This window comes from Pseudomonas sp. PLMAX, from assembly GCF_046042685.1.
In the GTDB taxonomy this organism is placed as follows: domain Bacteria; phylum Pseudomonadota; class Gammaproteobacteria; order Pseudomonadales; family Pseudomonadaceae; genus Aquipseudomonas; species Aquipseudomonas putida_AE.
Window position 1 is genome coordinate 1799139 of the sequence record NZ_CP064949.1, and the last position, 56959, is coordinate 1856097.

The following is a 56959-nucleotide window of genomic DNA, read 5'->3' on the forward strand; positions in this document are numbered from 1 at the left end:
TACATCGCCGCCTTGTAGATCGAGTTCTTCGGCTGCGCAAACAACCGTTCCATCATCGGCTCGAAGAAACTCAACGGCAGCGTGTCATACGCCGGGTCAAACGCCGCCGCATCGTATTTGGCGCAGAATTCGATGGTGGCCTGATACTGCGGGTGATCGCAGAATTGCTCGCGCAGATGCCGGTCCATGCCCAGGTGATGGAAGAAGTAGTAGCCCTGGAAAATCCCGTGTTTTTCCACCATCCACAGATTCTCGGCGCTGACAAACGGCTTGAGGATGGCCGCGGCGATGTCCGGGTGGTTGTAGGAACCCAGGGTGTCGCCGATGTCGTGGAGCAGGGCGCAGACCACGTACTCTTCATCGCGGCCATCGCGCCAGGCACGGGTGGCGGTTTGCAGCGAGTGGGTCAGGCGGTCCACGGGGAACCCGCCGAAATCACCTTCGAGCAGCTTCAGGTGCGCCGCGATCCGAATCGGCAATTGGCGAGCGTAGGCGCTGAAGTCTGCGGCGATGATCGCCCAGTCTTCCTGCGTACCATCCTTCATGTGGGTAAAACGGGCATTGGCATTCATCGACAATCCTCTGCTGATCTAGAACGGCACGCGTCCCAGGATCATGTCGCGATACATGACGAAATCGCCGAGAAGGCTGTAGAAAGGGTGCTGAAAGGTTGCAGGACGATTCTTCTCGAAGAAGAAATGGCCAACCCAGGCGAAGCTGTAACCCGCCAGCGGCAATACCCACAACAAGGTCCAGGCGCCACGACCGACGGTCAGCGCCAGAATGAAAATAACCAGCGTAGTGCCGATGAAGTGCAATCGTCGGCAGGTACTGTTGCTGTGTTCGCTGAGGTAATACGGATAAAACTCAGCGAAGCTATTGAAACGCTTGATGTTTTCCACGACCGCGATCTCTGTGGTTATTGTTCTGGCTGCAACTTGTTCTGCGGGTAGCTTATTTGAGTCTAGAGTGATCATTGGCGCGAGCCAGTGACAATAGGCGCCACTTTAGTATCCTTCGGAAAATTTGCCGCGACAGACGGCTCACCAAGACAGTAGACGCCATGAGCGAACGAACGACTTCTGCAAGCTGGGCGATGGGGATTGTCAAAGCACTGGAAATGGACGGCCTGGATTGCCGGGTTCTGTTCAATCAACTGGGGCTCGACTACGCGGCACTGGATGATCCGGATGCGCGCTTCCCGCAAGATTCCATGACACGACTGTGGCAACGGGCGGTTGAACTGTCCGGCAACCCGGCGATTGGCCTGAACATGGGCAAGGTGGTGCGACCGGCCCAGTTCCATGTGACTGGTTACGCCCTGATGTCCAGCCAGACCCTGGCCGAAGGCTTCAGGCGACTGGTGCGTTACCAGCGGATCATCGCCGAAAGCGCCGACCTGAGTTTTCGCCTGCTGGATGAGGGCTATGCGCTGATCCTGACGGTGCACGGCGACCATTTGCCGCCGACCCGGCAAAGCGCCGAAGCCTCGTTGGCCTGCGCCCTGGCACTGTGCGGCTGGTTGACCGGACGCACGCTGCACCCGCGCAAGGTGCTGGTGCAGGGTGATCAACCGGCCGATCTCGAACCCTATAAACAAGCCTTCCATGCGCCGCTGGTGTTCAACGCGCCCTACGATGCGTTGATATTTGAACGCGCGGACATGGAAGCACCGCTGCCGACGGCCAACGAGGCCATGGCGCTGTTGCATGACCGGTTTGCCGGCGAATACCTGGCGCGGTTTTCCGAGAGTCGGGTCACGCACAAGGCGCGCCAGGTGCTGTGCCGTCTGCTGCCCCAGGGCGAACCCAAGCGCGATGCCGTGGCGCAGACGCTGCATTTGTCGCAACGCACCTTGCAACGGCGTCTACAGGAGGAGGGCACGAGTTTTCAGACGTTGCTCGACGACACCCGTCGTGAACTGGCCGAGCAGTACCTGGCGCAACCGAGCATGACCCTGCTGGAAATCGCCTACCTGCTGGGGTTCGCTGATCCGAGCAATTTCTTCCGCGCTTTCCGCCGCTGGTTCGACACCACGCCCGGCGAGTACCGGGCGCGCCTGATGGAAACGCCGGCGCCGGTCAGTGACGCCAGAACGCCGGTATACACAGCACAAACACGGTAATGATCTCCAGTCGGCCCAGCAGCATACCGAACGAGAGAATCCACTTGGCCGCGTCCGGCAGGGACGCGAAGTTGCCTGCCGGGCCGATGGTCTCGCCCAGCCCCGGGCCGACGCCGGACACGGTGCTGGCGGCGCCGGTCAGGGCGGTCATCCAGTCCACCCCGAGCAGTGACAGCAACAACGCGATCACGCAGATGGTGATGGCGAAGAAGAACGAAAAGGTCAGGATCGAACGCACGATCTCTTCATCGAGGCGGTGGCCGTTGTACTTCTGCTTGATCACCGCACGGGGGTGGATCAGCTGGTTAAGGTTGGCCTTGAGCAGGATGTAGGCGACCTGGAAGCGGAAAATCTTGATCCCGCCGGCAGTCGAACCAGAGCAACCGCCGACGAAACCCAGATAGAAGAACAGCATCAGCGAGAAATTGCCCCACAGGCTGTAGTCCCCCAGGGCGAATCCGGTGGTGGTGACCACCGACGTCACGTTCAGCGCCACATGCCGCAGCGCCTCCAGCCAATGCAGCTGGGTGGTCCACCAGTACCAGGTGCCAAGTACCAGCCAGGTCACCAGCAACATGCCGAGCAAGCCCTGGACCTGCTGGTCCTTGATCAGCGCCCGGCGGTTACCGCGCAGGGTCGCCACGTACAGGGTGAACGGCAGGCTGCCGAGAATCATGATGACGATGGCCACCCAATGCACCGCCGGTTGCGTCCACTTGGCCAGGGACTGGTCCGAGGTCGAGAACCCCCCGGTGGAAATCGCCGACATCGCATGGTTGATCGCATCGAACGGGCTCATCCCGGCCCACCAGAAGGCCAGGCTGCCGAAAATGGTGATGCCGACGTAGGCCGCCACGATCAGGCGCGCCACCATGTGCGAACGGGGCATGACTTTTTCAGAACGGTCCGAAGACTCGGTCTGGAACAGCCGCATGCCACCGATGCGCAGCAGCGGCAGGATCGCCACCGCCATGCCGATAAACCCGATGCCGCCGATCCAGTGCAGCAGCGAGCGCCACATCAGGATGCCGGGGGACATGTCGTCCAGGTGGTTGAGCACCGTCGAACCGGTGGCGGTGATCCCGGACATGCTTTCAAAGAACGAGTCGGTGTAGCTGATGTGCTGGGTCAGCAGGAACGGCAGCGCGGCGAAGATACACACCACCAGCCAGCTGCTGACGGTCAGCAGGTACATGTCCCGTGGTCGCAGATGGACATGCTCGGGGCGCCCGGGAATGACCAGGGCGAGGCCGGCGACAAAGGTGATCATGCTGGCCCAGAGGAACGACGGCAGGTCGCCGGTGCGATCGAAGATCACCAGCGTGGCCATGGGCACGACCATGGCGATGGCCAGGGTTATCAGGAAAATGCCGATGATGAAACCAATGAGACGTAAGGTCGGCAACGCCATGAAATCCGCTCGGCTGAAGTAAGGAGGGCGCCATTCTACCTGCGGGGCGGGGCATGTAAACCGCACTGCCTCAGTAGTTACAGCTAGAATAGCCGCACATTTTTTTCTGGAGGTGGCCGATGCAGGCTCTCGACGTTTTGCTCAACCGTGTTTCCGTGCCGCGCCTGATCGAGCCGGCACCTACCCAGGCGCAACGCGAAGTGCTGTTTGCCGCAGCCATGCGCGCCCCGGATCACGGCCACTTGCAGCCTTGGCGCTTCCTGACGGTCGAAGGCGCGGCGCGTGAGCAAATGGGCGAGTTGCTGGCCGAGGCGGCAAAGCTGCAGGACGCTGAAGTCACTGAAGCGGCCATCGACAAGGCGCGTAATGGACCGCTGCGGGCGCCATTGGTGGTGGTCGTGATCGCTCGGTTGCAGGATCACGTCAAGTATCCGAAGTCCGAGCAGTTGCTGGCCGCTGGTTGTGCGGCGCACGGGATTTTGCTGGCGGCCTATGCGCAGGGGATAGGTGCGGTCTGGCGTACCGGTGATCTGGCCTATTCGTCCCATGTGGCCAAGGGGTTGGGACTGGCGGAAGGGGAGGAGGTGATTGCCTTCCTGTACCTCGGCACGCCGCAAAAAGAACCGCGGGTGGCGGAGAAGGTTGATCTGGCCGAATTTGTCAGTGCCTGGCCCGGTAAAGCCTGAAGATCAAAAGATCGCAGCCTGCGGCAGCTCCTACAGTGTTACATCCGTAGGAGCTGTCGAGTGAAACGAGGCTGCGATCTTTTCAGGTCACCGCCCCCGGCACCAAAGGAAATTCCAGACTGGCAATAAATCCACCCTCAGGGTGATTGGCCAGCATCAGGCTTCCGCCATGGCGTTCCGCCGCACGGCGCGCAATCGCCAGTCCCAGGCCGTGCCCGGCCGCCGTTTGACCGGGCGCGCGATAGAACGGCTCACCCAGTTGGCGCAAATGTTCAGCCTCTGCCCCCGGCCCATGGTCACGCACGGTCACCACAATCCGGTCCCCTTGGCGCAACGCCTGCATTTCAATCGGCAGGCCGCCCGCCGGGTTGAAGCGCTGGGCGTTGCGCAGCAGGTTGTCCACGGCGCGCTCGATCATGGTCGGCCAACCCTTGAGGGTCAGCTGCGACTCGGCTTCCAGGTGCACGAGCTGATCGGGTGAACCCAGCTGTGCATCTTTTTGCAAGGTCGTGAGCAGGGCGTTGAGATCCACTTCTTCGGCACTGGCGTTATCGGCATCGACCCGTGCCAGCACGAGGATTTCGCTGATCAAGGCTTCGAGGCGGTCGCATTCGCGGGTGAGCCGCGGCCAGAGTTTTTCCCGCTCTTCAGGGCTGGCCCGTTCGGCCAATGCCAGGGCAATGCGCAGACGGGCAAGCGGGGACCGCAGTTCGTGAGACACATCGCGCAGCAATTGCCGTTGACTGCCGATCAGGCTTTGCAGGCGCGCGCCCATGCGGTTGAAGTCGTTGGCCAGCACGCCGAATTCGTCGCGGCGGTTGGCCAGCTTGACCAGGCTGTTCTGTTGGTAGGTGGTTTGTCCCAGGTCATGCACCGCGCCGCGTAAACGGCTGAGCGGGCGGGTGATGGAGAAGGTCACCAGCAGGCTGAACAGGGTCAGTACCACCAGGGCGATCCCCAGCGCACTCAACGGCCAGAGCAGGCTTTCGCGGTGCCAGGCGTCGAGTTCCGGGTGAGGGATGCGGTAGATGAACAGGTAGGTGTCACCACTTTTGTCGCTGGTGAACTCATCGGTCAGGCGCCGCCATGGCAGGCGGCGGTCGTCGTTGTTCTGCCGCGCCTCAAAGGCCGCCGCACGCCGTGGGAAGGTGCCGCGCACCACCGGGTCGCCACTTTCGTTGAGCACCTGGACGTCGATGTGATATTGGCGCTTGCGCTGTTGCAGAATGTCCTGGGCTGCGTCTTCGCCCTGGGTTTCGTAGGTTTGCGTCCATTGTTCGGCCAGGGTGTTGAGGCCCGGATGGCGACTGAGAATCCACGCGTCCTGATTGAGCATGTGCCCGAGCAGAATGGAGAGCCCTGCAACCAGGGCGATGGCCAGCCAGAAGCTGGCCAGGACCCGCCAGAACAATGAGCGCACAGAAAATCCTCGAACAGACCTGTAGGAGCGAGCTTGCTCGCGATAAACGACTAGACAACACGGGCTACCTGATGCCGCGCGTTATCGTTGACGTCCATCGCGAGCAAGCTCGCTCCTACAGTAGATCAAAAGCAATGAGGCCCAACGGTGGTTAACCGTTGAGCCGGGGGGGTTAGCACATTATTGCGCTTTTTGTGCCTGCTGCGCTTTCCAGGCCTTGAACTCTGCCCATTCCGCGCGACGTTCAGCCTGTTTTTTCTGAATCTCGTCGAATTTCTTCTGTTGATCCGGCTTCAACAAGGCACGCACATCGGCTTCGGCTTTCTTGTGGTTGGCGGCCATTTCATCTTTCATGGCTTTCTGGTCGGCTGGCGAGAGTTTTTCCAGGTACTTGTCGACCACTTGCTTACGCTCGTGCATCTGCTCGCCCATGATCTTGCGGATCTGCTCGCGCTGCTCGCGGCTCAGGTCCAGTTGGCTGTACGGGCCTTTACCGTGCATGCCGTGCATCTGACCGCCGTGGCGCGAACCGTCCATCGGGCCATCCATCGGGCCTGCGCCTTCAGGCATGGCCATGGCAACGGTCGGCAGGGCGGTGGCGAACATCAGAGCGATAAGAGTCTTGCGCATGGTGAATCTCCTTGTCTCATTCCCGGTACGTTCCGGATGAGTTCAGATTACGCAGATCAAGGTCAGCGGCGGTCAGCGGTAGGTAAAGCTTGGGTAAAGATGGTTTTGCGCCGACCTGACAAAAACAACCCTTGTAGGAGCTGGCTTGCCAGCGAAGGCGTCCGAAAGAACGACGCATTATTTAAGGAAGCCTTCGCCGGCAAGCCGGCTCCTGCAAGGGAGCGTAGGTTTAGAGGCTGTAGTAATAGCCGCGGCTGCGCAGGGCCACGATGCGCGGGCGGCCATCGGGATGCGGGCCGATTTTTTTGCGCAGGTTGCTCACGTGCATGTCGAGGCTGCGGTCGTACAGGGTCAGCTTGCGGCCGAGGGCGATTTGCGCGAGTTCCTGTTTGTCCAGCGGCTCGCCGGGCTGCTTGAGCAGGGCTTCGAGCAGGCGGCTTTCGGAAACTGTAAGCGTGAACTCCTGTTCATCGATGCTGACCACGCCGCGCACCGGGCTGAAACACAGGTCGCCCAGCTCCATCTGGCTGGATGCCGGCGCCGGATGGCTGCGGCGCAACACGGCGCGCAGACGGGCTGTCAGTTCCCGTGGGTCGCAAGGTTTGGCCAGGTAGTCGTCGGCACCGAGCTCCAGGCCGAGGATACGGTCCAGGGGTTCGCCGCGGGCGGACAGCATCAGCACCGGCAAGTCCGGGTGATCGCTGCGCAGTTGCTTGAGCAGTTCCAGGCCACTGCCGTCCGGCAACATCACGTCCAGCACCACGGCCGCCGGGGAGGTTTCGGCCAGTGCGCGACGGGCGCTCTGGCCATCGTGACAGGCGCGCACCTGAAACCCTTCCTGGCTCAGCCAGCTGCTCAGGAGCTCGCACAGCTCCTGGTCATCATCAATTAGTAACAGCTCGCTCATGAATCACTCAATTTAGCCATTGTCGACGTTTTCGACTCGCACCACTGGCGAAGATACCGCAGAGCAGGGCCAATAGCGCCACCCCGGCGCCAACGACGAACCACTGTTGCTGATCGGTCAGCAAGCGCGGGATCGTACTGCCGGCCTGGACTTCCCGAAGTTGCAGCTTGAGTCGCTGATTCTCCTGGCGCAACCGGACCAGCTGGACGCTTTCGCGTTCGCCATCGGCATTGTTCAATTGTTTGCCCAGTTCTTCTCGTTGCCGCTCGCTTTCCTTCAAGCGTTGCTGCAGTTCGTTGATCTGGCTGCCGGCGCTCAAGGACAGCGGCGTGGAGTTCGCGCCCTCGGCGGCTTCTTCACCGTGGGCGGGCGCCACGATCGACAACGTGACCAACATCAGACACAACGGACCTTTGCGCATCGCGACTCCTGATTCCAATACGGATATTGGGGAGTTTGTCGGCAGGCAAACGAGAATAATGAGCGATTGAGAACGCGATGAACCGATAAGGTTCACCGCGCCAAGAGACGTTACGGCAGGACTTGCTTGAAAGGCTTGACCAGGACGTTGGCGTAGACGCCGGCGGCGATGTACGGATCGGCGTCGGCCCAGGCCTGTGCGGCGCTCAGGGAGTCGAATTCGGCGACGATCAGGCTGCCGGTGAAACCCGCTGCCCCCGGATCATTGCTGTCGACCGCCGGATGTGGGCCGGCCAATACGATGCGACCTTCGCCTTTGAGCACCTGCAGGCGCTCAAGGTGTGCAGGCCGGGCGGCCAGGCGGGCTTCCAGGGAGTTGGCGACGTCTGTGGCAATGATTGCGTAAAGCATGTCAGTCCTCGGTTTTCGGCGTTGTGGTATCGGCGTCGTGCAGGTGGCGGGAAAGGTAGATGCCCTGGCCGACCAGGAACAGCAAAGTCATGCCCAGGCTGCCGAAGACCTTGAAGTCGACCCAGTAGCTCTGGAACGTGAACGCGACGAACAGGTTGGCGGCACCGCAAAACAGGAAAAACGCGATCCAGGCGATGTTCAGGCGCGTCCAGACCGGCTCCGGCAGGCTCAGCGCGTGGCCCATGATGCGCTTGATCAGCAGTTGGTCACCGATGAAGTGGCTGCCGATGAACGCCAGGGCGAACAACCAGTTGACCACCGGAGCTTTCCATTTCAGGAAGGTCTCACTGTGGAAGGCCAGGGTCAGGCTGCCGAAGACCAGGCAGGCGATGAGGGTCAGCCACTGGCTCTTCTCCAGCTTGCGCTGCTTGATGAACAGCGTGCCGTAGACCACCAGGGAACTGATGATCAGCATCGCGGTGGCGCTGTAGATGCCGCCTACAGTGACCTCGTGGCCGGCAATGTCGACGACCCGTGGATCGATCTTGAAGACGATGAAAAACAGCAGGAGCGGGATGAAATCGATGAATTGTTTCACAGTGGCAGCCAGAAGCAGGATGTGGCGGCATAATAACAAACATATGGGCGCGCGATAGCGCCAGCTGATTTGAGGTTACAAAGCCCTGTGAATGTTGATTTGCACTGCCATAGCACGGCCTCCGATGGCGCCCTGGCGCCTGCGATCCTGGTTGCGCGAGCGTTCGAGAAAGGCGTGCGAGTCCTGGCCTTGACCGATCACGACACCCTCGAAGGCCTCGACGAGGCCCGCTGTGCAGCGAATGCGCTGGGGATGCAACTGGTCAATGGCGTCGAATTGTCCTGCACCTGGGGCGGCGCGACCATTCACGTGCTGGGCTACGGTTTCGATGTCAATGCCGCGCCGTTGGTCGAGGCGATTGCCAAGTTGCGCGACGGCCGCTGGCTACGTTCCGAGGAAATCAGCCGCAAACTGGCGTTGAAAGGCATGCCGGGGGCGCTCGAAGGCGCCCGGGAAGTCCAGCAGGCCCTGGGCGACAGCGGTAACGCGCCGGCCCGCCCGCACTTCGCCGACTGGATGGTGCGCGAAGGTTTCGTCAAGGATCGCGCCGAAGCGTTCCGCAAATGGCTGGGTGCCGGCAAGCTGGGCGACGTCAAGCAACACTGGCCAACCCTGGAAGAAACCGTCGAAACCCTGCGCGCGGCCAAGGCGTGGGTCAGTCTGGCCCACCCCTGGCACTACGAATTCACTCGCAGCAAGCGTCGCCGCCTGATTGCCGACTATATTCAAGCAGGGGGCCACGCGATCGAAGTGGTCAATGGCCATCAGCCTGCCGAGCAAGTGGGCAGCCTGGCTATTCTGGCCCGCGAGTTCGGTCTGCTGGTCAGCGCCGGCAGTGATTTTCATGGCCCTGGAGGCTGGTCCGAGATCGGTGAATATCGCCCGCTTCCGGAGGATCTGCCACCACTGTGGTGTCGATTCAAACATGACCCAAATATTGCCGTCGTCTGAACAGGTAGAGAATGTGAGTCAATTTTTCCAGATTCATCCGGAAAACCCGCAAGCGCGCCTGATCAAGCAGGCTGTCGAGATCATTCGCAAGGGCGGGGTGGTGATCTATCCCACGGACTCCTCCTACGCCATCGGTTGCCAGATCGGCGACAAGGTCGCCGTGGAGCGCGTACGCCGACTGCGCCAGCTCGACGAAAAGCACAACTTTGCGCTGATCTGCAGCGATCTGTCACAACTGGGGCTGTTCGCCAAGATCGACACGGGCACCTTCCGCATTCTCAAGGCTCACCTTCCAGGGCCCTACACCTTCATCCTCAACGCCACCCGTGAAGTCCCGCGCCTGCTGTTGCATCCGAAAAAGCGCACCATCGGCCTGCGGGTGCCGAGCCATCCGATTGCCCTGGCGTTGCTCGAAGAGCTTGGCGAACCGTTGATGAGCGTGACGCTGATCATGCCGGGCGACGAGGATCCTTTGACCGATCCTTACGAAATGCGCCAGTTGCTCGAGCATCAGGTCGACCTGATCATCGATGGCGGTTTCGGCGGGATCAAGGCTTCCACGGTGATCAACCTCGCCGACGGCGAGCCGGAAGTGATCCGTGTCGGTTGTGGCGACCCTGCGCCGTTCATGGTCGAGGCCTAGATGTCCGCAGTTGAACCCGTCGACAGTCAGGCCGGGGCCCAGCAAGAGCTGCCTTTCGCCATGGTCTATGGCCAGGCGGTCATGGAAATGCCGCTGGACCTGTACATCCCGCCGGATGCGCTGGAGGTCTTTCTCGAAGCCTTCGAAGGCCCCCTCGACCTGCTCCTGTACCTGATCCGCAAACAGAACATCAACATCCTCGACATCCCGGTGGCGGAAATCACCCGTCAGTACATGGGGTATGTCGAGTTGATGCAGTCGGTGCGCCTGGAACTGGCCGCCGAATACCTGGTGATGGCCGCGATGCTGGCCGAAATCAAGTCGCGGATGCTGCTGCCGCGGGCTGAAACCGTCGAGGACGAGGAAGAAGACCCGCGCGCCGAACTGATCCGTCGCTTGCAGGAGTACGAGCGTTTCAAGGCCGCCGCCGAAGGCATCGATGGCCTGAGCCGGGTCGGTCGCGACGTGGTGGTGCCCAAGCTCGATGCCCCGGAAGCCAGGGCGCGCAAACTGTTGCCGGATGTGCGCTTGTCCGAGATTTTGCTGTCCATGGCCGAGGTCCTTCGCCGTGGCGACATGTTCGAAAGCCACCAGGTCAGCCGCGAAGCACTGTCCACCCGCGAACGCATGAGCGATGTGCTGGAACGGCTCAAGGGCGGCGGTTTCGTACCGTTCGTCGAGCTGTTCACCGCCGAGGAAGGGCGCCTGGGGGTTGTCGTGACCTTCATGGCAATTCTCGAGCTGGTCAAGGAATCCTTGGTCGAGCTGGTGCAGAATGAGCCGTTCGCCGCGATCCACGTCCGAGCACGAGCCGAATAACGAGTCCAATCATGAACCTGAGTGAACCCCGCGAGCTGGCGCCACTGCTCGAAGCCTTTCTGTTGGCCTCTGGAAAACCGCAATCGCTGGAGCGCCTGTTCGAGCTCTTCGAAGAGGGCGAGCGCCCGGAACCGGCGGTCTTCAAGAAAGCCCTGACCATCCTGGGCAAGTCCTGTGATGGCCGCGCCTACGAGTTGAAGGAGGTTGCTTCCGGCTATCGCCTGCAAATCCGTGAAAAGTTTTCGCCGTGGGTCGGGCGCTTATGGGAAGAGCGGCCGCAGCGCTACTCGCGGGCCATGCTCGAAACCATTGCCTTGATCGCCTATCGCCAGCCGATCACCCGGGGCGAGATCGAGGATGTGCGGGGCGTGGCGGTCAACAGCCAGATCGTCAAGACGCTGATGGAGCGCGAGTGGATCCGCATCGTCGGCTACCGCGATGTGCCGGGCAAGCCGGCGATGTTCGCCACCACCAAGGCGTTTCTCGATCATTTCAACCTGAAGAACCTGGATGACCTGCCGCCGCTGGCCGAGGTACGCGAACTGGAGCCGGACCCGGTGCTCGATTTCGACGACGCGCCAGTACCTGCAGGGCTGCAAGAACTGGCCGACGCCAGCGCGGAGCCGGAAGAGCCCAAGGAAGAGACCAGTTTCCATACGCTGTTGCTGGAGTTGGACAGCATGGAGGAGGGGATCAAGACCGATTTCGACGATTTGTTGCGTGATGGTGAGTTGCCGGGGATTGATCCGGAGCAGCCTGACATCGAAGCGGAACAGGTTGAACCCGAAGCTGAGCCCGAGCAGGAAGACGACATCCTCGGCGTTGCCGAGGCTCGCGAAAAGCTCCTGGCCGCCGTCGCTGCCCTCGAACAGCCGAAACCCGAGTCGGAGCTATCCGACGAAGAAGCCGAAGCCTTGGCCCTGGCCGAAGCCATCGAAGCCGAACGCCGCGAATTCGACGACTGACACAGTTCCAATGTGGGGGAAAGTGTTCACAGTGGATCACCGGCCGGCGGAAAAGCCAATAACCTTGCATTCATCAGCTAGTCTCTGATGCGCAAACGCCCACATGCGCGTATGATTCGCGACCCTTCGGCGATCCCTTCGCCCAAGTACCCAGTTTTCAGAACACACCGGGAGGTGCCCAGATGAGTATCAAAGACCAGAAAGACGACCAGGAAATCGGCCCAGCAGGCGAAAAACTGCAGAAGGTCCTCGCCCGTATCGGCGTCGGCTCGCGCCGTGACGTGGAAGCCTGGATCAGCCACGGCCGGATCAAGGTCAACGGCAAAGACGCCACCCTTGGCCAGCGCGTCGACATGCACGACGCCATCACCATCGACGGCAAGGTCATCAAGCGTGAAGAGGCCGCCGAGTCGGTCCGCCGCGTGATCATGTACAACAAGCCCGATGGCGAAATCTGCACCCGTGTCGACCCGGAAGGCCGTCCGACCGTGTTCGACAAGATGCCAAAGCCGAAAGAAGGTCGCTGGATCAACATCGGGCGCCTCGACATCAACACCACCGGCCTGCTGATGTTCACCACCGACGGTGAGCTGGCCAACCGCCTGATGCACCCTTCCTACGAAATGGACCGTGAATACGCGGTACGTGTGCGTGGCGAAGTCGATGACGAGATGATCGAGCGCCTGAAAGCCGGCGTGGTCCTCGAAGACGGCCCGGCCAAATTCACCGACATCAAGCAGGCGCCGGGCGGCGAAGGTTTCAACCACTGGTACCACTGCGTGGTGATGGAAGGTCGTAACCGCGAAGTACGTCGCCTGTGGGAATCCCAGGGCCTGGTGGTCAGCCGTCTGAAGCGCGTGCGTTTCGGTCCGGTGTTCCTCAACTCGGACCTGCCGATGGGTCGCTGGCGCGAAATGAGCCAGTACGAAGTCGACATCCTGAGTGCCGAGGTCGGCCTGACGCCGGTCGCGATGCCGCAGATGAACGCCAAGAGCAAAGACAAGCTTGACCGGATGCAGCGTAAATCGTCGCGACCAATGGCCAAGACCGAGCGCGTACGGACCCTGCGTCCAGCCACCGCCGCACCTGCAGCGCCACGTGCCAGCCGCGAGCCGCAGATCGAAGGCGAGCGCCCGGCGCGCAAGCCGGCTGCTCGTCAGGACGGTGAGCGCGGTCCACGCACGCCGCGTCCGGCCAATGGCCGTACCGAGCGTGGCGAAGGTCGTGGTACGCCGGTAGCTGATCGTCCGGCCGACACCAAGCGTCCGACCAAGCCGGCGCCGAAGCGTCCGGGGATCAAGCTGGTCGACGGTGATGCGCCGTCGGGCAAACGCCGTGGCGCACCGGCCGGTTCCGGTCAGCGTCCGGGGTTTGGTCGTCGCAAGCCTGAGTAATCGGAAAGCGCTTCATGAAAAACGCCAGCCTTCGGGTTGGCGTTTTTTTTGTGCCTGGTTTTAGCCCTGTAGCGTTTTTGAGGACGCTTTCGCGAGCAAGCCCGCTCCCACAGGTGACCGAGTCGGCACAGATAAATGCGATCCACTGTGGGAGCGGGCTTGCTCGCGAAAGCGCCAGTCGCTGCACCAGTGATTCCGAAGTGGAAAGTCAAAATGACAGGCTGTAAAGATTTCATGACGAAATCCCCGTATTAACCCCATGAAATCGCCTTTCCCGTAATGCCGTAAAAAAATTCTTACGCTCAATTCGCTCAAGTCCTTCCCCCAGCCCTCTAGCCCGCTTGTTTCCCGCCCCCATGCAAGGTGTTATGCGCGCCATGCCTGTCGTGCAGGTGCATAACAAAAAGGAGGCGCAATGAACGCCGCAATCCGTTTCCAGCTCCCATCGCGGGTCGGTTTTTCCACCGTCCCGGTCCATGACCCGCAAAGGTCTGACCTCCTTTTTGCAGTCGCCCGATCCCATCGAGGCGGACACATGCAATCCCGGCTACCGACACGCTGATCCAGCGGGGTCTGGCAACAGGGGGTTACCGGTGTACAATGCGCCGCGTTTTACCTGTGACCTCCTGCGCAAATGCGCAAACCTCAAGGCTATCCGCCTTGTTCACTCCGCCGCGCCACAAGCGCGCCGGGTTCGATTTCGTCACAGATAAAAACAAACAGGTGACGCATGACCGTTGTAAATACGCTGAACTCCTGGTGCCTGCGCTGGGGTTTGATCGGCGCTGCTTAACGTCTGTCTTGAGCAGCAACGCCTTCTGAACATCATCAAACCTTGCGTGAGACCCTTTTCATGAGTGGACAAAACTCGCATTCAGGCGAGCTGAAACGCGGCCTGAAAAATCGCCACATTCAATTGATTGCCCTCGGTGGCGCGATTGGTACCGGTCTGTTCCTCGGCTCGGCCGGGGTACTGAAATCCGCCGGCCCGTCGATGATCCTCGGCTACGCCATCTGCGGTTTCATCGCCTTCATGATCATGCGCCAGCTAGGTGAAATGATCGTCGAAGATCCGGTGGCCGGCTCCTTCAGCCACTTCGCGCACAAGTACTGGGGCGGCTTTGCCGGTTTCCTGTCGGGCTGGAACTGCTGGATCCTGTACATTCTGGTCGGTATGTCGGAGCTGACGGCGGTCGGCAAATACATCCACTACTGGGCGCCGGACATCCCGACCTGGGCCTCCGCAGCGGCGTTCTTCGTGCTGATCAACGTGATCAACCTGGCCAACGTCAAAGTCTTTGGCGAGGCCGAGTTCTGGTTCGCGATCATCAAGGTCGTGGCGATCGTCGGCATGATTGCCCTGGGCAGCTACCTGCTGGTCAGCGGCAACGGCGGCCCGCAAGCGGCGGTCAGCAACCTGTGGTCCCACGGCGGCTTCTTCCCGAATGGGATCAGCGGCCTGGTGATGGCCATGGCGTTCATCATGTTTTCCTTCGGTGGCCTGGAAATGCTCGGTTTCACCGCAGCTGAAGCCGACAAGCCGAAGACCGTGATCCCGAAAGCGATCAACCAGGTGATCTACCGGATCCTGATTTTCTACATCGGTGCGCTGGTGATCCTGCTGTCGCTGACCCCGTGGGACAGCTTGCTGGCCACCCTGAACGCCTCCGGTGATTCCTACAGCGGCAGCCCGTTCGTGCAAGTGTTCTCGATGCTGGGCAGCAACACCGCTGCGCACATCCTCAACTTCGTGGTCCTGACCGCGGCCTTGTCGGTGTACAACAGCGGCACCTACTGCAACAGCCGCATGCTGCTGGGCATGGCCGAGCAGGGCGATGCGCCGAAAGCATTGGCGAAGATCGACAAGCGCGGCGTGCCAGTGCGTTCGATCCTGGCCTCGGCCGCCGTGACCCTGATCGCGGTGCTGCTGAACTACCTGATCCCGCACAGCGCGCTGGAACTGCTGATGTCGCTGGTGGTGGCCACCCTGGTGATCAACTGGGCGATGATCAGCTACTCGCACTTCAAGTTCCGCCAGCACATGAACAAGACCAAACAGACGCCGCTGTTCAAGGCCTTCTGGTACCCATACGGCAACTACATCTGCCTGGCGTTCGTGTTGTTCATCCTCGGCGTGATGTTGTTGATTCCGGGGATCCAGACATCGGTGTACGCGATTCCGGTGTGGCTCGTGTTCATGTGGGTCTGCTACGGCATCAAGAACAAGCGCAGCGCACAGCGCGCCTTGCAGCCAGCGGTGGAATAACTGCACACAGTAAAAACAAACCCGGCCAAGTGCCGGGTTTTTTATAGCGCAGCAAAAACCTGTGGGAGCGTGGCTTGCCCGCGATGAACGATAAGGCGGTGCCCCTGATAAACCGTGGCGCCTGAATCGCGGGCAAGCCACGCTCCCACAAGGTCCGCATTCCTTCAATCTATTCGCGGTATCCTGAACACTCTCGAATACGGACGCTTTTCCATGCTGGTGATTTCCAACAACGTGCATCTGCCGGATGCCGAGATCGAATTGACGGCGATTCGCGCCCAGGGTGCGGGAGGGCAGAACGTCAACAAGGTCTCCAGCGCGGTGCACCTGCGCTTTGACATTCCGGCTTCGTCCTTGCCCGAGTTCTACAAGGAGCGGCTGTTGGCGCTGCGCGACAGTCGCATCACCAGCGAAGGCGTGTTGATCATCAAGGCCCAGCAATACCGGACCCAGGAGCAGAACCGCGCCGATGCGCTGGAGCGTCTGGTCGAGTTGATCCAGAGTGCCACCAAGGTCGAAAAGAAGCGCCGGCCGACCAAGCCGACCCTCGGGTCCAAGACCCGTCGGCTCGAGTCCAAGAGCAAGCGCGGCAACATCAAGGCCGGGCGCGGCAAGGTCGACTTCTAGCGTGAATCCCGCGCCTGGCGTTGCTTCGGTGCCTGCCGGTACAGGTAAACGCTCAACGCCAGGCCGCTCAAGGCGGCGAGGGCGGCGAACAGGAAGATCGAGGCAAAGCCGAAGCCCGCCGCAACCGCACCAGCCAACGGCCCGGTGATCCCCAGCGACAAGTCGATGAACAGCGAATAGGCGCCAACCGCCGCCCCGCGGCTGGAGGCCGGCACCAGGTTGACCGCTTCGACACCCAGCGCCGGAAACACCAGCGAGAAACCGAAACCGCTCAAGGCCGCGCCCGCCAACGCCCAGTGCGCATCGGGCGCCAGCCATAGCAGCAACAGGCCCAGGGTTTCCACCGACAGGCAGGCAATCGCCACGCGAAAACCGCCGAGGCGATTGATCAGGTTGCCGAACAGCAGGCGCGCACCGATGAAGCTCGCACCGAACAGGCTCAGGCACAGCACGGCGTTGTCCCAGTGTTGGGTGGCGTAGTACAGGGTGATGAAGGTGGCAATGGTGCCAAAGCCGATCGAGCCCAGGGCGAGGCCGCAACCGTGGGGCAGGACCCGACCGAGCACATGCATGAACGGCAGTCGTTCGCCGACCACAATGGGCGCGGCGGTTTTCGGCCAGGCCAGCAGCAGGCCAAGCAGCGCCAGCAGGACAATGCTCACGCCCATGCTCCACAAGCCCAGCTGCTTGACCAGCAACACGCCCAAGGGGGCGCCCACGGCCAATGCGCCGTAACTGGCGATGCCGTTCCAGGAGATGACCTTGGCGGTGTTCGCCGCGCCGACCCGGCCGATGCCCCAACCAATGGAGCCTGAGCCCACCAGGCTTTCGGCGCTGCCGAGCACCAGGCGGCCGATCAGCAGGCTGATCAGGCTGAGCATCGGCAGGCTTTGGGTCCAGGCCGAGATCAGCATGAACACGCCGCTCAGGCCACAGCCGGCCAGGCCATACATGACCGCCAGCTTGCTGCCCTTGTTGTCGATGATTTTCCCGGCGTAGGGGCGGCTGAGCAGGGTGGCCAGATACTGCACGCTGATCACCAGCCCGGCGATCACCGCACCAAAACCCAGGTCGCTATGGACATAGCCCGGCAGTACCGCCAATGGAATGCCGATATTGAGGTAGCCGATGAAGGTAAACAGGACGATGGAAACGACTTGCAGCGTGACCGCCAGGGGGCGCTGGTTTTCAGACATGGGTAAAGGTCCACGGGAAAGCAGGATAGATAGGCTGCTTATGATAGCGGCGCGAGCGGCCGCGGGTCGTGGAAAAAGTAAAACTATTTACCGGGCGGGATCAGTCGGGCTTTGCAGGTGCGACCAGTTGCGTGGTGACCAGGGCGGCCAGTGCGTTTTCTTCGCTGCCGAAGCGGGCGAGCAAAGCGGCCTGTTTCTCGGGGGAGAGGCGATTCCAGATCTCGATCATTTTCTCGGCGGTGCCGATCAGGAGGCTGGCCTGGGTTTCGTCGAATTCGTCGGTCATGGGCGGGGTCACTGTTCAGGCGGTGTGGAAAGCGCATGTTAGCGCTTTCCACACAGTCTGTACGGCGGGTGTTTCAGTCTTCGCTGTCTGCCTGGCGGCGGTCAGTGGCTTCTTTCGGCTCGGGCTGTTGCGCACCGGCTTGTTGCGTGGTCGTCTGCTCAGGTACGTGCAGGCTTGGGAAGGGGAGATTAGGAATCTCGTGCATGGTCGCGCTCCTCGCTAAGTCTGTTGATAGATCTGGTAGATCCGCGCTTTCAAAAAAGCCTGGGCAGGATACAGGAGTAGAAATGACAAACAGACTTTTATATCCATTTGTTTCGACGAATGGGGTTGTATATACAGGGAAATAAGAGGAGCAATGCAAAACTAATGTGGGAGCGGGCTTGCTCGCGAAAGCGGTAGATCAGTCAATATGGATGTCGACTGACATTCCGCATTCGCGAGCAAGCCCGCTCCACAGGATTTGCAGTGTTTGGAAGTTATTTGCAGACTTTGGCGATCGCCTCGGCCAGCAAATCCAGGCGCGTAGCATCAATGCCGGCAACGTTCGCCCGACCCGAACTGACCATGTACACGCTATGGTTATCCCGCAGCACTTTCACTTGCTCAGGTGTCAACCCGGTGTAGGAAAACATTCCGCGCTGCACACCAATGTGCGCAAAGCGCTCACGCAAACCGTAAGCCTCCAGCGCTTCGAGCAAACCGCTGCGCAGTTGCGCAATACGCAAGCGCATGGTTTCCACTTCGTCGGCCCAGAGGTTTTTCAGTTCCGGGTCGCCGAGGATGGTCGCCACCACGGCAGCGCCGTGATCCGGCGGCGTCGACCACAGGTTGCGGGCGATGTGGGCCAGTTGGCTGCGGATGTCGGTCAGCTTGTCGGCGGATTTCGCACAGACAATCAGCGCGCCGGTGCGGTCGCGGTACAGGCCGAAGTTCTTCGAACAGGAGCTGGTGATCAAGACTTCCGGCAACTCGGCGGCGAACAGTCGAGTCGACCAGGCGTCCTGCTCCAGGCCGTCACCGAAGCCCTGGTAGGCGAAATCGATCAGCGGCAGCAACTCGCGCCGGCGCACCACGTCCAGCACCCGGCGCCAGTCGTCATGGGACAGATCGAAGCCGGTCGGGTTGTGGCAGCAGGCGTGCAACAGCACCACGTCGCCCTTGGGGGCTTGCTCGAGCGCGGCGAGCATGGCGTCGACGTCGAGACGGTTGTCACTGCCCACGTACGGGTAATGACTGACCTTGACCTTGGCCGCGGCGAAAATGGTTTCGTGAATCGGCCAGGTCGGATTGCTCAGCCAGACGCCACGGCCCGGCAGGCACTGGGCGATGAAGTCAGCGCTCAAGCGCAACGCACCAGTGCCGCCCGGGGTCTGGGTGGCGCCGGCGCGCTGTTCGCTCAGCAGCGTCGAGTCGGCGCCGAGCACCAACTCACTGATGACTTTGCCGAAAGCCGCGTCGCCGTGACCGCCGATGTAGGTCTTGGTGGTCTGGCGATCCACCAGGCGCGCTTCGGCCAGCTTCACCGCCTGGGGAATGGTGGTCAGGCCCTGGGCGTCTTTGTAGACACCCACGCCGAGGTCGAATTTGCGCGGGTTGGGGTCCTGCGCATACGCCTCCATCAGACCGAGGATCGGGTCGCCGGGCACCCGGCCGATGGCGTCGAAATGCATTATTTGCGGCCCTCGGCGTCCTTGGCAACGATGTCCGTGCGCGCGGCCATGATGAAGTCGTTGCGGTGCAGGCCCTTGATCGAGTGGCTCCACCAGGTCACGGTGACTTTGCCCCACTCGGTCAGCAGGCCAGGGTGATGACCTTCGGCCTCGGAGATTTCACCGACGGCGTTGGTGAACGCCAGGGCGTGCTTGAAGTTCTTGAACAGGAAAACCTTTTCCAGCTGCATGATGCTGTCGCGAACTTCGATGTTCCAGTCCGGGATCTGCTTGATCAGGATCGGCAGTTCTTCATCGCTGACCTGTGGGGCGTCGGCGCGGCAGGCTTCGCAGTGGGCTTGGTTCAATGTGGACATGATGGATTCCTGAAATCGGGATAAAGGGAAATCGACCGTCAATAACACCACGCTAAAGCAAAGCGTCGGTTCCTGACAGACTCACTTGATCGAAAAAGCGGCGGTTCAGGCCGCTTTGGGTTTCGGTGGAAATTTCGGAGCATGCAGACCCATCTGCATCGCTTGCTGGACCATGCCCATGATGTCTTCGTGGGCCAGGTCGAACAGGCGCTTGAGGTTCGGCAGAACGAAATACAGCGGTTGCAGGATGTCGATGCGGTAAGGCGTGCGCATGCATTCCAGCGGATCGAATGCCTGATGCTCAGGCTCGTCCGACAGGCAATACACGGTTTCTTTCGGTGAAGACAGGATGCCGCCGCCGTAAATGCGCTGGCCTTGCGGGGTGTCGACCAGGCCGAACTCGATGGTCATCCAGTACAGGCGCGCCAGGTACACGCGCTCTTCCTTGGATGCCTTGAGGCCGAGTTTGCCGTAGGTGTGGGTGAATTCAGCGAACCAGGGGTTGGTCAGCAACGGGCAGTGGCCGAAGATCTCGTGGAAAATGTCCGGCTCTTGCAGGTAATCCAGCTCTTCGCGGGTACGAATGAAGGTGGCCACCGGAAACTGCTTGCTGGCGAGCAATTCAAAAAAGGTCTGGAAGGGGATCAGCGCCGGCACGCGGGCGACTTGCCAGCCGGTGGTTTCACCGAGGACCTTGTTGATCTCGCCCAGTTGCGGAATGCGGTCGTGGGGCAGACCGAGTTTTTCGATGCCGTCCAAGTATTCCTGGCACGCACGCCCTTCGATCACTTTCAGTTGGCGAGTGATCAGCGTGTTCCACACCGCGTGTTCTTCGGCGGTGTAGTCGATAAAACCATGCGCATCGGGCTCGCGAGCCACGTATTGCGTCTGCTTCATGCTGCTCTCCTGCTAGGGGATTCGTTCTTGTTATGTGCTGCTATGGACCTAGGAATACCCCATCAATTGCAGCGCTGCAGCAGGTGAGCGGCGTCCTGCGCGGGAAAATCCCTGGATTATCGTAAAGTTTTCGTTACGTATTGGCCGTCATCGCGTAAATGTTGAGATTGGCGGGTGGGAAAAGCCCTACATCTGTCACATAATCTTGACGACTATCTGAGCGCTCCCGCAGAAAAATACGCCTGAAGGCGCTGCAGCATCTCTTGTGGGAGCGGGCTTGCTCGCGAAAGCGGTCTGCCTGATACATCACTGTTGGATATGCAGACGTTTTCGCGAGCAAGCCCGCTCCCACAGTTTGCGCGCTAGGCATGCACCTCAATCACCGCTTTTTTCAGGCCTATTTATGCGTATCAAAGTCCACTGCCAGAACCGCATCGGCATCCTGCGCGACATCCTCAACCTGTTGGTCGAGTACGGTATCAACGTCGCCCGCGGTGAAGTGGGTGGCGAGCATGGCAATGCCATCTACCTGCACTGTCCGAACCTGATCAACATTCAGTTCCAGGCACTGCGTCCGAAATTCGAGGCGATTGCCGGGGTTTTTGGGGTCAAGCGTGTAGGGCTAATGCCCAGTGAGCGTCGGCACATGGAGCTCAATGCGTTGCTCGGCGCCCTGGAGTTTCCGGTGCTGTCGATCGACATGGGTGGCTCCATCGTCGCGGCCAATCGCGCGGCGGCGCAGTTGCTGGGTGTGCGGGTAGATGAGGTGCCGGGGATTCCCCTGTCGCGTTATGCCGAGGATTTCGATTTGCCGGAGCTGGTGCGCGCCAACAAATCGCGGATCAACGGACTGCGGGTCAAGGTCAAGGGCGATGTGTTCCTGGCCGACATCGCGCCCCTGCAATCGGAGCATGACGACAGCGAAGCCATGGCCGGAGCGGTGCTGACCCTGCATCGCGCCGACCGGGTCGGCGAGCGCATCTATAACGTACGCAAGCAGGAGTTGCGCGGCTTCGACAGCATCTTTCAAAGCTCGAAAGTGATGGCGGCGGTGGTGCGCGAAGCCCGGCGCATGGCCCCGCTCGATGCGCCGCTATTGATAGAAGGCGAAACCGGCACCGGTAAAGAATTGTTGGCGCGGGCCTGCCATCTGGCCAGCCCGCGCGGGCAATCGCCGCTGATGGCGCTCAATTGCGCCGGTCTGCCGGAATCCATGGCCGAGACCGAGTTGTTCGGTTATGGCCCTGGCGCGTTCGAGGGCGCCCGGGCCGAGGGTAAGCTCGGGCTGTTGGAGCTGACGGCGGGCGGTACGCTGTTTCTCGATGGTGTCGGGGAAATGAGCCCGCGCCTGCAGGTGAAATTGCTGCGCTTCCTGCAGGATGGCTGCTTCCGTCGCGTAGGCAGCGATGAAGAGGTGTACCTCGACGTGCGGGTGATCTGCGCGACCCAGGTCGACCTGTCCGAACTCTGTGCCCGGGGCGAGTTTCGCCAGGACCTGTATCACCGATTGAACGTGCTGTCGTTGCACATCCCGCCGCTGCGCGAATGCCTGGACGGCTTGACGCCGCTGGTGGAGCACTTCCTCGATCAGGCCAGCCGGCAGATCGGTTGCCCGCTGCCCAAGCTCGCGCCAGCGGCCATGGACCGGCTCAGTCATTACCATTGGCCGGGCAACGTTCGGCAGTTGGAAAACGTGCTGTTCCAGGCGGTTTCCCTGTGTGATGGCGGAACGGTCAAGGCCGAGCATATTCGTCTGCCGGACTACGGTGTGCGTCAGCCACTTGGCGATTTTTCGTTGGAAGGCGGGCTGGACGAGATTGTTGGGCGCTTTGAGAAGGCGGTGTTGGAGCGATTGTATTCCGAGCACCCGAGCAGTCGGCAGCTGGGCAAGCGGTTGGGGGTTTCGCATACCACCATTGCCAACAAGTTGCGTGATTATGAGGTGGGCAAGACTGAGTCTTAGCTGACTTGTTGTGATTGTGCCGGCCTCTTCGCGAGCAAGCCCGCTCCCACAGGTTTTGTGAACGCCACAGATCACTGTGGGAGCGGGCTTGCTCGCGAAGGGGCCAGCATTGCTGGTAACCAGGTCATGCGTTGCCACTTACCGGCATATCACCGCCGGTTTTTCGTCTCTGATACAAACCCTCCAGACCTGCGAAATCTCTCAAGTCCTTTGTTTGCCGGGCCTCGCGCCGCCAAAACCAACTTGGTCTGCAAATTGCTTATGCCACCTCAGAACAGCATCGGGCGGCAAACGTCCGGCAGGCAGAGGAAAGCGTGTGGACAAGTACCTTTATGTGGCAATGACCGGCGCCAGCCAGAATGCGCTGGCGCAAAAGGCCCATGCCAACAACCTGGCGAACATCTCTACCAGCGGCTTCCAGAAAGACCTGGAGCAGGCCCGCTCGATGCCGGTGTTCGGTGACAGCTTTCCGGCGCGAGCGTTTGCCCTGTCCGAGCGCCCGGCCACCGACTTTTCCCCAGGCTCGCTGGTACAGACCGGTCGCGACCTCGATGTCGCCGTGCAAGGCAACGGCTGGCTGGCGGTGCAGAACCCCGATGGCGGCGAAAGCTACGTGCGTACCGGCAGCCTGGTGGTGGATGCGCTGGGTGTGCTGCGGGCAGGCAACGGCATGCCGGTGATCGGCAATGGCGGCCCGATTGCAGTGCCACCCGAGCAGCAGATCGAAGTGGGCGAGGACGGCACCATCAGCATTCGCGCGATGGGCGAAGGCCCGCGGGTCATGGCCGAAGTCGACCGCATCAAGCTGGTCAACCCGGACATCAAGAACATGACCAAGGGCCTGGACGGTTCGATCCACACCAAGGACGGCCAGCCTGCGCAAGCTGATGCCAACGTCAAGCTGGTCTCCGGTTTCCTCGAGTCGAGCAACGTCAATGCTGTGGACGAGATGACTCAGGTACTGGCCCTGTCGAAGCAGTTCGAGCTGCACATCAAGATGATGAACACCGCCAAAGAAGACGACCAGGCCATGGCTCGGGTCTTGCAGATCAGCTAATTACCAGAACGTCGCGCCGTAAAACAGGCGCACGAGGAGAATCGAATGCTTCCGGCTCTATGGGTTGCCAAAACCGGTCTGTCCGCCCAGGACACCAACCTGACCACCATTTCCAACAACCTGGCGAACGTCTCGACCACGGGTTTCAAACGTGACCGCGCCGAGTTCCAGGACCTGCTGTACCAGATCAAGCGTCAGCCAGGCGCTCAGTCGACCCAGGACAGCGAACTGCCGTCGGGCCTGCAACTGGGTACCGGTGTGCGCATCGTCGGCACCCAGAAAAACTTCAACGCCGGCAGCCTGCAAACCACCGAGCAGCCTTTGGACATGGCCATCGACGGTCGCGGCTTCTTCCAGATCCTGCAGCCGGACGGCACCACGTCCTACACCCGTGACGGTACTTTCCACCTGGACTCCAACGGCCAGATCGTCAACGCCAGCGGCTTTGCCCTGGAGCCGGCGATCGTCATTCCGAACGACGCCCAGACCTTCACCGTGGGCAAGGACGGCACCGTGTCCATCACCGTCGCCGGCAACCCGGCCTCCCAGGTGATCGGCAACCTGCAGACCGCCGACTTCATCAACCCGGCCGGCCTGCAGGCCGTGGGCAACAACCTGTTCCTGGAAACTGCCGCCAGTGGCGCGCCGCAAGTCGGCACCCCGGGCCTTGCCGGTTTCGGTACCACGCTGCAGAACACCCTGGAAACCTCCAACGTCAGCACCGTTGAAGAGATGGTCAACATGATCACCACTCAGCGCGCCTACGAGATGAACTCCAAGGTGATCTCCACCGCCGACCAGATGCTCTCGTTCGTAACGCAGAATCTGTAATCAAGTCTTTGGGGCGGCCAAGAGGTCGCCGGCAACACCGTGAGGTAGGGTCATGAAACGCTTTGTATCTGTTCTGGCACTGAGTGGGGTCACTGTGCTCGCGGGTTGTGTGCCCATGTCGCCCAAGCCCAATGATCCCTACTATGCACCGGTGTTGCCGCGCACGCCGTTGCCGGCTGCCGCCAACAACGGCTCGATCTATCAGGCCGGTTTCGAGCAGAACCTGTACAGCGACCGCAAGGCGTTCCGGGTCGGTGACATCATCACCATCACCCTGAACGAGAAGACCCAGGCCAGCAAAAACGCCAACTCGCAGATTGGCAAGAACAGCAAGGCCAGCATCGGCCTGAGCTCTCTGTTCGGTTCCACGCCCAGCACCAACAATCCGTTTGGCAGTGGTGACCTGAGCCTGGACGCCAGCTACGAAGGCGACCGCGCGACCAAGGGGGACAGCAAGGCTGCCCAGGGCAACACCCTGACCGGTTCGATCACCGTGACCGTCGCCGACGTATTGCCCAACGGCATCATCGCCGTGCGCGGCGAGAAGTGGATGACCCTCAACACCGGCGATGAACTGGTGCGTATTGCCGGCCTGGTCCGGGCCGACGATATCTCCACCGATAACACCGTGTCATCGACCCGCGTCGCGGATGCGCGCATCACCTACTCGGGCACCGGTTCGTTTGCCGATGCGAGTCAGCCAGGCTGGTTCGACCGTTTCTTCCTCAGCCCGCTGTTCCCTTTCTAGGTGGCGACATTGAATTTCAAACACCTGATGGTGGCTGCGTTCCTGATGTCCGCAGCGTTCGGTGCTCAAGCCGAGCGCCTGAAGGACATCGCCAGCATTTCCGGCGTGCGCTCCAACCAATTGATCGGCTACGGCCTGGTGGTCGGGCTCAATGGCACCGGCGACCAGACGACGCAGACCCCGTTCACCCTGCAGACCTTCAACAACATGCTCTCGCAGTTCGGCATCAAGGTGCCACCGGGCTCGGGCAACGTGCAGTTGAAGAACGTCGCGGCGGTGTCGATCAGTGCCGACTTGCCGGCGTTCGCCAAGCCGGGGCAGCAGGTCGACATCACCGTGTCGTCCATCGGTAACTCCAAAAGCTTGCGCGGCGGCACCTTGCTGCTGACGCCGCTCAAGGGTATCGACGGCAACGTTTATGCGGTGGCCCAGGGCAACCTGGTGGTCGGCGGTTTTGATGCCGAGGGTCGCGACGGCTCGAAGATCACGGTCAACGTGCCGTCGGCCGGCCGCATCCCCGGCGGTGCTTCGGTCGAGCGAGCGGTGCCGAGCGGATTCAACCAGGGCAACAGCCTGACCCTGAACCTCAACCGCTCCGACTTCACCACGGCCAAGCGCGTCGTCGACAAGATCAACGACATGCTCGGCCCAGGTGTGGCCCAGGCCATCGACGGCGGCTCGGTGCGCGTCACGGCGCCGCTCGATCCGAGCCAGCGTGTCGACTATCTGTCGATCCTGGAAAACCTTGAAATCGATCCAGGCCAGGCGGTGGCCAAAGTCATCATCAACTCGCGCACCGGCACCATCGTGATCGGCCAGAACGTCAAGGTTTCCCCGGCCGCCGTCACCCACGGCAGCCTGACCGTGACCATTACCGAAGACCCGATCGTCAGCCAGCCCGGCCCTCTGTCCAATGGCCAGACCGCGGTCGTGCCGCGCTCGCGGGTCAATGCCGAGCAGGAAGCGAAGCCGATGTTCAAGTTCGGCCCAGGCACCACCCTCGACGAAATCGTCCGTGCGGTGAACCAGGTCGGCGCGGCACCGGGTGACCTTATGGCGATCCTTGAAGCACTGAAACAGGCTGGCGCCTTGCAAGCCGACCTGATCGTGATCTGAGGACGGCGACCATGGACATGAACAAGAGCGGTCGGGTCAGCAGCAGCGATTCCGGTGCGTTTTCCGACCTGAACCGGCTGAACCAGCTCAAGGTCGGCGACAAGAACAGCGACGCCAACATGCGCAAGGTGGCGCAGGAATTCGAGTCGCTGTTCCTCGGCGAGATGCTCAAGTCCATGCGCTCGGCCACCGAGTCGCTGGGCAAGGACAACCCGATGAACACCGCCGAGGCCAAGCAGTACCAGGAAATGTACGACCAGCAACTGGCGGTTTCGATGTCCCGCGAAGGCGGCGGTATCGGCCTGGCGGACGTGCTGATGCGGCAGATGTCGAAGAACAAGCCGCTGGCGCCGGGTGAAGCGGCGACACTGTCGGCGGCCAAGCAGGAAGCGGCGAAAGCGGCCGCGCAGACACCAGTGGCCGCTGGCACGGTGGCGATCAACGGGCCTCTGTCCCGGGTCAATGGCGAGCGTCCATTGTGGGCCTCGCGTTCGCTCAGTGCGCCGACAGGCGAGGGCGCCCATCGCAATGACATGGCGCTGATCAATCAGCGCCGCCTGGCCCTGCCGCCAAAACTGGCCGACCGCTTGCTCGCCGGCCTGGTGCCTTCCGCCACGCCGACCGCCACCGCGGTCAACAAGACGCCGTTGCCCGAGCGCGTCGCGACCACAGGTTCCGGTCCCTTGTACAACGGCGACTGGCTGGCGAACGCGCAAATGGCGTCGAGCGGGTCCCTGCAGATCCACGGGCGCGCCATCGCGCAAATCCCCCTGGCACCGGCGAAAAAAGCCTTCAGCTCCGCCGACGAATTCGTCAACACCATGCTGCCGATGGCCAAGGAAGCGGCCGATCGCATTGGTGTCGACCCACGTTACCTGGTGGCCCAGGCCGCCCTGGAAACCGGTTGGGGCAAATCGGTCATGCGGGCCCAGGACGGCAGCAGCAGCCACAACCTGTTCGGCATCAAGGCCGGCAGCAGTTGGCAGGGTGATTCGGCGCGGGCCATCACCAGCGAATTCAGGAATGGCGAGATGGTCAAGGAGACGGCCGAGTTCCGTTCCTACGACTCCTACAAGGACAGCTTCCATGACCTTGTAACGCTGCTGCAAACCAACAATCGCTATCAAGATGTCGTGAAGTCGGCCGATAACCCCGAACAGTTTGTGCGCGAGCTACAAAAGGCCGGTTACGCAACCGACCCGGCTTACGCCAGCAAGATTTCGCAGATAGCCAGGCAGATGACGAGTTATCAGAACTACGCTGCGGCGGGCGTTTCAACCACGCCTTTATAGACATAAGGGTCTGAACCATGAGTTTGCTCAACATCGGAATGTCGGGTCTATCCGCTAGCCACGCCTCATTGGTGACTACCGGTAACAACATTTCCAACGTCGATACCGTCGGGTACTCGCGCCAACAAACTGTGCAGGGCACCAAAGGCTCGATTCAGTACGGCAATGTGTTCATCGGCACCGGCACCACGCTGGCCGACGTGCGTCGGGTGTACAACAGCTACCTCGACGCGCAGTTGCAGACCTCGACGTCGCTCAACAGTGATGCGCAGGCTTACCTGGGGCAGGCCACCCAGGTCGACAAGCTGCTGTCCGACAGCGGCACCGGTGTGACCAAATCCTTGCAGGCTTTTTTCTCGTCCTTGCAAACGCTGGCCGGCAACTCCAACGACAATGCCGCGCGCCAAGCGTTGCTGACCAACGCCCAAGGCTTGAGCAGCCGCTTCAATGCCATCTCCGGGCAATTGAAGCAGCAAGGCAGCTACATCAACGATCAGCTGGGTTCGATGGCCGACCAGGTCAACAAGCTGGCGTCGACCGTTGCCGCGTACAACAAGAAAATCAGTGAAGTCAGTGGCTCGGGTGGCACGCCCAACGAATTGCTGGACCAGCGTAACGAAACCATCCGCCAGCTCAATGAGCTGGTGGGCACCCAGGTCACTGAGACCGAAGGGCGCATGGATATTTACCTGGGCAGCGGCCAGCCTTTGGTGGTGGGCGACACCGTCAACAAACTGCGCGTGGCCGCCGACCCGGCCGACCCGACCCGTTCCTCGATCATCATGGATCGCAACGGTTCGTCGATCGACATCACCAACGTGATGAGCGGCGGCGAGATGGGCGGGCTGTTGCGTTATCGCAATGAGGTATTGACCCCGGCGGTCAATGGCCTGGGGCGTATCGCCATGGTCGTCGCCGATCAGGTCAACAAGCAGTTGGGGCAGGGGCTGGACCAGAGCGGTAACTTCGGCGCAGCGTTGTTCAATGACATCAACAGTGCCGCGGCCATCAGTCAGCGCAGCATTGCCAATGCCAAGAACAATCCGGCGTCGGGTAACCTGAACGTCACCATCAAGGACACCGGCAAGCTGGCGGCCAGCGATTACCAGGTGACCTTCACCAGCGCCACCGGCTACAGCGTGCGGCGCCTGTCGGACAATACCGACATGGGCAGTTTCGACCTGGGCACGACGCCGCCACCGGTCATCGATGGCTTCAGCCTGAGCCTCAACGCCGGTGCGGTAAACAGCGGCGACAGCTTCAAGATTACCCCGACCCGCAGTTCCGCCGCGGACATGGCCACCGTCATGACCGACGCCAAGCGCCTGGCCACGTCTGCACCGCTGACGTCCACCAAGGCCCAGGGCAATAACGGTACGGGGGATGCCAGCCAGCCGACCCTGAAGACCAACCTGGACATCTACGATTCGGCCCAGCGCCTGGAAGTGCAGAGCGCGGTCAAGGCGTCGATGCCGGTCCGGATGCTGATGACCAGCGCCAGTGCCTATGAAGTGTTCGATGCCAAGGGGGTCAGTATCGGCACCGGCAACATCGTGCCCGGCCAGAACAACGACCTGAACATTTCGGTGCCGTACACCGATGCCAGCGGCGCGGCCAAGACCTTCAGTGTCGGCATGACCGTCAGCGGCAGTCCCAAGGCGGGCGACAGCTTCAATATTGCGATGACCGCCGCAGACAGCACCGACAACCGCAACGCACAGGCGTTGCTGGCCCTGCAGACCAAGGCCACGGTCGGCGCGACTGCGACCAGTCCCGGTGTGAGTTTTACCGAGGCCTATGGCGGCCTGGTATCGACCGTTGGCTCCTTGACCAAGCAGGGTCAACTCGATGCCACGGCGACCGACACCATCGTCACCGGGGCGCGCAATGCGCGTGACTCGCTGTCGGGCGTCGACCTCGATGAAGAGGCTGGCAACCTGACCAAGTACCAGCAGTACTACACGGCCTCTTCGCAGATCATCAAGACTGCGCAGGAAATTTTCAGCACCCTGATCAATGCCCTTTAAGGAACCGTAGAACATGCGAATTTCTACTGCACAGTACTACGCGACCACTGCTGCCAACTATCAGCGCAACCTCAACAACGTGATGAAGACGGCCGAGCAGGCCAGCAGTGGCATCAAGCTGGAGACGGCGGCGGACGATCCGGTCGGTGCCGCGCGGCTGCTGCAGCTCGAGCAGCAAAAAGCCTTGCTGGGCCAGTACACCACTAACATCAACGCATTGAATACGGCCCAGGCGCAGGAAGAAAGCGTGCTGGACAGCATCAATACCGTGCTGCAAAAAGTCAGCGAGCTGACGGTGCGTGCCGGTGCCGCCTCCTTGAACGACGACGATCGCAACTCCATCGGCGCAGAAGTTGCCCAGGCCGAGCAACAGCTGTTGAGCTTGATGAACAGCAAGGATGCCAACGGCAAGTACATCTTTTCCGGGGCCAGCAACAACACGCCGCCGTTCGCCCGCAACAGTGATGGCACCTACAGCTATCAGGGTGACCAGACCCAGTTGGAGCTCAAGATCGGTGACTCGATGTCCCTGGGCCTGAACGATACCGGTTGGGAGGTGTTCCAGCAGGCGATCAACGCCGCGCGCAGTACCACCACCCTGACCGCACCGGCCGTCGATGACGGGCGCGTGGCCTTGTCATCGGGTCTGGTCAGCTCGGGTCCGGCCTTCGATGCGAGCTTCCGCGGTGGCGAGCCCTATACCCTGGCGTTCACCAGCAGCACGCAGTTCGTGATCACCGATGCCGCGGGTAACGACGTGACCGCCGAAGCGACTGGCGCCGGCAAGTTCGATCCCAATAACAAGGATGGCAGCGACATCACTTTCCGCGGCGTGAGCTTTGCACTGGATATCACCTTCCAGGCATCCGACACGCCCGCTACCGCGGATTCGGTCATCGCCGGCCACAGTTTCAAGCTGGAGGCCAAGCCGGATAGCTTCGTCAGCAACCGTGCGCCGGGCAATGCCTCGACGGCCCTGGTCACCCAGACCCAGGTGACCGATGCCGCCGCCTACAACAGCTTTTTCCCGGAGGGCGGGGCGGTGCTGAAGTTCACCAGCCCGACGACGTTCGAGCTGTACGCCCGGCCATTGACCAGCAGCAGTACGCCGGTCACCACCGGGAGCGTGGCCGGCGGCGTGGCCACAGCGGCCGGCGTCAGCTTTACCATGAGCACCACGCCTGCGCCGGCGGCCAACGATCAGTTCGATATCTCGGTCAACACCCATCAGACCCAGAACGTGCTCGACACGGTCAGTCAGTTGCGTCAGGCACTGCAAACGCCCACGGCTGGCAACCCGACAGCACAACGCAACCTGGACAGCGCGATCGCGTCTTCGATTGCCAACCTGGGTAATGCCAAGAACCAGGTCGACCTGGCCCGGGGTGCCATCGGTGCACGGGGCAATGTAATGGACATGCAGCGCGATCAGAACCAGAGCACCGATCTGCTCAATACCTCCACCCAGTCGTCGATCCGCGAGGCCGATCCGGCCGAAGTGCTGACCCGCCTGACCCTGCAGCAGACCATGCTGCAGGCGGCGCAACTGGCATTCGCCAAGGTGTCCCAGCTGAGCCTGTTCAACAAGCTTTAAGTCGGTCCTGAGCGCTCTCGGCCAGCCCTGTGTTGCATGGGGCTGGCTTTTTTTTTGAGGATTTTTTCGCGATGATCCGGGGCTGTGCGGAACGGGGCTCGGACCACAAAATCAAATAAAGCCGTGAACTCTGAGTGACCCGCCAGTCAAAACGCGCATCTTCACTGTATCCTGTCTGCGGGCGGTGAAGGTGGCGGACAGTTCAAGCAGGTGCTTGAGCCACGACGATGCCCCTCTGGGGCCGGTCCCTGACTGTAGACGCCCTCGATTCAGCGAGCGGCGATGTTCAGCTGTTTATTATTGGGAAGCCATAATGATTGGCATAAAAAATATAGCGAGTTACGTGCCGGTAGCCGGGATTGATAATTACGCCCAGGGTGCCAAGTTTGACAAGGACGAAACCTTTATCCTTGGCAAGATCGGCTCGGCATTTTTGCCACGCATGGCTGCCGATCAGGAAACTTCCGATCTGTGTGTCGAAGCCGCCAATGCGCTGTTTGCCGCCAGTCCAGAACTCAAGCGTGAGTCCATCGACTGCCTGATCGTCGTCACCCAGAATGGGGATGAGGAGGGGTTGCCGCACACCGCTGCGATCGTTCAGGACAAGCTGGGCCTGCCGACCCACGTCGCCGCTTTCGATATTTCCCTTGGCTGTTCCGGCTACGTGTACGGCATCTATGCGATCAAGGGCTTCATGGAAGCGGCGGGGCTGAAAAACGGCCTGCTGATCACCGCCGATCCGTATTCGAAGATCGTCGACCCGGAAGACCGCAACACCACCATGCTGTTCGGCGATGCCGCCACCGCGACCTGGATGGGCGAAAACGCGGTCTGGCAGCTCGGCAAGTCGAAGTTCGGCACGGACGGTTCCGGCGCGCCGCACCTTAAGGTCAGCGATGGCGTGTTCTTCATGAATGGCCGCCAGGTGTTCAACTTCGCGCTGTTGAAAGTCCCGGCGCACCTGCATGAGCTACTGGAGGAATCCAATTTGCAGGCCAGCGATATCAACGCCTTCTGCATTCACCAAGGCAGTGCCGCCATCGTCGATGCCGTGGCGCGCCGCTTCGAAGAAGGCGAGCCGGAGAAGTTCGTCAAGGACATGCTCGAAACTGGCAACACGGTGTCGTCTAGCATTCCGCTGCTATTGCAGAACCATGTGTTCGATTCCAAATGGACCCGCGTGGCCATCAGCGGCTTTGGCGTAGGCCTGTCGTGGGGCTCGGCGATTCTCTATCGCGGCTGATATCTACCGCGGTATTCGAAACAAAAAAACGCCCGGAGAGTCTCCGGGCGTTTTGCGTTTTTCTGACGCCGACTTTCTGGCTCTAAAGCCTTGAAAATAAAGGGCTGGCAAGCTGCCACTAAAAAAATCTAAAAACCCCCTCAAGCAAACGGGTTCCACGACGATAACTATTACGTAGGTTCTCTAGGCCATACCAGGCGGTTGCCAGGGCCGGAAGCCGCAGTATCCATCCAACGAGGATTTCGTCATGGCTTTATCCGTAAACACCAACATTGCCTCTCTCACTACTCAGGGCAACCTGAACAAGGCCGGCAACTCCCTGCAAACTTCGATGCAGCGCCTGTCTTCCGGCCTGCGCATCAACAGCGCTAAAGACGACGCTGCCGGCCTGCAAATTGCTAACCGCCTGACCAGCCAGATCAACGGCCTGGGCCAAGCGGTCAAGAACGTGAATGACGGTATCTCCATCGCTCAAACCGCTGAAGGCGCGATGCAGGCATCGACCGACATCCTGCAGAAAATGCGTACCCTGGCTCTGTCTTCCGCTACCGGCTCCCTGAGTAACGACGACCGTAAGTCGAACAACGACGAATATCAGGCTCTGACTTCGGAACTGACCCGTATCTCGCAAACTACCACCTTCGGTGGCCAGAAGCTGCTGGACGGTTCGTTCGGTACCAAATCTATCCAGGTAGGCGCCAACGCCAACGAAACCATCAACGTCAGCCTGGAAAACGTTGCTGCTAACCAGATCGGTTCGCAACAACTCAAATCCGGCAAAATTGTTCCTGATGCAGATGGTCTGACCGGCGGTACTCTGTCTCTTGTTGGTAACGGCCAGTCGAAAACCTTTACATACGGTTTGGGCGCTCAGGCAAAAGACATTGCGAGTGGTTTGAACGGCCTTATCGGCGGTTTGACTGCTACTGCCAGCACCGAAGTTAAATTTAGCGTTGCGGCCGCTGCAGCGACAGCGCCAGCTAACTTTACTCTGGCAGTAGGTGGTGGTTCCGCCGTTAGTTTTGTTGGTGTAACCGATACCGCCAGCCTGGCTGATCAGTTGAAATCCAACTCCGCTAAACTGGGTATCAGTGTTAACTACGACCAAAGTAACAATACGCTGGAAGTGAAGTCCGATACCGGTGAAAACCTGGTATTCGGCGCAGCTGACGCGGCAACGCAAGCGGCAATCAAAGTTGATGTGAAAGACGGTGCAGGCAAGTATTCCGGTACTCCAGTCGCCCTGGTAGCTGCTGGTACTACTGTCACTGGTCAGGTCAACCTCAACTCCGCTAAAGGTTACTCTGTTTCCGGTTTGGCAGCTGATGCTGGTGAGTTGTTCGGTGCTGCGGCAGGTACTTCGTTCTCCTCCAAAAAAACCAACATTTCCAACACTGATGTTACCGATGCAACCAACGCACAAAACGCTTTGGCTGTTATCGACAAGGCCATCGGTACCATCGACAGCGTTCGTTCGGGTCTGGGTGCTACCCAGAACCGTCTGACCACCACTGCCGACAACCTGCAGAACATTCAGAAGAACTCCACTGCTGCTCGCAGCACCATCCAGGACGTGGACTTCGCTGCTGAAACTGCAGAGCTGACCAAGCAACAAACCCTGCAATCGGCTTCGACTGCCATCCTGTCGCAAGCTAACCAGCTGCCATCCGCTGTACTGAAACTGCTTCAGTAATTTCAGCGCTTGGTAATTGACGGAGGGGCGCGTTTACGTGCCCTTTTGTCTTTTCCGTGACGAGGAGTTTGGAAATGGATATGAGCGTCAAGTTGAACCAGTCTTATCCGGCGCTTGCACCGCAAAGCCCAGCGGCACCGGTGGATCCGGTCAGTCGGCCAAAGGTCGAGCCTGTTGCCAAGTCGGCGACGGAGCCCAAGCGCGATGAGCTGGAAAAGGCCGTGACTGATATTCGCGAGTTCGTTCAAGCGAGCCAGCGCAAGCTGGACTTTTCCATTGATGATTCCACCGGCCGGGTCGTGGTCAAGGTCATCGCCACCGACAGTGGTGACGTGATTCGCCAGATCCCTTCGGAAACTGCACTGAAACTGGCACAAAGCCTGAGCCAGGCGAGCAGCTTGTTGTTCGACGACAAAGTCTGAGCTGGCATGAATTTTGTTGGTATCCGCGTTTAAGGCGTTCATTGCCAAGAAAGCGGCGGCCACTGGATAAGGAGAAGGACGATGGCGGGTTCAACGGTCAGTGGTATCGGTTCAAACATCGATACTCAGGCGATTGTTAAGTCACTGGTTGACGCCGAGCGCGTGCCGAAGCAAACGCAGATCAACACTCAGTCGTTGAAAGCAACCACCACGTTGTCGTCGATCGGCAAGATCCAGGCGGCACTGGATGCTTTTCGTGGCGCCCTGACTTCGATGGGTACCGATAGTAGCTTCACCGGCCTGACTGGCTCGTCCTCGAATGAAAAAGTTGCGACCATGACTGCTGGCAACGGAGCTTCGAATGGAAGTTTCTCGCTGGTGGTTTCTCAATTGGCCAGTGCCTCTAAGATATCGACCAAGACCTTTGCTGGTGGTGCGTCTTCCGTAGTCAACAGTGGTACCACTCCGACCACTCTGACAATTTCCCAGTCGGGCAAGAACTACGATCTGAGCGTCCCGGCGGGAGCAACGCTGCAGCAGGTACGTGATTCGATCAATTCGCAATTTTCCACTTCCGGCTTGAGTGCTAACGTCCTGACCGACTCCACGGGGTCGCGGCTGGTGTTGACCTCTACCAACATGGGTGTGGGTTCGGACATTACGCTATCGGGCAATTCCGGGATCGACGTCGGTGCAACAGTTGTCGAGGTGCCGAAGAACGCCAAGTACACCATCGACGGGTCGATTGCACTGGAGTCCAAGTCGAATACGATCAGTGAAGCTGTCAGCGGCGTGAGTATCAAGCTTCTGTCGGTCTCGCCCAAAGACGCCACGACCGGCGATTTCACACCTACTACCATCGCTGTGAGTACCAATAGCCCCGTGATTAAGTCTGGGGTCAAGGGTTTTATTGACACCTACAATGCGCTGGTGAAAGCGATCAGTGCGGAGACAAAAGTTACAATGGGGGCGGATGGTACGCCCACAGCAGGCGCATTGACCGGCGATGCTTCGATGCGAACTCTTATGAGCTCCATTCGAAATGAATTGAACTCGATGTCTGGTAGTGGCACGTTAAAATCATTGGCGCAGTTTGGTGTTTCCACTGACTCGACGACGGGTCTTCTAACCCTGGACGACAAAAAGTGGGATAAAGCAGTAGCTACCAACGCGGCTGATATCAATAGTATTTTCAGTGGTGATAATGGGCTGTTGAAGCGCTTAACCAATGCCACCGAAGGTTATGCCAAGTCGAGTACCGGCACGCTGGCGGAGCGCTCAAAAACGTTGAGCGATACGCTGACCGACCTCGCGAAGCAACAGGCTTCGCTGGATGAGCGCATGACGCTGTTGACCACCAGTCTGTCGGCCAAGTACACCGCCATGGATTCCCTTGTGGCGAAGTTGCGGGCACAAAGCGACAGCATCATGACCACGCTCAATGCGCTCAATAATCCGAAAGACAGCTGATTCGGATCAGGCATAAAAAAACCCAGGCATGCTGTGATGACGGCACCTGGGTTTTTTCCTTGATTGCAGGTCTACGTTAAAGTTATGTGTCGACCAGTCGACATAAATATCAGAGCAGTCCTCTTTTTAGTTTTTGTCTGTCACGAGGTAGAAACATGAACCCCATGAGAGCCCTTCGCCAATATCAGAAGGTCAATTCCCATGCTCAAATCTCTGAAGCCAATCCGCATCGCCTGGTGCAGATGCTGATGGAGGGTGGCCTGGATCGCATGGCCCAAGCCAAGGGCGCTCTGGAGCGTGGAGATATCGCACTCAAGGGTTTGATGTTGGGCAAAGCTGCAGACATCATCATCGGGCTGCGTGACGGGCTGAACCCGGAAAAGGCCGAGGATCCAGCATCTGTCCAGCAACTCGACAGCTTGTACGCTTACATGACCAACCGTTTGATGGACGCTAACACCACCAACGACGCTGCCATCATCGACGAAGTAGCAGGTCTGCTTGAAACCCTGAAAAGCGGTTGGGATGCGATTGGAAGCCCACAGGCCTGAGGGCCGAGGATGACGTCATGAGTCAAGCACTGCAACGGATCGAAGAAACACGCGAAGCGCTCATCGATGCGCTGGCCGAACGTAACTGGGATGCGATCGGCGAGCTGGATTCGGCCTGCCGTGAATGCGTCGATGAGGTGCTCGCTGAAGCACCGATCGATGAGGAAGCACTGCGCACCCACCTTGAGAGTCTGCTGGCGGTGTACAAAGATTTATTGACGGTGACGATGGGCGAGCGTCAGGCAATTGTTGATCAGATGTCGCAGATCAACCAAGCGAAGAGTGCCGCAAAGGTTTACCATCTGTTTGGTTAATTAATATCTGCTTGATCCAGTCAGATTGCGCCATAAATTTGACTGTGAACGGTTTTTTGACTTTACTAGTGGCTGTTTCCAGATTTCAGGCGTCTACAGGCATTAACAGTCTGCAAGCGTCTAGCTTGCCCACTCATTTCGGGCACCGGGTTGACTAGGGAAGTTACGATTGCATGTGGCGTGAAACCAAAATTCTGCTGATCGATGACGATAGCGTCCGCCGCCGCGACTTGGCGGTGATTTTAAATTTTCTCGGCGAAGAAAATTTACCCTGCGGTAGCCATGACTGGCAGCAGGCTGTCGTCTCTTTGTCGTCCAGTCGTGAAGTAATCTGTGTCCTCATCGGGACGGTCAATGCTCCGGGTTCGCTTCAGGGCTTGTTAAAGACACTCGCGACATGGGATGAGTTCCTTCCGATTTTGCTGATGGGCGATAATTCTTCCATCGACCTGCCGGAAGACCAGCGTCGCCGCGTGTTGTCGACCCTCGAAATGCCTCCCAGCTACAGCAAGCTGCTCGATTCGCTGCACCGTGCCCAAGTCTATCGCGAGATGTACGACCAGGCCCGTGAGCGCGGTCGGCATCGCGAACCCAATCTGTTCCGCAGCCTGGTCGGCACCAGCCGGGCGATCCAGCACGTGCGCCAGATGATGCAGCAAGTGGCCGACACCGACGCCAGCGTGCTGATCCTCGGCGAGTCCGGGACCGGCAAGGAAGTGGTTGCGCGCAACCTGCATTACCATTCCAAGCGCCGCGAAGCGCCGTTCGTGCCGGTCAATTGCGGGGCGATTCCGGCCGAGCTGCTGGAAAGCGAATTGTTCGGCCATGAGAAGGGCGCGTTCACCGGGGCGATCACCAGCCGCGCCGGGCGTTTCGAACTGGCCAATGGCGGTACGCTGTTCCTCGACGAAATCGGCGATATGCCGCTGCCGATGCAGGTCAAGCTGCTGCGCGTGTTGCAGGAGCGTACCTTCGAGCGCGTGGGCAGCAACAAGACCCAGAGCGTCGATGTGCGCATCATCGCCGCGACCCACAAGAATCTCGAAAGCATGATCGAGATCGGCACCTTCCGCGAAGATTTGTACTACCGCCTGAACGTGTTCCCGATCGAGATGGCGCCGCTGCGCGAGCGCGTCGAGGACATTCCGCTGCTGATGAACGAGTTGATCTCGCGCATGGAGCACGAGAAGCGCGGTTCGATCCGCTTCAACTCCGCGGCGATCATGTCGCTGTGCCGTCACGGCTGGCCGGGCAACGTCCGCGAGCTGGCCAACCTGGTGGAGCGCATGGCGATCATGCATCCGTACGGGGTGATCGGCGTGGTCGAGCTGCCGAAGAAATTCCGCTACGTCGATGATGAAGACGAGCAACTGGTCGACACCCTGCGCAGTGATCTCGAAGAGCGGGTGGCAATCAACGGCCATACCCCGGACTTCACCACCCATGCCATGTTGCCGCCTGAAGGCCTGGACCTGAAGGATTACCTCGGTGGCCTGGAGCAGGGTCTGATCCAGCAAGCACTGGACGATGCCAATGGCATTGTCGCGCGCGCGGCCGAACGCCTGCGCATCCGCCGCACCACGCTGGTGGAAAAAATGCGCAAGTACGGTATGAGCCGCCGTGATGGAGATGAACAGGCGGATGATTGACGCCTGTTTTTCAACTCTTTCATTTTCAAGCAGTTTTTTTTAGGCACGGGTATTGCTATAGCCCTCGCAACGTTCCGTTTAACTGACGGTCAGCCAAGCGAGAGAGCACGATGCCCCAAGCCGCCCCCCTGTCTCCTGTCCCTAGTGCCCTGGGACAATCGTCGTCCGCAGAGCAGGCGAGCCGGCTTGGCCTCGAGCAGGCGTTTGCCCTGTTCAACCAGATGTCCAGCCAGTTGACCAACTCCTACAGCATGCTCGAAGCCCGGGTCACCGAGCTCAAGGGCGAGTTGGCGGTGGTCAGCGCCCAGCGCATGCAGGAACTGGCAGAGAAAGAACGCCTGGCCAATCGCCTGCAACACCTGCTCGACCTCCTGCCCGGCGGCGTCATCGTTATCGACGCCCAGGGGATCGTGCGCGAAGCCAACCCGGCGGCTTGCGAACTGCTCGGTCTGCCCCTCGAAGGCGAGCTGTGGCGGCAGGTGATTGCCCGTTGCTTTGCGCCCCGCGAAGACGACGGTCATGAAGTCTCTCTCAAGGATGGTCGGCGCCTGTCGATTGCCACGCGTTCGCTGGGTGCGGAGCCTGGGCAACTGGTGTTGCTCAACGACCTGACCGAAACCCGTCATCTGCAGGATCAACTGGCGCGCCACGAACGCTTGTCTTCCCTGGGACGCATGGTCGCGTCGCTGGCGCATCAGATTCGCACGCCGTTATCCGCGGCCTTGCTCTACGCCAGTCACTTGACCGAGCAGGCGCTGCCGATAGACACCCAGCAACGTTTTGCCGGACGGCTCAAGGAGCGCTTGCACGAGCTGGAGCATCAGGTGCGCGACATGCTGGTGTTTGCTCGCGGCGAGTTGCCCTTGACCGACCGGGTGACCCCGGCGCAGCTGATGCAGTCACTGCAGGCGGCGGCGCTGACCCATGTACAGGACCTGCCGATTCGCTGGCAATGCGACAGTCATGCCGGTGAATTGCTGTGCAACCGCGACACCCTGGTCGGTGCGATCCTCAATCTGATCGAGAACGCGATTCAGGCCAGTGCCGGTGAGGTGCGCTTGAAGGTGCATCTCTACACCCGTGGCAACAACCTGCGCCTGTGCGTCAGCGATAGCGGCAGCGGTATCGACGGCGCGGTGCTGGCGCGCCTGGGGGAACCCTTTTTTACCACCAGGACCACCGGCACCGGCCTCGGCCTGACCGTGGTCAAGGCAGTCGCCAGGGCTCATCAGGGCGAGTTGCGCTTGCGCTCGCGGATCGGTCGCGGCACCTGTGCGCAGGTGCTCCTGCCGCTTTTTATCAATGAGAAAAGTAGCGCCCAGGGAGTGGAGTGAAGGCCATGGCAATCAAGGTTCTGCTGGTCGAGGATGACCGCGCTTTGCGCGAAGCGCTGGCGGACACGCTGTTGCTCGCCGGGCACGATTACAAGGCCGTGGCTTCGGCGCAGGAAGCCCTGGAAGCGGCGGGGGCCGAGGCGTTCAACCTGGTGGTCAGCGACGTCAACATGCCGGGCATGGACGGTCATCAATTGCTCGCGTTGCTGCGGGCGCGACAGCCGCAACTGCCGGTGTTGCTGATGACGGCGCACGGTGCCGTCGAGCGGGCGGTCGATGCGATGCGCCAGGGTGCCGCGGATTACCTGGTCAAACCGTTCGAGCCCAAGGCGCTGCTCGACCTGGTCGCACGCCATGCGCTGGGCAATGTCGGCAGCACCGATCACGAAGGACCTGTGGCGTTCGAACCGGCCAGTGCGCAGTTGCTGGAACTGGCCGCGCGGGTGGCGCGCAGTGATTCCACGGTGCTGATCTCCGGGGAGTCCGGCACCGGCAAGGAGGTGCTGGCGCGCTACATTCACCAGCACTCCCGGCGCGCCAACCAGCCATTTATTGCGATCAACTGCGCGGCGATTCCCGACAACATGCTGGAGGCCACGCTCTTTGGTCACGAGAAGGGCTCGTTCACCGGCGCCATCGCGACGCAGGCCGGCAAGTTCGAGCAGGCCGATGGCGGGACTATCCTGCTCGATGAAATTTCCGAAATGCCCCTGGGGTTGCAGGCCAAGTTGCTGCGGGTGCTGCAGGAGCGCGAGGTCGAGCGAGTCGGTGCGCGCAAGCCGATCACCCTGGATATCCGCGTGGTCGCGACCACCAACCGGGATCTGGCCGCTGAAGTGGCGGCGGGGCGGTTCCGTGAAGACCTGTACTATCGCCTGTCCGTATTCCCGCTGGCCTGGCGGCCCTTGCGCGAGCGCACGGCCGATATCCTGCCGCTTGCCGAGCGCCTGCTGGCCAAACACGTCAATAAAATGAAGCATGCGGCGGCGCGATTGTCGCCCGAGGCGCAGGCGTGCCTGATCGGTTATCCGTGGCCGGGCAATGTGCGCGAACTGGATAACGCGATTCAACGCGCCTTGATCCTGCAGCAGGGTGGAATGATTGAGCCTGAGGATTTCTGTCTCGCCGGGCCGGTCGCTTGCGCGCCGTTACCGGCACTGGCGCCCGCGCGGGCAGTGGAAGTAGAGGCCGAATCTGCCGGGGCGCTAGGCGACGATCTGCGGCGCCGTGAGTTCCAGATGATCATCGACACCCTGCGCACCGAGCGCGGCCGCCGCAAAGAGGCCGCCGAGCGCCTGGGCATCAGCCCGCGCACCTTGCGCTACAAGCTGGCGCAGATGCGCGATGCCGGCATGGACGTGGAAGCGTATTTGTTTGCCACCTGAGCGCTGGCCTGCACGGGGCCCTGTAGGAGCAAGCTTGCTCGCGATGGTCGTTAACGATAACGCGGGGATTCAGGATAAACACGTCGCTCTTGGGTCCATCGCGAGCAATCAAGCGTCGACCGGCTGCTCCTACAGATGCGGCACCGGGAAAGCTGGCACCCTTGTTGCTAACACCTCGTTACCCGCTGAGTGAGCGTCAAAAAATTGCGGGCCGCCAGAGAGAGTAGAGCATGAGCCAAGGTATTGAATTCAATCGATTGATGCTGGATATGCGCGCCATGCAAATGGACGCCATGTCTGCGCCGAAATCGACTGCCGCCGTCCCTGAACTGAATGGCAGCAGCTTTTCCGACATGCTCGGTCAGGCCGTCAACAAGGTCAACGACACCCAGCAGGCGTCCACAGCCCTGGCCAATGCCTTCGAGATCGGCAAGAGCGGTGTCGACCTGACGGACGTGATGATTTCCTCGCAGAAGGCCAGCGTGTCTTTCCAGGCTTTGACCCAGGTGCGCAACAAGCTGGTTCAGGCTTACCAAGACATCATGCAGATGCCGGTTTAAGGACGAGATTGAGTCATGGCAGATGCAATCGCTGACAATGTTCCGGCCAAGGCCAATTCCGTAGGCGGCAAGCCGCCGCTGTTCGGGTTGTCCTTCCTGGAAAACCTCTCCGAGATGACCATGCTGCGTCAGGTGGGCCTGATGGTCGGCCTGGCCGCGAGCGTGGCGATTGGTTTTGCCGTGGTGTTGTGGTCCCAGCAGCCGGACTACCGTCCGCTGTACGGCAGCCTTGCCGGCATGGACGCCAAGCAGGTCATGGATACCCTGGCGGCCGCCGATATCGCCTATAACGTCGAACCCAATTCCGGTGCCTTGCTGGTCAAGGCCGAAGACCTGTCCCGCGCGCGTCTCAAGCTCGCGGGCGCGGGTGTCACTCCCAGCGATGGCAACATCGGTTTTGAAATCCTCGACAAGGAACAGGGCCTGGGTACCAGCCAGTTCATGGAAGCGACCCGTTATCGTCGCGGCCTTGAAGGCGAGCTGGCGCGCACCATTTCCAGCCTGAACAATGTCAAGGGTGCCCGGGTGCACCTGGCCATCCCGAAAAGCTCGGTGTTCGTGCGTGACGAGCGCAAGCCGAGCGCCTCGGTGCTGGTCGAGCTGTATTCCGGGCGTTCGCTGGAGCCGGGCCAGGTCGTGGCCATCGTCAATCTGGTGGCGACCAGCGTCCCCGAACTCAGCAAGTCGCAGATCACCGTCGTCGACCAGAAAGGCAACCTGCTCTCCGATCAGGCGGAAAACTCCGAGCTGACCATGGCCGGCAAGCAATTCGATTACAGTCGCCGCATGGAGAGCATGCTCACCCAGCGCGTGCACAACATTCTGCAACCGGTGCTGGGCAACGACCGCTACAAGGCCGAAGTCTCGGCCGATGTCGACTTCAGCGCCGTCGAGTCCACCTCCGAGCAGTTCAACCCGGACCAGCCGGCGTTGCGCAGCGAGCAGTCGGTCAACGAACAACGTACCGCCAGCAACGGCCCGCAAGGTGTACCGGGTGCCCTGAGCAACCAGCCACCGTCGCCAGCCTCGGCACCGCAAACCACCGGTGGCGCCACCGCGTCGGCCGGCATGGTGCAGCCCGGCCAGCCACTGCTCGATGCCAACGGCCAGCAGGTCATGGACCCGGCCACCGGCCAGCCCATGCTCGCGCCCTATCCGGCGGACAAGCGTCAGCAGTCGACCAAGAACTTCGAACTGGACCGCTCCATCAGCCACACCAGGCAACAGCAGGGCCGATTGAATCGCCTGTCGGTCTCGGTGGTGGTCGATGACCAGGTCAAGATCAACCCGGCCAACGGTGAAATGACCCGTGCGCCGTGGAGTGCCGATGAGTTGGCCCGTTTCACCCGCCTGGTCCAGGATGCGGTCGGTTTCGACGCCAGCCGTGGCGACAGCGTCAGCGTGATCAACATGCCGTTCTCCGCCGAGCGCGGCGAAGTGATTGCCGATATTCCGTTCTACTCCCAGCCGTGGTTCTGGGATGTGGTCAAGCAGCTGTTGGGCGTCCTGTTCATCCTGGTGCTGGTGTTCGGTGTGTTGCGCCCGGTGCTCAACAACATCACCGGTGGTGGCAAGGACAAGCAACTGGCGGGCATCGGCAGCGACGTCGAGCTCGGTGGCATGGGCGGCCTGGACGGCGAACTGGCCAACGATCGTATCAGCCTCGGTGGCCCGACCAGCATCCTGCTGCCAAGCCCGAGCGAAGGCTATGACGCACAGTTGAACGCAATCAAGAGCCTGGTGGCAGAAGACCCGGGTCGTGTCGCCCAGGTCGTGAAAGAGTGGATTAACGCAGATGAGTGATAACCGAGCCATTGCCGCCAAACTGAGCAAGGTCGACAAAGCCGCGATCCTGCTGCTGTCACTGGGCTCGACCGATGCCGCCCAGGTATTGCGCCACATGGGGCCCAAGGAGGTCCAGCGTGTTGGCGTGGCCATGGCGCAGATGGGTAACGTGCACCGCGAGCAGGTCGAGCAGGTGATGAGCGAGTTCGTCGACATCGTCGGTGACCAGACCAGCCTGGGCGTCGGTTCCGATGACTACGTGCGCAAGATGCTCACCCAGGCCCTGGGCGAAGACAAGGCCAACGGCCTGATCGATCGCATCCTGCTGGGTGGCAACACCAGCGGCCTGGACAGCCTGAAGTGGATGGAGCCGCGCGCGGTCGCCGACGTGATCCGTTACGAGCACCCGCAGATCCAGGCGATCGTGGTGGCGTATCTCGACCCGGACCAGGCCGGTGAAGTGCTGGGCAACTTCGACCACAAGGTGCGCCTGGACATCATCCTGCGGGTGTCCTCGCTGAACACCGTGCAGCCGGCGGCCCTCAAGGAACTCAACCAGATTCTCGAGAAGCAGTTCTCCGGCAACTCCAATGCTTCGCGCACCAGCCTGGGCGGGATCAAGCGCGCGGCCGACATCATGAACTTCCTCGACAGCTCGATCGAAGGCCAGCTCATGGACTCGATCCGCGAAGTCGACGAAGACCTGTCCGGTCAGATCGAAGACCTCATGTTCGTGTTCAACAACCTGGCCGACGTCGACGACCGCGGCATCCAGGCGTTGCTGCGTGAAGTGTCCTCCGACGTGCTGGTACTGGCCCTCAAGGGCTCGGACGAAAACGTCAAGGAGAAGATCTTCAAGAACATGTCCAAGCGTGCGGCCGAATTGTTGCGCGACGATCTCGAGGCCAAGGGCCCGGTGCGCGTCAGCGATGTGGAAACCGCGCAGAAAGAAATCCTCACCATCGCCCGTCGCATGGCCGAAGCGGGCGAAATCGTGCTCGGCGGCAAAGGCGCCGAGGAAATGATCTGACCCCATGGCCAAGAACGATGAGCAGCCCTCTGACCTGATCAGGGCCCGTGATGTCGGTGGTTTCGAGTCCTGGGCGCTGCCCAGCTTCGATCCGCCGGCACCCGAGCCTGAGCCCGAGCCCGAACCCGAGCCGCCGGAAATGGAGGAAGTGCCGCTGGAGGAAGTACAGCCACTGACCCTTGAGGAGCTCGAGAGCATTCGCCAGGAAGCCTACAACGAAGGTTTTGCGGTGGGCGAAAAAGAAGGGTTCCACAGCACCACGCTCAGGGTTCGCCAGGAAGCTGAAGTGGCGTTGGCGGCCAAGATCGCCAGCCTTGAAAAAATCATGGCGCACCTGTTCGAGCCCATCGCCGAACAGGACACACAGATTGAAAAGTCCCTGGTCGAGCTGGTGCGGCACATGACCAGACAGGTGATCCAGCGCGAACTGGCCATGGACTCGACGCAGATCGAACACGTCATGCGCGAAGCCCTCAAGCTGTTGCCATTGGGCGTTGAAAACGTGCGGCTGTATATCAATCCGCAGGATTTCGTCCAGGTCAAAGCCTTGCGCGAGCGCCATGAGGAAACCTGGCGCATCGTCGAGGACGAGGCGCTGTTGCCTGGCGGTTGCCGGGTCGAAACCGAGCACAGTCGTATCGATGCTACGGTCGAAACCCGCGTTGCGCAGGTGATGGATAAGCTGTTCGACCAGATGCACGAACAAGCTTTGCACCCGGCCGCTCCGGACCTGAGCCTTGAGTTGCCCGTCGAAAGTAAACCCGTGGCTGCCCCTGATGCGCCTTGAACGCACCAGTTTCGCCAAGCGCCTGGGCAGTTACGCCGAGGCCACGACACTGGCTGGCGCACCGATCCTCGAAGGCCGCCTGCTGCGCATGGTCGGCCTGACCCTCGAAGCCGAAGGCTTGCGCGCCGCCATGGGCAGTCGCTGCATGGTCATCAACGATGACAGCTACCATCCGGTGCAGGTCGAAGCCGAAGTCATGGGCTTTTCCGGCAGCAAGGTCTTCCTGATGCCGGTCGGCAGCGTGGCCGGCATCGCCCCCGGTGCCCGGGTGGTGCCCCTGTCCGACAGCGGTCGCTTGCCGATGGGCATGAGCATGCTCGGGCGCGTGCTCGATGGTGCCGGCCGCGCCTTGGACGGCAAGGGCGGGATGAAGGCCGAGGACTGGGTGCCGATGGACGGCCCGACCATCAACCCGCTCAAGCGCGAGCCGATCAGCGAGCCGCTGGACGTGGGCATTCGTTGCATCAACGGCATGTTGACGGTTGGGCGCGGTCAGCGGCTTGGCTTGTTCGCCGGTACCGGCGTCGGTAAATCCGTGCTGCTGGGCATGATGACGCGCTTTACCGAGGCCGACATCATCGTCGTCGGGCTGATCGGCGAGCGGGGTCGAGAAGTTAAAGAATTCATCGAGCATATCCTCGGTGAAGAAGGGCTCAAGCGCTCGGTGGTGGTGGCGTCGCCCGCGGACGATGCGCCGCTGATGCGTCTGCGCGCCGCCATGTACTGCACGCGAATCGCCGAGTATTTCCGCGACAAGGGCAAGAACGTCCTGCTGTTGATGGATTCGCTGACGCGTTTCGCCCAGGCCCAGCGGGAAATCGCCCTGGCCATCGGCGAGCCGCCGGCGACCAAGGGTTATCCGCCCTCGGTGTTCGCCAAGTTGCCGAAACTGGTGGAGCGCGCCGGCAATGCCGAGAAGGGCGGTGGCTCGATCACGGCGTTCTATACCGTGCTGTCCGAAGGTGACGACCAGCAGGACCCGATTGCCGACTCGGCGCGGGGCGTGCTCGACGGGCACATCGTGCTGTCGCGGCGACTGGCCGAGGAGGGCCATTACCCGGCCATCGATATCGAGGCCTCCATCAGCCGGGTCATGCCGGCCGTGGTGTCGCCGGAACACATGGCCCGGGCGCAGTACTTCAAGCAGTTGTGGTCGCGCTATCAACAGAGCCGCGACCTGATCAGCGTCGGCGCCTACGTCGCCGGCGGTGACCGCGAGACCGACCTGGCGATTTCCCTGCAGCCGCAGCTGGTCAAATACCTGCGCCAGGGCCTCAACGACAGCATCAGCCTGGGCGAAAGCGAAGCGTACCTCGCCTCGATCTTCGCGCCCGCGGCGGGCGGTTAACCGGCCATGGCCCAGAGTCGGGCGGGCCGCCTGGCCCCCGTGGTGGAAATGGCCGAGAAGGCCGAGAAAACCGCGGTCCAGCGTCTGGGGCACTTCCAGGGGCAGGTGCGGCTGGCCGAGAGCAAACTGGCCGACCTCGAAGCCTTTCGGCTCGACTATCAGGAACAGTGGATCGTGCGCGGCAGTGCCGGCGTGTCCGGGCAATGGCTACTGGGCTACCAGGGCTTTCTCGCGCAATTGGGCACGGCCATCGATCAACAGCGGCAAAGCCTGGCCTGGCACCAGAACAACCTGAACAAGGCGCGGGACACCTGGCAGCAGGCGTTCGCCCGGGTCGAAGGCTTGCGCAAGCTGGTTCAGCGCTACCAGGACGAAGCGCGGGCGCTGGAAGACAAGCGCGAGCAGAAGCTGCTGGATGAATTGTCCCAGCGCCTGCCGCGACAGGATGCGTATTGATAGATTGCCCGGGAATGATCGCAGCCCGCGGCAGCTCAGCGCGAACGCGAAACCCCTGTAGGAGCTGGCCTGCCAGCGAAGAGGCCCGAAAGACCAGCGCAATACTCAAGACCGCCTTCGCCGGCAAGCCGGGCTCCTACAATGTTTTGTGTTGGACATGAATCCATGGTTTTCCACGGACCTGTAGGAGCTGGCTTGCCAGCGAATAGGCCCAAGAGACCAGCGCAATACCCAAGACCGCCTTCGCCGGCAAGCCGGGCTCCTACAATGTTTTGTGTTAGACATGAATCCGAGGTTTTCCACGGACCTGTAGGAGCTGGCTTGCCAGCGAAGAAGCCCGAAAGACCAGCGCAATACTCAAGACCGCCTTCGCCGGCAAGCCGGGCTCCTACAATGTTTTGTGTTGGACATGAATCCGTGGTTGTCTTCGGACCTGTAGGAGCTGGCTTGCCAGCGAATAGGCCCAAGAGACCAGCGCAATACCCAAGACCGCCTTCGCCGGCAAGCCGGGCTCCTACAATGTTTTGTGTTAGACATGAATCCGAGGTTTTCCACGGACCTGTAGGAGCTGGCTTGCCAGCGAAGAAGCCCGAAAGACCAGCGCAATACTCAAGACCGCCTTCGCCGGCAAGCCGGGCTCCTACAATGTTTTGTGTTGGACATGAATCCGTGGTTGTCTTCGGACCTGTAGGAGCTGGCTTGCCAGCGAATAGGCCCAAGAGACCAGCGCAATACCCAAGACCGCCTTCGCCGGCAAGCCGGGCTCCTACAATGTTTTGTGTTAGACATGAATCCGAGGTTTTCCACGGACCTGTAGGAGCTGGCTTGCCAGCGAAGAGGCCCGAAAGACCAGCGCAATACTCAACACCGCCTTCGCCGGCAAGCCGGGCTCCTACAATGTTTTGTGTTAGACATGAGTCCGTGGATGTCTTCGGACCTGTAGGAGCTGGCTTGCCAGCGAAGAGGCCCGAGAGACCCGCGCAATACCCAAGACCGCCTTCGCCGGCAAGCCGGGCTCCTACAATGTTTTGTGTTGGGCATGAATCCGTGGTTGTCTTCGGACCTGTAGGAGCTGGCTTGAACTGGCCTAATTATTCCGGACACCTCTTAAGGGCGATATGATTTCGCCAACTTGGAGGTTCCATGAACGAAAGAAAGGTCTACACCCGCGAGTTCAAGCTTCAGGCTGCCAGCATGGTGCTTGATGATAACTGTTCGGTTCCAGATGTTTGTGCATCGCTGGATATCGGGCCCACCGCTTTACGGCGCTGGGTCGATCAGGTTCGCAAGGAACGCGAGGGCCAGGCCGTCAAAGGCACCAAGGCGATTACCGAAGATCAGCGCCAGATTCAGGAGCTAAAAGCCAAGATCAAGCGTATGGAGATGGAGGCCGAGATCTTAAAAAAGGCTACCGCTCTCTTGATGTCGGATCCCGATCGTTTTCGATGATTGCGGAGCTAAGAGAGTCATTCCCGACGGCTATCGTGTGTCGCGTTTTTGGTGTGAAGCGCAGCAGCTTTTATGAGTGGCTTCAGCGGCTCGCCAAGCCGCAGGTCAGACGCGAGGAGCTCAAGCTGAAAGTGGTTGAACTGCACAGCGAAAGCCGTGAAGCCATGGGTTCCAGGATGATTAGCAAGGGCCTGAAGTCGCAAAACATAGCGGTCGGAAGGAGTCTTGTCAGAACACTGATGAGGGAGGCCAACATTGTCAGTAAACAACGCCAGCCGCATCCATTCAGGTCCAAGGGGGTTGAAGCATTTGTTGCGCCTAATCGACTCAAACGCAACTTCAAACCGGCTGCTGTTGATCAGGTCTGGTGTGGCGACGTTACCAGCTTGATGGTGGGTAAGCGCTGGGTTCACCTGGCCATCGTAATTGACCTGTTTGCTCGTCGAGTCATTGGCTGGGCATTCTCTCTAGTCAATGACGCCAACTTGGTGAGCAAGGCGCTACGCATGGCGACAGAGGTACGAACCTGCCCGCCGGGACTGATGTTCCACTCGGATCAGGGCTGTCAGTACACCAGTCGTAAGTTTCAAGAAGAACTGGCCCGCCACGGCATTTTGCAGAGCATGAGTCATCGCGGACAGTGCTGGGACAACGCTCCAACAGAGCGTTTTTTCGGCACACTGAAATCAGAATGGGTTCCCCGCAGCGGCTACAGCATGGTCGAAGAAGCAAAAACCGACATGGTGCGCTTCTTCATGTATTACAACCGCACCAGGCTCCACAGCTACAACAACTACCTGTCGCCAATAGCTATGGAGCAAAAAGCGGCATAAACACCGTAATCGGTGTCCGGGATTACTTGACCAGTTCAGCTTGCCAGCGAAGAGGCCCGAAAGACCAGTGCAAAACTCAACACCGCCTTCGCCGGCAAGCCGGGCTCCTACAATGTTTTGTGTTGGCCATGAATCCGTGGTTGTCTTCGGACCTGTAGGAGCTGGCTTGCCAGCGAAGAGGCCCGAAAGACCAGCGCAATACCCAAGACCGCCTTCGCCGGCAAGCCGGGCTCCTACAATGTTTTGTGTTAGACATGAGTCCGTGGATGTCTTCGGACCTGTAGGAGCTGGCTTGCCAGCGAAGAGGCCCAAGAGACCAGCGCAATACCCAAGACCGCCTTCGCCGGCAAGCCGGGCTCCTACAATGTTTTGTGTTGGCCATGAGTCCGTGGTTTTCCACGGACCTGTAGGAGCTGGCTTGCCAGCGAAGAGGCCCAAAAGACCAGCGCAATACCCAAGACCGCCTTCGCCGGCAAGCCGGGCTCCTACAATGTTTTGTGTTGGGCATGAATCCGAGGTTTTCCACGGACCTGTAGGAGCTGGCTTGCCAGCGAAGAGGCCCGAGAGACCCGCGCAATACCCAAGACCGCCTTCGCCGGCAAGCCGGGCTCCTACAATGTTTTGTGTTAGACATGAGTCCGTGGATGTCTTCGGACCTGTAGGAGCTGGCTTGCCAGCGAAGAGGCCCGAAAGACCAGCGCAATACCCAAGACCGCCTTCGCCGGCAAGCCGGGCTCCTACAATGTTTTGTGTTGGGCATGAATCCGAGGTTTTCCACGGACCTGTAGGAGCTGGCTTGCCAGCGAAGAGGCTCGAGAGACCAGCGCAATACTTAAGGCAGCCTTCGCCGGCAAGCCGGGCTCCTACAATGTTTTGTGTTGGCCATGAATCCGTGGTTGTCTTCGGACCTGGCTTGCCAGCGAAGAAGCCTGAAAGACCAGCGCAAAACTCAAGACCGTCTTCGCCGGCAAGCCGGGCTCCTACAATGTTTTGTGTTAGACATGAATCCGTGGTTTTCCACGGACCTGTAGGAGCTGGCTTGCCAGCGAAGAGGCCCAAGAGACCAGCGCAATACCCAAGGCCGCCTTCGCCGGCAAGCCGGGCTCCTACAATGTTTTGTGTTGGGCATGAATCCGTGGATGTCTTCGGACTTGGCCTGCCAGCGAAGAGGCCCGAGAGACCAGCGCAAAACTCAAGACCGTCTTCGCCGGCAAGCCGGGCTCCTACAATGTTTTGTGTTGGGCATGAATCCGTGGTTGTCTTCGGACCTGAGCTGCCGAAGGCTGCGATCTTTTGATCTTGATCCCCAACCTTGCCCCAACCTCTACCCAATGCTAAACCTTGTACAAGAAGGTTTACCAATGACAAGGAAGCCATGATATGTCAGTCGTTACAGAAATCTCCCCGGACGGGAAAAAGCTGACGATATCGATCAAGGGACGATTCGATTTCGCCAAACATCATGAATTTCGAAAATCCTACGAAGAGCAGAACCTCTCAAAGGTCGTGGTCGATCTGAAAGAAGCCACCTACCTCGACAGCTCCGCCCTGGGCATGCTGCTGCTGTTGCGTGACCATGCCGGTGGCGACGATTCCGACATTCGCGTGGTCAACAGCAGTTCCGATGTGAGGAAAATCCTCGCCATTTCCAACTTCGACAAGCTGTTCGACATCAGTTGACCACCGTGCAGGTGGTACTCGAACCGCTGACGATCCTGATCGCCGAGGACAGCGCGGCCGACCGCATGCTGTTGTCGAGCATCGTCCGCCGCCAGGGGCATCAAGTGCTGACGGCCGCCAACGGCGCCGAAGCGGTCGAGGTGTTTCGCCAGCAACGCCCGCAACTGGTGTTGATGGACGCGATGATGCCGGTGATGGATGGCTTCGAGGCGGCGGCGCACATCAAGGAACTGGCAGGGGAAACCCTGGTGCCCATCATCTTCCTCACCTCGCTGTCGGAAAGCCAGGCGTTGGCCCGCTGCCTGGAGGTGGGGGGTGACGATTTTCTGGCAAAACCCTACAACCAGGTGATCCTCGCCGCCAAGATCAAGGCGATGGACCGCTTGCGGCGTCTGCAGGCCACTGTCTTGCAGCAGCGCGACCAGATCGCCAGGCACCACGAATATCTGCTTAACGAGCAGCGGGTGGCCAAGGCGGTGTTCGACAAGGTGGCCCATTCCGGCTGCCTGAATGCCGCCAATATCCGCTACCTGCAATCGCCCTATGCATTGTTCAACGGCGACCTGCTGTTGGCCGCGTTCACCCCGGCAGGGGACATGCACGTCTTGCTCGGCGATTTCACCGGCCATGGCCTGCCTGCTGCCGTTGGCGCCATGCCCCTGGCCGAAGTCTTCTACGGCATGACCGCCAAGGGTTACGGCCTCGCCGAAACCCTGCGCGAGATGAATGCCAAGCTCAAGCGCATCCTGCCGGTGGACATGTTCTGCTGCGCGACGATGCTGTGCCTGGGTTTCCAGAGCCGCTCGCTGGAGGTCTGGAACGGCGGCATGCCGGACGGCTACCTGCACAGCATTGCCAGCGGGGCGCGTACGCCACTGACGGCGCGGCATTTACCGCTGGGTGTACTGAGCCCGCAAACCTTCGATGATCGGACCGAAGTGTTCCCGATGGCCATGGGTGACCGGGTGTTCCTGATGTCCGACGGGGTGATCGACACCTGTGATGCCGATGATCAGCTGTTTGGTGAGCAGCGATTGCTGCAGGTATTTGCCGCCAATCGTCAGCCCGACACCTTGTTCGAGGACATCGAGCAGGCGCATCGGGACTTTCAAGGGATAACGCGCGACGATGTCAGCATGGTCGAGGTCATCCTGGCGCCACCCGTGCATGCGAGTCCGCCGGTGCCGGTCTATTCCGACAGCGGCCAGTCCTGTCCCCTGGACTGGTCGGCCAGTTTCGAATTTCGCGCCGCGACCCTCAAACGCTTCAACCCGTTGCCCTATCTGTTGCAATTGCTCCAGGAAGTGCACGGCCTGCGGGCGCAGAGCGGGGCACTGTACAGTGTGCTGGCGGAGCTGTACTCCAATGCCCTGGAGCATGGGGTATTGGGCCTGGATTCCAGCCTCAAGCGCGATGTGTCGGGTTTTACCCGCTATTATCAACAACGCAATGCACGCCTGGACGAGCTGCAGGAAGGTTATGTACGGGTGCATTTGCAAGTTACGCCAGAGGGCGAGGGTGGTTGCCTGGCGATTCGCGTCGAGGACAGCGGCAAGGGCTTCGATGTCGGGCGGGTGCTGGAGCGCCCGGTCGATCCTGTCCGTCTGTCCGGGCGCGGCATCAGTCTGATCCGTCAGTTGGGTCAAAATGCAAGCTGGTCCGACGACGGTCGCAGTGCCCGCGTGGAGTTTTACTGGAAGGCTCTGGCATAATCCGAAGATTCTTGATCAAGGAGCGAACAAGTGACTGACGAACATCTGGACCTGGACGCGCTGAGCGCGTTGCGCGAGGTCATGGAGGAGGAGTATCCGAAATTGCTGGATACCTTTCTCAGCGATTCCGAAGAGCGCCTTGGATTGTTGCGCAAGGCACAGCAGGGCGCGCAACTGATAGAAGAGGCTCACAGCTTCAAAGGCAGCAGCCTCAATATGGGGGCCGTCAGGCTCGCCGAGCTGTGTGGCCAGCTTGAAAAGAGCGCCAACAGCCTGTCTAACCTGGATATCAGTGAACTGATCGCCAAAATCGATGGTGAGTTCGCCTTTGTGCGACCTCTTTACCAGGCTGAGCGGCAGCGGTCCCTGGCGGAAAACTGAGGCCCAGGACGCTTTTCGTCGGCATCGAGCGAAACTGGCTCGCCCCTTGCAATCAATTCTTCAACTGTACCTACGATCCCAGTGCAGCGGAGACCGTTAAATGCCCCTTACGCCCCAATCACTGCTCCTGGCCGCTACTCAGGCCAAGAGCAAGACCGTCTCCGCACCTGCCGCCACAGTGGCCGCCGAGCCAATGGACAAGGCCTCAAGCTTCTCTCAGGTGTATGCCAGGCAGGCTCGGAACACGTCCGTAGCCGCTGAAGCACCTGCGAAACCAGCGCGTGACAAGGTCGAAGATAGCGTCGGTCAAAAGGATGATAACGCTGCCGCCGAGAAGCCCGCCGTTGCCGATAGCGGCAAAGGCTTGCCCGCCGATAAACCGGCGCAAGACGACAAGCAGGCCGACGCCGATTCGACGGATGCCGGACAGGCGCCGGTCGCCGATGCTGCGCCTGTCGACCCTGCCTCGGTGCCTGTGGTCGCGGTGCCTGCTCCGCCTGTCGTGGCTGATCCCGTCGAAGCGACGCTGACAGCGGTCGTCCCGCCAGCAGTCCCCGCCACCGACACCGGTTTCGATCCCGAAGCCGACCCGCTCGACGCCTTGCCAGCCCTGCGCATGGCCATGGAGCAGAGCGGGCATGTCTCGGCCTCGAGCCAGGCAGCCAAGTCGGCACCGACCCAGGCCGACGGCGAGCCGACCGCGGCGCAGACCTTTGCCGCCGGCATGGCGAACATGCTCGATGTGCAGGCCGACCAGGACAGCACCAGCCAGGGTGGCGAAAAAGCCTTCAGCGGCCTGATCGATGCGGGCCTCAAGGACCTCACGTCGGCCAGCAGCGATACCCGGGTCGACGATTTCGCCAACCGCCTGGCGGCACTGACCCAGGCGGCCACGCCGAAAACCGCCAACGCCGTGCCGGTCAACCAGCCCATCGCGATGCATCAGAGCGGCTGGACCGAAGAAGTGGTGAACCGGGTCATGTACCTGTCCAGCGCCAACCTCAAGGCGGCCGACATCCAGTTGCAGCCGGCCGAACTCGGCCGCCTCGACATTCGGGTGAACATGGTGCCCGACCAGCAGACCCAGGTGACCTTCATGAGCGCCCATCCGGGCGTGCGGGAAGCGCTGGACGGCCAGATGCATCGCCTGCGCGACATGTTCGCCCAGCAGGGCATGGGCCAGGTGGACGTCAATGTGTCCGACCAGTCCCGCGGTTCGCAGGATCAGGGGCAGCAACAGCAGGCGCAGAGCGGGCGTGCCAGTGCTGGCGGTGGACGCCTGGATGCCATGGATGACGAGATCGCGCCGAGCGTGACCGAAGTGGCCGCAACGGCTACCCGGGTGATCGGCTCCAGTGCCGTCGACTACTACGCCTGATTCGCGATGCTCCTAAAAGATCGCAGCCTGCGGCAGCTCCTACAGGAAATGTACACCCTGTAGGAGCTGCCGCAGGCTGCGATCTTTTTTGTTTCTGGCATAACACTTGCTCTTGCCTTGCCGTGCGACTGTGAAAACCCGAATAGTGACGGATTATTGGCATGGCGAAGAGCGACGCAGCAGTAAAAGACCCCGCAACCAAAGGCAAACTCAAGCTGATCATCTTGATCGTGGTGGCGCTGCTGCTGGCCATCGGCCTGTCCGTTGGCGCGACCTGGTACTTCATGCACAGCGCCCAGAACAAGCCTGCCGTCGAAGCTGAAACCGCCCCTTCAGGCAAGCAGCCAGCGGTGTTCGAGCCGATGGCCCCGGCGTTCGTCGCCAACTACACCCAGAACGGTCGCCAACGCTACATGCAAGTGAGCATCACCATGCTCGCGCGCAACCAGGCGGATCTGGACGCGCTCAAGGTGCACATGCCCGTGATCCGCAACAACCTGGTGATGCTGTTCTCCGGTCAGGATTTCGCGACCCTCGCCTCGCCGGTCGGCCAGGAAATGTTGCGCCAGAAGGCCACGGCCAGCGTCCAGGAAGTGGCGCAGAAAGAGCTCGGCAAAGTGGTGATCGAACAGTTGCTTTTCACTAATTTCGTACTGCAGTAGGAACACGACATGGCCGTGCAGGACCTGCTGTCCCAGGATGAGATCGACGCGCTGCTGCATGGCGTCGACGATGGTCTGGTACAGACCGATATCGCTGCCGAACCCGGCACCGTCAAGAGCTACGACCTGACCAGCCAGGATCGCATCGTCCGTGGACGCATGCCGACCCTGGAAATGATCAACGAGCGTTTTGCCCGCTACACGCGCATCAGCATGTTCAACATGCTGCGCCGCTCGGCAGACGTGGCGGTCGGTGGCGTGCAGGTGATGAAGTTCGGCGAATACGTGCACTCGCTGTACGTGCCGACCAGTCTCAACCTGGTCAAGATCAAGCCATTGCGCGGCACTGCGCTGTTCATCCTCGATGCCAAGCTGGTGTTCAAGCTGGTGGACAACTTCTTCGGCGGCGATGGCCGCCACGCCAAGATCGAAGGGCGTGAATTCACCCCGACCGAGCTGCGCGTGGTGCGCATGGTCCTGGAGCAGGCCTTCGTCGACTTGAAAGAGGCCTGGCAGGCGATCATGGAAGTGAACTTCGAGTACATCAACTCGGAAGTGAACCCGGCCATGGCCAACATCGTCGGCCCGAGCGAGGCCATCGTGGTGTCGACCTTCCACATCGAACTCGATGGCGGTGGCGGCGACCTGCACGTGACCATGCCTTACTCGATGATCGAACCGGTGCGCGAAATGCTCGATGCCGGCTTCCAGTCCGATCTCGACGACCAGGACGAGCGTTGGGTCAACGCCTTGCGCCAGGACGTGATGGACGTCGACGTACCGATCAACGCCACGGTTGCCCGTCGCCAGCTGAAGCTGCGCGACATCCTGCACATGCAGCCGGGGGATGTGATCCCGGTGGACATGCAGGAAGAACTGGTCATGCGCGCCAACGGCGTGCCGGCCTTCAAGGTCAAGATGGGCTCGCACAAGGGCAACCTTGCGCTGCAGGTTATCGAGCCGATCGAGCGTCGTTGAGGCGGCGCCACTCCCCCTATTAATTGACTCTTCTGACTGAAGAGTTGTTCGCCGAGGACAAATGATGGCTGACCACATGAATACCCAGGACGACCAGGCGCTGGCCGATGAGTGGGCTGCGGCCCTGGAAGAAGCCGGTGACGCCGGCCAGGCCGATATCGACGCCTTGCTGGCCGCCGATGCGGGTCGTTCCTCGTCCAATCGCCTGCCTATGGAAGAATTCGGCAGCGTGCCGAGGAGCAACGAGCCGGTGAGCCTGGAAGGCCCGAACCTGGACGTGATCCTCGACATCCCGGTGTCGATCTCCATGGAAGTCGGCAGCACTGACATCAACATCCGTAACCTGTTGCAGCTCAACCAGGGCTCGGTCATCGAACTCGATCGCCTGGCCGGTGAACCGCTGGACGTGCTGGTCAACGGCACCCTCATCGCCCATGGCGAAGTGGTGGTGGTCAACGAGAAGTTCGGCATCCGCCTGACCGACGTGATCAGCCCAAGCGAACGCATCAAGAAGCTGCGCTGAGTGAAAAGGCTTTTGGGATTGTTCTTG

57 protein-coding genes (2 of these 57 only partly in view) are annotated in these 56959 nt (G+C 60.5%); 42 read left to right on the top strand and 15 right to left on the bottom strand.

Annotated elements, in window-relative coordinates; translation table 11 throughout:
• Positions 1-572, bottom strand: partial view of an HD domain-containing protein gene (locus DKB71_RS08265; protein ID WP_274074815.1) — the 5' portion only. The gene continues 1 nt to the left of window position 1, outside the view; 572 of the gene's 573 nt are visible here — the first part of the coding sequence; its start codon is at positions 570-572; only part of the stop codon is in view: it crosses the left edge, with 2 bases visible at positions 1-2.
• 18 nt (positions 573-590) lie between these two features.
• Positions 591-902: a DUF962 domain-containing protein gene (locus DKB71_RS08270; RefSeq protein ID WP_274074816.1), complete on the bottom strand. Its 312-nt coding sequence runs from the start codon at positions 900-902 to the stop codon at positions 591-593.
• 161 nt (positions 903-1063) lie between these two features.
• Between DKB71_RS08270 and DKB71_RS08275 the strand changes: the two genes are divergently transcribed.
• Positions 1064-2125 carry an AraC family transcriptional regulator gene (locus tag DKB71_RS08275; protein ID WP_274074817.1) on the top strand — a complete coding sequence of 354 codons (1062 nt, stop codon included), beginning with the start codon at positions 1064-1066 and terminating at the stop codon, positions 2123-2125.
• Here DKB71_RS08275 and DKB71_RS08280 read toward each other — a convergent pair.
• Complete coding sequence (locus DKB71_RS08280; RefSeq protein WP_274074818.1) at positions 2082-3536, bottom strand: TrkH family potassium uptake protein; 1455 nt, start codon at positions 3534-3536, stop codon at positions 2082-2084. The genes DKB71_RS08275 and DKB71_RS08280 overlap by 44 nt on opposite strands.
• Before the next feature lie 119 nt (positions 3537-3655).
• On the opposite strand from DKB71_RS08280, the gene DKB71_RS08285 reads away from it, so the two are divergent.
• A complete protein-coding gene (locus DKB71_RS08285; RefSeq protein WP_408600062.1) occupies positions 3656-4222 on the top strand; it encodes an NAD(P)H nitroreductase in 567 nt (188 codons plus the stop codon).
• An 82-nt stretch (positions 4223-4304) separates the two neighbouring features.
• On the opposite strand, the gene DKB71_RS08290 is transcribed toward DKB71_RS08285, so the two are convergent.
• The 6 genes from DKB71_RS08290 to DKB71_RS08315 all read right to left on the bottom strand — a co-directional run bounded on the left by DKB71_RS08290 (position 4305) and on the right by DKB71_RS08315 (position 8608).
• Positions 4305-5642 carry an ATP-binding protein gene (locus DKB71_RS08290; protein WP_408600063.1) on the bottom strand — a complete coding sequence of 446 codons (1338 nt, stop codon included), beginning with the start codon at positions 5640-5642 and terminating at the stop codon, positions 4305-4307.
• Between the two features lie 180 nt (positions 5643-5822).
• Positions 5823-6272: an LTXXQ domain protein gene (locus tag DKB71_RS08295; RefSeq protein ID WP_274074821.1), complete on the bottom strand. Its 450-nt coding sequence runs from the start codon at positions 6270-6272 to the stop codon at positions 5823-5825.
• 229 nt (positions 6273-6501) lie between these two features.
• On the bottom strand, positions 6502-7179 hold the full coding sequence (locus DKB71_RS08300; RefSeq protein ID WP_274074822.1) for a response regulator transcription factor: 678 nt from the start codon (positions 7177-7179) through the stop codon (positions 6502-6504).
• Between the two features lie 7 nt (positions 7180-7186).
• The gene (locus DKB71_RS08305; protein ID WP_274074823.1) at positions 7187-7600 is read right to left on the bottom strand and encodes a translation initiation factor 2; all 414 of its coding nucleotides are present in this window, start codon (positions 7598-7600) and stop codon (positions 7187-7189) included.
• Between the two features lie 110 nt (positions 7601-7710).
• Entirely contained in the window at positions 7711-8010 is a 300-nt protein-coding gene (locus DKB71_RS08310) for a YciI family protein (RefSeq protein ID WP_007984134.1), read from the bottom strand.
• Position 8011: 1 nt separating this feature from the next.
• Entirely contained in the window at positions 8012-8608 is a 597-nt protein-coding gene (locus DKB71_RS08315) for a septation protein A (RefSeq protein WP_008055521.1), read from the bottom strand.
• Between the two features lie 87 nt (positions 8609-8695).
• On the opposite strand from DKB71_RS08315, the gene DKB71_RS08320 reads away from it, so the two are divergent.
• The 7 genes from DKB71_RS08320 (at position 8696) to arfB (ending at position 16273) form a co-directional block, all read left to right on the top strand.
• The gene (locus DKB71_RS08320) at positions 8696-9559 is read left to right on the top strand and encodes a PHP domain-containing protein (protein WP_274074824.1); all 864 of its coding nucleotides are present in this window, start codon (positions 8696-8698) and stop codon (positions 9557-9559) included.
• Positions 9560-9572: 13 nt separating this feature from the next.
• Positions 9573-10202, top strand: a complete 630-nt coding sequence (locus DKB71_RS08325) for an L-threonylcarbamoyladenylate synthase (protein ID WP_046816873.1) — start codon at positions 9573-9575, stop codon at positions 10200-10202.
• Between the two features lie 120 nt (positions 10203-10322).
• Positions 10323-11021, top strand: coding sequence for a ScpA family protein (locus tag DKB71_RS08330; RefSeq protein WP_178134427.1), 699 nt, complete (start codon positions 10323-10325; stop codon positions 11019-11021).
• An 11-nt stretch (positions 11022-11032) separates the two neighbouring features.
• A complete protein-coding gene (gene scpB, locus DKB71_RS08335) occupies positions 11033-11986 on the top strand; it encodes an SMC-Scp complex subunit ScpB (RefSeq protein ID WP_408600064.1) in 954 nt (317 codons plus the stop codon).
• Positions 11987-12168: 182 nt separating this feature from the next.
• Positions 12169-13380: a 23S rRNA pseudouridine(2605) synthase RluB gene (rluB, locus tag DKB71_RS08340; protein WP_408600065.1), complete on the top strand. Its 1212-nt coding sequence runs from the start codon at positions 12169-12171 to the stop codon at positions 13378-13380.
• An 853-nt stretch (positions 13381-14233) separates the two neighbouring features.
• Complete coding sequence (locus tag DKB71_RS08345) at positions 14234-15646, top strand: amino acid permease (protein WP_408600066.1); 1413 nt, start codon at positions 14234-14236, stop codon at positions 15644-15646.
• A gap of 213 nt (positions 15647-15859) precedes the next feature.
• Complete coding sequence (gene arfB / locus DKB71_RS08350) at positions 15860-16273, top strand: alternative ribosome rescue aminoacyl-tRNA hydrolase ArfB (protein WP_008055510.1); 414 nt, start codon at positions 15860-15862, stop codon at positions 16271-16273.
• Here the strand turns inward: arfB and DKB71_RS08355 are convergent.
• The 6 genes from DKB71_RS08355 to phhA form a co-directional block, all read right to left on the bottom strand.
• Positions 16270-17469, bottom strand: coding sequence for an MFS transporter (locus DKB71_RS08355; protein WP_274074828.1), 1200 nt, complete (start codon positions 17467-17469; stop codon positions 16270-16272). The genes arfB and DKB71_RS08355 overlap by 4 nt on opposite strands.
• A gap of 100 nt (positions 17470-17569) precedes the next feature.
• Positions 17570-17755, bottom strand: coding sequence for a hypothetical protein (locus DKB71_RS08360; RefSeq protein ID WP_274074829.1), 186 nt, complete (start codon positions 17753-17755; stop codon positions 17570-17572).
• A gap of 73 nt (positions 17756-17828) precedes the next feature.
• Entirely contained in the window at positions 17829-17960 is a 132-nt protein-coding gene (locus tag DKB71_RS08365) for a hypothetical protein (protein WP_015096286.1), read from the bottom strand.
• 274 nt (positions 17961-18234) lie between these two features.
• A complete protein-coding gene (locus DKB71_RS08370) occupies positions 18235-19428 on the bottom strand; it encodes an amino acid aminotransferase (RefSeq protein WP_408600067.1) in 1194 nt (397 codons plus the stop codon).
• Positions 19428-19784 (bottom strand): 4a-hydroxytetrahydrobiopterin dehydratase, encoded by a 357-nt coding sequence (locus DKB71_RS08375; RefSeq protein ID WP_046816880.1) that lies wholly within the window; start codon positions 19782-19784, stop codon positions 19428-19430. The genes DKB71_RS08370 and DKB71_RS08375 overlap by 1 nt, the downstream gene beginning before the upstream one ends.
• 105 nt (positions 19785-19889) lie before the next feature.
• A complete protein-coding gene (gene phhA / locus DKB71_RS08380; protein WP_274074831.1) occupies positions 19890-20681 on the bottom strand; it encodes a phenylalanine 4-monooxygenase in 792 nt (263 codons plus the stop codon).
• A gap of 403 nt (positions 20682-21084) precedes the next feature.
• Between phhA and DKB71_RS08385 the strand changes: the two genes are divergently transcribed.
• The 33 genes from DKB71_RS08385 to fliO all read left to right on the top strand — a co-directional run.
• The gene (locus DKB71_RS08385) at positions 21085-22644 is read left to right on the top strand and encodes a sigma-54-dependent phenylalanine hydroxylase transcriptional regulator PhhR (protein WP_020796934.1); all 1560 of its coding nucleotides are present in this window, start codon (positions 21085-21087) and stop codon (positions 22642-22644) included.
• 316 nt (positions 22645-22960) lie between these two features.
• Positions 22961-23701 (top strand): flagellar basal body rod protein FlgF, encoded by a 741-nt coding sequence (locus DKB71_RS08390; RefSeq protein WP_274074833.1) that lies wholly within the window; start codon positions 22961-22963, stop codon positions 23699-23701.
• 45 nt (positions 23702-23746) lie between these two features.
• Positions 23747-24532 (top strand): flagellar basal-body rod protein FlgG, encoded by a 786-nt coding sequence (gene flgG / locus DKB71_RS08395; protein ID WP_008055493.1) that lies wholly within the window; start codon positions 23747-23749, stop codon positions 24530-24532.
• A gap of 52 nt (positions 24533-24584) precedes the next feature.
• A complete protein-coding gene (gene flgH / locus DKB71_RS08400; RefSeq protein WP_274074834.1) occupies positions 24585-25280 on the top strand; it encodes a flagellar basal body L-ring protein FlgH in 696 nt (231 codons plus the stop codon).
• Between the two features lie 27 nt (positions 25281-25307).
• On the top strand, positions 25308-26396 hold the full coding sequence (locus DKB71_RS08405) for a flagellar basal body P-ring protein FlgI (protein WP_274074987.1): 1089 nt from the start codon (positions 25308-25310) through the stop codon (positions 26394-26396).
• 11 nt (positions 26397-26407) lie between these two features.
• On the top strand, positions 26408-27688 hold the full coding sequence (gene flgJ, locus DKB71_RS08410) for a flagellar assembly peptidoglycan hydrolase FlgJ (RefSeq protein ID WP_408600068.1): 1281 nt from the start codon (positions 26408-26410) through the stop codon (positions 27686-27688).
• Positions 27689-27705: 17 nt separating this feature from the next.
• Positions 27706-29715 (top strand): flagellar hook-associated protein FlgK, encoded by a 2010-nt coding sequence (gene flgK, locus DKB71_RS08415; RefSeq protein ID WP_274074836.1) that lies wholly within the window; start codon positions 27706-27708, stop codon positions 29713-29715.
• Between the two features lie 13 nt (positions 29716-29728).
• Positions 29729-31309, top strand: a complete 1581-nt coding sequence (locus DKB71_RS08420; protein WP_408600069.1) for a flagellar hook-associated protein 3 — start codon at positions 29729-29731, stop codon at positions 31307-31309.
• Between the two features lie 313 nt (positions 31310-31622).
• A complete protein-coding gene (locus DKB71_RS08425; protein WP_408600070.1) occupies positions 31623-32552 on the top strand; it encodes a ketoacyl-ACP synthase III in 930 nt (309 codons plus the stop codon).
• A gap of 247 nt (positions 32553-32799) precedes the next feature.
• Entirely contained in the window at positions 32800-34245 is a 1446-nt protein-coding gene (locus tag DKB71_RS08430; protein ID WP_408600071.1) for a flagellin, read from the top strand.
• 74 nt (positions 34246-34319) lie between these two features.
• Positions 34320-34667: a flagellar protein FlaG gene (locus DKB71_RS08435; RefSeq protein WP_408600072.1), complete on the top strand. Its 348-nt coding sequence runs from the start codon at positions 34320-34322 to the stop codon at positions 34665-34667.
• Between the two features lie 81 nt (positions 34668-34748).
• Positions 34749-36137 carry a flagellar filament capping protein FliD gene (gene fliD / locus DKB71_RS08440; protein ID WP_408600073.1) on the top strand — a complete coding sequence of 463 codons (1389 nt, stop codon included), beginning with the start codon at positions 34749-34751 and terminating at the stop codon, positions 36135-36137.
• A 155-nt stretch (positions 36138-36292) separates the two neighbouring features.
• The gene (gene fliS, locus DKB71_RS08445; protein ID WP_408600074.1) at positions 36293-36688 is read left to right on the top strand and encodes a flagellar export chaperone FliS; all 396 of its coding nucleotides are present in this window, start codon (positions 36293-36295) and stop codon (positions 36686-36688) included.
• A 17-nt stretch (positions 36689-36705) separates the two neighbouring features.
• On the top strand, positions 36706-37002 hold the full coding sequence (fliT, locus tag DKB71_RS08450) for a flagellar protein FliT (protein ID WP_323627469.1): 297 nt from the start codon (positions 36706-36708) through the stop codon (positions 37000-37002).
• Positions 37003-37175: 173 nt separating this feature from the next.
• Positions 37176-38651, top strand: coding sequence for a sigma-54 dependent transcriptional regulator (locus DKB71_RS08455; RefSeq protein ID WP_077184077.1), 1476 nt, complete (start codon positions 37176-37178; stop codon positions 38649-38651).
• A 110-nt stretch (positions 38652-38761) separates the two neighbouring features.
• A complete protein-coding gene (locus DKB71_RS08460) occupies positions 38762-39985 on the top strand; it encodes a sensor histidine kinase (RefSeq protein WP_408600075.1) in 1224 nt (407 codons plus the stop codon).
• Positions 39986-39990: 5 nt separating this feature from the next.
• Positions 39991-41370 (top strand): sigma-54-dependent transcriptional regulator, encoded by a 1380-nt coding sequence (locus DKB71_RS08465; protein WP_408600076.1) that lies wholly within the window; start codon positions 39991-39993, stop codon positions 41368-41370.
• A gap of 230 nt (positions 41371-41600) precedes the next feature.
• Positions 41601-41930: a flagellar hook-basal body complex protein FliE gene (fliE, locus tag DKB71_RS08470; protein ID WP_077184074.1), complete on the top strand. Its 330-nt coding sequence runs from the start codon at positions 41601-41603 to the stop codon at positions 41928-41930.
• A gap of 15 nt (positions 41931-41945) precedes the next feature.
• On the top strand, positions 41946-43733 hold the full coding sequence (gene fliF / locus DKB71_RS08475; protein WP_274074846.1) for a flagellar basal-body MS-ring/collar protein FliF: 1788 nt from the start codon (positions 41946-41948) through the stop codon (positions 43731-43733).
• Positions 43726-44745 carry a flagellar motor switch protein FliG gene (gene fliG / locus DKB71_RS08480; protein WP_274074847.1) on the top strand — a complete coding sequence of 340 codons (1020 nt, stop codon included), beginning with the start codon at positions 43726-43728 and terminating at the stop codon, positions 44743-44745. The genes fliF and fliG overlap by 8 nt, the downstream gene beginning before the upstream one ends.
• Positions 44746-44749: 4 nt before the next feature.
• Positions 44750-45532, top strand: coding sequence for a flagellar assembly protein FliH (gene fliH / locus DKB71_RS08485; RefSeq protein ID WP_274074848.1), 783 nt, complete (start codon positions 44750-44752; stop codon positions 45530-45532).
• A complete protein-coding gene (fliI, locus tag DKB71_RS08490) occupies positions 45522-46880 on the top strand; it encodes a flagellar protein export ATPase FliI (RefSeq protein ID WP_046816899.1) in 1359 nt (452 codons plus the stop codon). The genes fliH and fliI overlap by 11 nt, the downstream gene beginning before the upstream one ends.
• Before the next feature lie 6 nt (positions 46881-46886).
• On the top strand, positions 46887-47336 hold the full coding sequence (gene fliJ / locus DKB71_RS08495; protein ID WP_274074849.1) for a flagellar export protein FliJ: 450 nt from the start codon (positions 46887-46889) through the stop codon (positions 47334-47336).
• A 1143-nt stretch (positions 47337-48479) separates the two neighbouring features.
• Entirely contained in the window at positions 48480-48785 is a 306-nt protein-coding gene (locus tag DKB71_RS08500) for a transposase (protein ID WP_323609148.1), read from the top strand.
• On the top strand, positions 48782-49618 hold the full coding sequence (locus tag DKB71_RS08505; RefSeq protein ID WP_408600077.1) for an IS3 family transposase: 837 nt from the start codon (positions 48782-48784) through the stop codon (positions 49616-49618). The genes DKB71_RS08500 and DKB71_RS08505 overlap by 4 nt, the downstream gene beginning before the upstream one ends.
• Before the next feature lie 1380 nt (positions 49619-50998).
• Positions 50999-51298 carry an STAS domain-containing protein gene (locus DKB71_RS08510; protein ID WP_406593021.1) on the top strand — a complete coding sequence of 100 codons (300 nt, stop codon included), beginning with the start codon at positions 50999-51001 and terminating at the stop codon, positions 51296-51298.
• Positions 51299-51303: 5 nt separating this feature from the next.
• Positions 51304-53010, top strand: coding sequence for a SpoIIE family protein phosphatase (locus tag DKB71_RS08515; protein ID WP_408601064.1), 1707 nt, complete (start codon positions 51304-51306; stop codon positions 53008-53010).
• A 30-nt stretch (positions 53011-53040) separates the two neighbouring features.
• Positions 53041-53391, top strand: coding sequence for an Hpt domain-containing protein (locus DKB71_RS08520; RefSeq protein ID WP_408600078.1), 351 nt, complete (start codon positions 53041-53043; stop codon positions 53389-53391).
• 100 nt (positions 53392-53491) lie between these two features.
• Entirely contained in the window at positions 53492-54769 is a 1278-nt protein-coding gene (locus tag DKB71_RS08525; RefSeq protein ID WP_408600079.1) for a flagellar hook-length control protein FliK, read from the top strand.
• A 161-nt stretch (positions 54770-54930) separates the two neighbouring features.
• Positions 54931-55431 (top strand): flagellar basal body-associated protein FliL, encoded by a 501-nt coding sequence (fliL, locus tag DKB71_RS08530; protein WP_323609422.1) that lies wholly within the window; start codon positions 54931-54933, stop codon positions 55429-55431.
• A 9-nt stretch (positions 55432-55440) separates the two neighbouring features.
• Positions 55441-56409, top strand: coding sequence for a flagellar motor switch protein FliM (gene fliM / locus DKB71_RS08535; protein ID WP_020796965.1), 969 nt, complete (start codon positions 55441-55443; stop codon positions 56407-56409).
• A 64-nt stretch (positions 56410-56473) separates the two neighbouring features.
• A complete protein-coding gene (gene fliN / locus DKB71_RS08540) occupies positions 56474-56932 on the top strand; it encodes a flagellar motor switch protein FliN (protein WP_274074854.1) in 459 nt (152 codons plus the stop codon).
• Positions 56933-56959, top strand: partial view of a flagellar biosynthetic protein FliO gene (gene fliO / locus DKB71_RS08545; RefSeq protein WP_274074855.1) — the 5' end (the start) only. 426 nt of this gene lie beyond the right edge of the window; the window shows 27 of its 453 coding nt (coding positions 1-27); the start codon lies at positions 56933-56935; its stop codon lies beyond the right edge, outside the window.

Excerpts from the sequence above, each read along its gene's own strand:
- DKB71_RS08275 (WP_274074817.1), top strand. The coding sequence starts at position 1,064 with ATGAGCGAACGAACGACTTCTGCAAGCTGGGCGATGGGGATTGTCAAA.
- DKB71_RS08280 (WP_274074818.1), bottom strand. The coding sequence starts at position 3,536 with ATGGCGTTGCCGACCTTACGTCTCATTGGTTTCATCATCGGCATTTTC.
- DKB71_RS08285 (WP_408600062.1), top strand. The coding sequence starts at position 3,656 with ATGCAGGCTCTCGACGTTTTGCTCAACCGTGTTTCCGTGCCGCGCCTG.
- DKB71_RS08295 (WP_274074821.1), bottom strand. The coding sequence starts at position 6,272 with ATGCGCAAGACTCTTATCGCTCTGATGTTCGCCACCGCCCTGCCGACC.
- DKB71_RS08300 (WP_274074822.1), bottom strand. The coding sequence starts at position 7,179 with ATGAGCGAGCTGTTACTAATTGATGATGACCAGGAGCTGTGCGAGCTC.
- DKB71_RS08305 (WP_274074823.1), bottom strand. The coding sequence starts at position 7,600 with ATGCGCAAAGGTCCGTTGTGTCTGATGTTGGTCACGTTGTCGATCGTG.
- DKB71_RS08310 (WP_007984134.1), bottom strand. The coding sequence starts at position 8,010 with ATGCTTTACGCAATCATTGCCACAGACGTCGCCAACTCCCTGGAAGCC.
- scpB (WP_408600064.1), top strand. The coding sequence starts at position 11,033 with ATGAACCTGAGTGAACCCCGCGAGCTGGCGCCACTGCTCGAAGCCTTT.
- rluB (WP_408600065.1), top strand. The coding sequence starts at position 12,169 with ATGAGTATCAAAGACCAGAAAGACGACCAGGAAATCGGCCCAGCAGGC.
- DKB71_RS08345 (WP_408600066.1), top strand. The coding sequence starts at position 14,234 with ATGAGTGGACAAAACTCGCATTCAGGCGAGCTGAAACGCGGCCTGAAA.
- arfB (WP_008055510.1), top strand. The coding sequence starts at position 15,860 with ATGCTGGTGATTTCCAACAACGTGCATCTGCCGGATGCCGAGATCGAA.
- DKB71_RS08355 (WP_274074828.1), bottom strand. The coding sequence starts at position 17,469 with ATGTCTGAAAACCAGCGCCCCCTGGCGGTCACGCTGCAAGTCGTTTCC.
- DKB71_RS08360 (WP_274074829.1), bottom strand. The coding sequence starts at position 17,755 with ATGACCGACGAATTCGACGAAACCCAGGCCAGCCTCCTGATCGGCACC.
- DKB71_RS08365 (WP_015096286.1), bottom strand. The coding sequence starts at position 17,960 with ATGCACGAGATTCCTAATCTCCCCTTCCCAAGCCTGCACGTACCTGAG.
- DKB71_RS08370 (WP_408600067.1), bottom strand. The coding sequence starts at position 19,428 with ATGCATTTCGACGCCATCGGCCGGGTGCCCGGCGACCCGATCCTCGGT.
- DKB71_RS08375 (WP_046816880.1), bottom strand. The coding sequence starts at position 19,784 with ATGTCCACATTGAACCAAGCCCACTGCGAAGCCTGCCGCGCCGACGCC.
- phhA (WP_274074831.1), bottom strand. The coding sequence starts at position 20,681 with ATGAAGCAGACGCAATACGTGGCTCGCGAGCCCGATGCGCATGGTTTT.
- DKB71_RS08385 (WP_020796934.1), top strand. The coding sequence starts at position 21,085 with ATGCGTATCAAAGTCCACTGCCAGAACCGCATCGGCATCCTGCGCGAC.
- flgG (WP_008055493.1), top strand. The coding sequence starts at position 23,747 with ATGCTTCCGGCTCTATGGGTTGCCAAAACCGGTCTGTCCGCCCAGGAC.
- flgH (WP_274074834.1), top strand. The coding sequence starts at position 24,585 with ATGAAACGCTTTGTATCTGTTCTGGCACTGAGTGGGGTCACTGTGCTC.
- DKB71_RS08405 (WP_274074987.1), top strand. The coding sequence starts at position 25,308 with ATGGTGGCTGCGTTCCTGATGTCCGCAGCGTTCGGTGCTCAAGCCGAG.
- flgJ (WP_408600068.1), top strand. The coding sequence starts at position 26,408 with ATGGACATGAACAAGAGCGGTCGGGTCAGCAGCAGCGATTCCGGTGCG.
- flgK (WP_274074836.1), top strand. The coding sequence starts at position 27,706 with ATGAGTTTGCTCAACATCGGAATGTCGGGTCTATCCGCTAGCCACGCC.
- DKB71_RS08420 (WP_408600069.1), top strand. The coding sequence starts at position 29,729 with ATGCGAATTTCTACTGCACAGTACTACGCGACCACTGCTGCCAACTAT.
- DKB71_RS08425 (WP_408600070.1), top strand. The coding sequence starts at position 31,623 with ATGATTGGCATAAAAAATATAGCGAGTTACGTGCCGGTAGCCGGGATT.
- DKB71_RS08430 (WP_408600071.1), top strand. The coding sequence starts at position 32,800 with ATGGCTTTATCCGTAAACACCAACATTGCCTCTCTCACTACTCAGGGC.
- DKB71_RS08435 (WP_408600072.1), top strand. The coding sequence starts at position 34,320 with ATGGATATGAGCGTCAAGTTGAACCAGTCTTATCCGGCGCTTGCACCG.
- fliD (WP_408600073.1), top strand. The coding sequence starts at position 34,749 with ATGGCGGGTTCAACGGTCAGTGGTATCGGTTCAAACATCGATACTCAG.
- fliS (WP_408600074.1), top strand. The coding sequence starts at position 36,293 with ATGAACCCCATGAGAGCCCTTCGCCAATATCAGAAGGTCAATTCCCAT.
- fliT (WP_323627469.1), top strand. The coding sequence starts at position 36,706 with ATGAGTCAAGCACTGCAACGGATCGAAGAAACACGCGAAGCGCTCATC.
- DKB71_RS08455 (WP_077184077.1), top strand. The coding sequence starts at position 37,176 with ATGTGGCGTGAAACCAAAATTCTGCTGATCGATGACGATAGCGTCCGC.
- DKB71_RS08460 (WP_408600075.1), top strand. The coding sequence starts at position 38,762 with ATGCCCCAAGCCGCCCCCCTGTCTCCTGTCCCTAGTGCCCTGGGACAA.
- DKB71_RS08465 (WP_408600076.1), top strand. The coding sequence starts at position 39,991 with ATGGCAATCAAGGTTCTGCTGGTCGAGGATGACCGCGCTTTGCGCGAA.
- fliE (WP_077184074.1), top strand. The coding sequence starts at position 41,601 with ATGAGCCAAGGTATTGAATTCAATCGATTGATGCTGGATATGCGCGCC.
- fliF (WP_274074846.1), top strand. The coding sequence starts at position 41,946 with ATGGCAGATGCAATCGCTGACAATGTTCCGGCCAAGGCCAATTCCGTA.
- fliG (WP_274074847.1), top strand. The coding sequence starts at position 43,726 with ATGAGTGATAACCGAGCCATTGCCGCCAAACTGAGCAAGGTCGACAAA.
- fliH (WP_274074848.1), top strand. The coding sequence starts at position 44,750 with ATGGCCAAGAACGATGAGCAGCCCTCTGACCTGATCAGGGCCCGTGAT.
- fliI (WP_046816899.1), top strand. The coding sequence starts at position 45,522 with ATGCGCCTTGAACGCACCAGTTTCGCCAAGCGCCTGGGCAGTTACGCC.
- fliJ (WP_274074849.1), top strand. The coding sequence starts at position 46,887 with ATGGCCCAGAGTCGGGCGGGCCGCCTGGCCCCCGTGGTGGAAATGGCC.
- DKB71_RS08500 (WP_323609148.1), top strand. The coding sequence starts at position 48,480 with ATGAACGAAAGAAAGGTCTACACCCGCGAGTTCAAGCTTCAGGCTGCC.
- DKB71_RS08505 (WP_408600077.1), top strand. The coding sequence starts at position 48,782 with ATGATTGCGGAGCTAAGAGAGTCATTCCCGACGGCTATCGTGTGTCGC.
- DKB71_RS08510 (WP_406593021.1), top strand. The coding sequence starts at position 50,999 with ATGTCAGTCGTTACAGAAATCTCCCCGGACGGGAAAAAGCTGACGATA.
- DKB71_RS08525 (WP_408600079.1), top strand. The coding sequence starts at position 53,492 with ATGCCCCTTACGCCCCAATCACTGCTCCTGGCCGCTACTCAGGCCAAG.
- fliL (WP_323609422.1), top strand. The coding sequence starts at position 54,931 with ATGGCGAAGAGCGACGCAGCAGTAAAAGACCCCGCAACCAAAGGCAAA.
- fliM (WP_020796965.1), top strand. The coding sequence starts at position 55,441 with ATGGCCGTGCAGGACCTGCTGTCCCAGGATGAGATCGACGCGCTGCTG.
- fliN (WP_274074854.1), top strand. The coding sequence starts at position 56,474 with ATGGCTGACCACATGAATACCCAGGACGACCAGGCGCTGGCCGATGAG.